The 56,057-nt window shown below is 61.8% G+C and carries 56 protein-coding genes and 2 pseudogenes (2 of these 58 only partly in view); 27 read left to right on the forward strand and 31 right to left on the reverse strand.

Going from position 1 to position 56,057, the window contains the following annotated elements; genetic code table 11:
* The 6 genes and pseudogenes from X743_RS158325 to X743_RS158300 all read right to left on the reverse strand — a co-directional run.
* Positions 1-704 carry the beginning of a hydrogenase 4 subunit F gene (locus tag X743_RS158325; protein ID WP_023765222.1) on the reverse strand. Its footprint begins 748 nt before the window's first position, so 704 of the gene's 1,452 nt are visible here — the first part of the coding sequence; it begins with the start codon at positions 702-704; its stop codon lies beyond the left edge, outside the window.
* Positions 701-1,363 (reverse strand): hydrogenase-4 component E, encoded by a 663-nt coding sequence (locus X743_RS158320; protein WP_023765223.1) that lies wholly within the window; start codon positions 1,361-1,363, stop codon positions 701-703. Before X743_RS158320 ends, X743_RS158325 begins: the two co-directional genes overlap by 4 nt.
* Positions 1,363-2,319, reverse strand: coding sequence for an NADH-quinone oxidoreductase subunit H (locus tag X743_RS158315; protein WP_023765224.1), 957 nt, complete (start codon positions 2,317-2,319; stop codon positions 1,363-1,365). Before X743_RS158315 ends, X743_RS158320 begins: the two co-directional genes overlap by 1 nt.
* Positions 2,310-4,328 carry a hydrogenase 4 subunit B gene (hyfB, locus tag X743_RS158310; RefSeq protein ID WP_156934414.1) on the reverse strand — a complete coding sequence of 673 codons (2,019 nt, stop codon included), beginning with the start codon at positions 4,326-4,328 and terminating at the stop codon, positions 2,310-2,312. Before hyfB ends, X743_RS158315 begins: the two co-directional genes overlap by 10 nt.
* The gene (locus X743_RS158305) at positions 4,328-4,642 is read right to left on the reverse strand and encodes a helix-turn-helix transcriptional regulator (RefSeq protein ID WP_013893336.1); all 315 of its coding nucleotides are present in this window, start codon (positions 4,640-4,642) and stop codon (positions 4,328-4,330) included. Before X743_RS158305 ends, hyfB begins: the two co-directional genes overlap by 1 nt.
* A 230-nt stretch (positions 4,643-4,872) precedes the next feature.
* Positions 4,873-5,613: pseudogene (locus X743_RS158300) on the reverse strand (YoaK family protein); the annotation flags it as partial.
* Positions 5,614-5,739: 126 nt separating this feature from the next.
* Between X743_RS158300 and X743_RS158295 the strand changes: the two are divergent.
* Both X743_RS158295 and X743_RS158290 read left to right on the forward strand, forming a co-directional pair.
* A complete protein-coding gene (locus X743_RS158295) occupies positions 5,740-5,952 on the forward strand; it encodes a hypothetical protein (RefSeq protein WP_031257643.1) in 213 nt (70 codons plus the stop codon).
* The gene (locus X743_RS158290; RefSeq protein ID WP_013893339.1) at positions 5,949-6,161 is read left to right on the forward strand and encodes an alkylphosphonate utilization protein; all 213 of its coding nucleotides are present in this window, start codon (positions 5,949-5,951) and stop codon (positions 6,159-6,161) included. The genes X743_RS158295 and X743_RS158290 overlap by 4 nt, the downstream gene beginning before the upstream one ends.
* An 80-nt stretch (positions 6,162-6,241) precedes the next feature.
* On the opposite strand, the gene X743_RS158285 is transcribed toward X743_RS158290, so the two are convergent.
* Positions 6,242-6,916: a GntR family transcriptional regulator gene (locus X743_RS158285; RefSeq protein ID WP_032922970.1), complete on the reverse strand. Its 675-nt coding sequence runs from the start codon at positions 6,914-6,916 to the stop codon at positions 6,242-6,244.
* Between the two features lie 292 nt (positions 6,917-7,208).
* Here X743_RS158285 and X743_RS158280 point away from each other — a divergent pair, with 292 nt between their 5' ends.
* Genes X743_RS158280 through atzF form a run of 8 tightly spaced genes read left to right on the forward strand, consistent with a single transcriptional unit; the run spans position 7,209 to position 15,507 of the window.
* The gene (locus X743_RS158280) at positions 7,209-8,336 is read left to right on the forward strand and encodes a BMP family ABC transporter substrate-binding protein (protein WP_023765229.1); all 1,128 of its coding nucleotides are present in this window, start codon (positions 7,209-7,211) and stop codon (positions 8,334-8,336) included.
* Between the two features lie 19 nt (positions 8,337-8,355).
* A complete protein-coding gene (locus X743_RS158275) occupies positions 8,356-9,474 on the forward strand; it encodes an ABC transporter permease (RefSeq protein ID WP_023765230.1) in 1,119 nt (372 codons plus the stop codon).
* A complete protein-coding gene (locus X743_RS158270) occupies positions 9,474-10,400 on the forward strand; it encodes an ABC transporter permease (protein WP_013893343.1) in 927 nt (308 codons plus the stop codon). The genes X743_RS158275 and X743_RS158270 overlap by 1 nt, the downstream gene beginning before the upstream one ends.
* 16 nt (positions 10,401-10,416) lie before the next feature.
* Positions 10,417-11,112 carry an isochorismatase family cysteine hydrolase gene (locus X743_RS158265; protein ID WP_023765231.1) on the forward strand — a complete coding sequence of 232 codons (696 nt, stop codon included), beginning with the start codon at positions 10,417-10,419 and terminating at the stop codon, positions 11,110-11,112.
* 10 nt (positions 11,113-11,122) lie between these two features.
* Positions 11,123-12,649: an ABC transporter ATP-binding protein gene (locus X743_RS158260; RefSeq protein WP_023765232.1), complete on the forward strand. Its 1,527-nt coding sequence runs from the start codon at positions 11,123-11,125 to the stop codon at positions 12,647-12,649.
* Complete coding sequence (locus X743_RS158255; protein ID WP_023765233.1) at positions 12,649-13,317, forward strand: isochorismatase family cysteine hydrolase; 669 nt, start codon at positions 12,649-12,651, stop codon at positions 13,315-13,317. The genes X743_RS158260 and X743_RS158255 overlap by 1 nt, the downstream gene beginning before the upstream one ends.
* The gene (locus X743_RS158250) at positions 13,310-13,660 is read left to right on the forward strand and encodes a cupin domain-containing protein (RefSeq protein WP_023765234.1); all 351 of its coding nucleotides are present in this window, start codon (positions 13,310-13,312) and stop codon (positions 13,658-13,660) included. Before X743_RS158255 ends, X743_RS158250 begins: the two co-directional genes overlap by 8 nt.
* Positions 13,657-15,507 carry an allophanate hydrolase gene (atzF, locus tag X743_RS158245; RefSeq protein ID WP_023765235.1) on the forward strand — a complete coding sequence of 617 codons (1,851 nt, stop codon included), beginning with the start codon at positions 13,657-13,659 and terminating at the stop codon, positions 15,505-15,507. Before X743_RS158250 ends, atzF begins: the two co-directional genes overlap by 4 nt.
* A gap of 219 nt (positions 15,508-15,726) precedes the next feature.
* Here atzF and X743_RS158240 read toward each other — a convergent pair whose 3' ends face one another.
* Positions 15,727-16,023: a metalloregulator ArsR/SmtB family transcription factor gene (locus X743_RS158240; RefSeq protein WP_245264206.1), complete on the reverse strand. Its 297-nt coding sequence runs from the start codon at positions 16,021-16,023 to the stop codon at positions 15,727-15,729.
* Positions 16,024-16,294: 271 nt separating this feature from the next.
* Here X743_RS158240 and X743_RS158235 point away from each other — a divergent pair, with 271 nt between their 5' ends.
* The 4 genes from X743_RS158235 to X743_RS158220 all read left to right on the forward strand — a co-directional run bounded on the left by X743_RS158235 (position 16,295) and on the right by X743_RS158220 (position 22,127).
* Positions 16,295-17,602 (forward strand): FAD/NAD(P)-binding oxidoreductase, encoded by a 1,308-nt coding sequence (locus tag X743_RS158235; RefSeq protein ID WP_023765237.1) that lies wholly within the window; start codon positions 16,295-16,297, stop codon positions 17,600-17,602.
* A 157-nt stretch (positions 17,603-17,759) separates the two neighbouring features.
* On the forward strand, positions 17,760-17,960 hold the full coding sequence (locus X743_RS158230) for a DUF2892 domain-containing protein (RefSeq protein ID WP_023765238.1): 201 nt from the start codon (positions 17,760-17,762) through the stop codon (positions 17,958-17,960).
* Positions 17,961-17,970: 10 nt separating this feature from the next.
* Entirely contained in the window at positions 17,971-18,933 is a 963-nt protein-coding gene (locus X743_RS158225; protein WP_023765239.1) for an efflux RND transporter periplasmic adaptor subunit, read from the forward strand.
* Complete coding sequence (locus tag X743_RS158220; protein ID WP_023765240.1) at positions 18,930-22,127, forward strand: efflux RND transporter permease subunit; 3,198 nt, start codon at positions 18,930-18,932, stop codon at positions 22,125-22,127. Before X743_RS158225 ends, X743_RS158220 begins: the two co-directional genes overlap by 4 nt.
* A 60-nt stretch (positions 22,128-22,187) precedes the next feature.
* Here X743_RS158220 and arcC read toward each other — a convergent pair whose 3' ends face one another.
* Genes arcC through arcD form a run of 4 tightly spaced genes read right to left on the reverse strand, consistent with a single transcriptional unit; the run spans position 22,188 to position 26,860 of the window.
* A complete protein-coding gene (gene arcC / locus X743_RS158215) occupies positions 22,188-23,144 on the reverse strand; it encodes a carbamate kinase (RefSeq protein ID WP_023765241.1) in 957 nt (318 codons plus the stop codon).
* A gap of 1 nt (position 23,145) precedes the next feature.
* Entirely contained in the window at positions 23,146-24,147 is a 1,002-nt protein-coding gene (gene argF, locus X743_RS158210; RefSeq protein ID WP_023765242.1) for an ornithine carbamoyltransferase, read from the reverse strand.
* Positions 24,148-24,164: 17 nt separating this feature from the next.
* Entirely contained in the window at positions 24,165-25,397 is a 1,233-nt protein-coding gene (locus X743_RS158205; RefSeq protein WP_023765243.1) for an arginine deiminase, read from the reverse strand.
* Positions 25,394-26,860: an arginine-ornithine antiporter gene (gene arcD, locus X743_RS158200; RefSeq protein WP_023765244.1), complete on the reverse strand. Its 1,467-nt coding sequence runs from the start codon at positions 26,858-26,860 to the stop codon at positions 25,394-25,396. The genes X743_RS158205 and arcD overlap by 4 nt, the downstream gene beginning before the upstream one ends.
* A 227-nt stretch (positions 26,861-27,087) precedes the next feature.
* Between arcD and X743_RS158195 the strand changes: the two genes are divergently transcribed.
* Positions 27,088-27,735, forward strand: coding sequence for a BON domain-containing protein (locus tag X743_RS158195; RefSeq protein WP_023765245.1), 648 nt, complete (start codon positions 27,088-27,090; stop codon positions 27,733-27,735).
* Between the two features lie 152 nt (positions 27,736-27,887).
* Here X743_RS158195 and X743_RS158190 read toward each other — a convergent pair whose 3' ends face one another.
* Positions 27,888-28,481 carry a cytochrome b/b6 domain-containing protein gene (locus X743_RS158190; protein WP_348625897.1) on the reverse strand — a complete coding sequence of 198 codons (594 nt, stop codon included), beginning with the start codon at positions 28,479-28,481 and terminating at the stop codon, positions 27,888-27,890.
* On the reverse strand, positions 28,459-28,737 hold the full coding sequence (locus tag X743_RS158185) for a PepSY domain-containing protein (RefSeq protein WP_023765247.1): 279 nt from the start codon (positions 28,735-28,737) through the stop codon (positions 28,459-28,461). The genes X743_RS158190 and X743_RS158185 overlap by 23 nt, the downstream gene beginning before the upstream one ends.
* A 255-nt stretch (positions 28,738-28,992) precedes the next feature.
* On the opposite strand from X743_RS158185, the gene X743_RS158180 reads away from it, so the two are divergent.
* A complete protein-coding gene (locus tag X743_RS158180; RefSeq protein ID WP_023765248.1) occupies positions 28,993-29,490 on the forward strand; it encodes a sulfocyanin-like copper-binding protein in 498 nt (165 codons plus the stop codon).
* A 425-nt stretch (positions 29,491-29,915) separates the two neighbouring features.
* On the forward strand, positions 29,916-30,392 hold the full coding sequence (locus X743_RS0135840; protein ID WP_031257648.1) for a plastocyanin/azurin family copper-binding protein: 477 nt from the start codon (positions 29,916-29,918) through the stop codon (positions 30,390-30,392).
* Positions 30,393-30,505: 113 nt separating this feature from the next.
* On the opposite strand, the gene X743_RS158175 is transcribed toward X743_RS0135840, so the two are convergent.
* The 4 genes from X743_RS158175 to X743_RS158160 form a co-directional block, all read right to left on the reverse strand.
* Entirely contained in the window at positions 30,506-30,892 is a 387-nt protein-coding gene (locus X743_RS158175; RefSeq protein ID WP_023765250.1) for a hypothetical protein, read from the reverse strand.
* An 85-nt stretch (positions 30,893-30,977) separates the two neighbouring features.
* Positions 30,978-32,231 (reverse strand): MgtC/SapB family protein, encoded by a 1,254-nt coding sequence (locus X743_RS158170; RefSeq protein WP_023765251.1) that lies wholly within the window; start codon positions 32,229-32,231, stop codon positions 30,978-30,980.
* A gap of 13 nt (positions 32,232-32,244) precedes the next feature.
* Positions 32,245-32,694, reverse strand: a complete 450-nt coding sequence (trxC, locus tag X743_RS158165) for a thioredoxin TrxC (protein ID WP_023765252.1) — start codon at positions 32,692-32,694, stop codon at positions 32,245-32,247.
* Between the two features lie 28 nt (positions 32,695-32,722).
* Positions 32,723-34,576 carry a heavy metal translocating P-type ATPase gene (locus X743_RS158160; RefSeq protein WP_023765253.1) on the reverse strand — a complete coding sequence of 618 codons (1,854 nt, stop codon included), beginning with the start codon at positions 34,574-34,576 and terminating at the stop codon, positions 32,723-32,725.
* A 166-nt stretch (positions 34,577-34,742) separates the two neighbouring features.
* Between X743_RS158160 and X743_RS01000000168870 the strand changes: the two are divergent.
* Positions 34,743-37,498 (forward strand): annotated as a pseudogene (locus X743_RS01000000168870) (bifunctional acetate--CoA ligase family protein/GNAT family N-acetyltransferase).
* 18 nt (positions 37,499-37,516) lie between these two features.
* Here X743_RS01000000168870 and X743_RS158155 read toward each other — a convergent pair.
* Positions 37,517-39,070, reverse strand: coding sequence for a bifunctional aminoglycoside phosphotransferase/ATP-binding protein (locus X743_RS158155; RefSeq protein WP_023765254.1), 1,554 nt, complete (start codon positions 39,068-39,070; stop codon positions 37,517-37,519).
* Positions 39,071-39,121: 51 nt separating this feature from the next.
* A complete protein-coding gene (locus tag X743_RS158150; protein WP_023765255.1) occupies positions 39,122-39,520 on the reverse strand; it encodes a c-type cytochrome in 399 nt (132 codons plus the stop codon).
* A 174-nt stretch (positions 39,521-39,694) separates the two neighbouring features.
* On the opposite strand from X743_RS158150, the gene X743_RS158145 reads away from it, so the two are divergent.
* Positions 39,695-40,531, forward strand: a complete 837-nt coding sequence (locus X743_RS158145) for a universal stress protein (protein ID WP_023765256.1) — start codon at positions 39,695-39,697, stop codon at positions 40,529-40,531.
* A gap of 77 nt (positions 40,532-40,608) precedes the next feature.
* Here the strand turns inward: X743_RS158145 and X743_RS158140 are convergent, their stop codons facing one another.
* Both X743_RS158140 and X743_RS1000000170505 read right to left on the reverse strand, forming a co-directional pair.
* Positions 40,609-41,055: a pyridoxamine 5'-phosphate oxidase family protein gene (locus X743_RS158140; protein WP_023765257.1), complete on the reverse strand. Its 447-nt coding sequence runs from the start codon at positions 41,053-41,055 to the stop codon at positions 40,609-40,611.
* A gap of 34 nt (positions 41,056-41,089) precedes the next feature.
* Positions 41,090-41,341, reverse strand: a complete 252-nt coding sequence (locus X743_RS1000000170505; protein ID WP_198028430.1) for a hypothetical protein — start codon at positions 41,339-41,341, stop codon at positions 41,090-41,092.
* A 163-nt stretch (positions 41,342-41,504) separates the two neighbouring features.
* On the opposite strand from X743_RS1000000170505, the gene X743_RS158135 reads away from it, so the two are divergent.
* Both X743_RS158135 and X743_RS158130 read left to right on the forward strand, forming a co-directional pair.
* Entirely contained in the window at positions 41,505-41,951 is a 447-nt protein-coding gene (locus X743_RS158135) for a phasin family protein (protein WP_245264199.1), read from the forward strand.
* Between the two features lie 28 nt (positions 41,952-41,979).
* On the forward strand, positions 41,980-42,321 hold the full coding sequence (locus X743_RS158130) for a cytochrome c (RefSeq protein ID WP_023765260.1): 342 nt from the start codon (positions 41,980-41,982) through the stop codon (positions 42,319-42,321).
* Between the two features lie 104 nt (positions 42,322-42,425).
* On the opposite strand, the gene X743_RS158125 is transcribed toward X743_RS158130, so the two are convergent.
* Together X743_RS158125 and X743_RS158120 are read right to left on the reverse strand one after the other, a co-directional pair.
* Positions 42,426-42,806, reverse strand: a complete 381-nt coding sequence (locus X743_RS158125; protein ID WP_023765261.1) for a hypothetical protein — start codon at positions 42,804-42,806, stop codon at positions 42,426-42,428.
* 66 nt (positions 42,807-42,872) lie between these two features.
* Entirely contained in the window at positions 42,873-43,121 is a 249-nt protein-coding gene (locus X743_RS158120) for a lipoyl domain-containing protein (protein ID WP_023765262.1), read from the reverse strand.
* 343 nt (positions 43,122-43,464) lie between these two features.
* Here X743_RS158120 and X743_RS20615 point away from each other — a divergent pair, with 343 nt between their 5' ends.
* Positions 43,465-43,731, forward strand: a complete 267-nt coding sequence (locus tag X743_RS20615) for a hypothetical protein (protein ID WP_032922974.1) — start codon at positions 43,465-43,467, stop codon at positions 43,729-43,731.
* On the opposite strand, the gene fixJ is transcribed toward X743_RS20615, so the two are convergent.
* A complete protein-coding gene (fixJ, locus tag X743_RS158115; protein ID WP_023765264.1) occupies positions 43,728-44,342 on the reverse strand; it encodes a response regulator FixJ in 615 nt (204 codons plus the stop codon). The two genes, X743_RS20615 and fixJ, sit on opposite strands and share 4 nt — an antisense overlap.
* The gene (locus X743_RS158110) at positions 44,329-45,885 is read right to left on the reverse strand and encodes a PAS domain-containing sensor histidine kinase (protein WP_023765265.1); all 1,557 of its coding nucleotides are present in this window, start codon (positions 45,883-45,885) and stop codon (positions 44,329-44,331) included. Before X743_RS158110 ends, fixJ begins: the two co-directional genes overlap by 14 nt.
* A 190-nt stretch (positions 45,886-46,075) precedes the next feature.
* On the opposite strand from X743_RS158110, the gene X743_RS158105 reads away from it, so the two are divergent.
* Together X743_RS158105 and mgtA are read left to right on the forward strand one after the other, a co-directional pair.
* Positions 46,076-46,885, forward strand: a complete 810-nt coding sequence (locus X743_RS158105; protein ID WP_023765266.1) for a universal stress protein — start codon at positions 46,076-46,078, stop codon at positions 46,883-46,885.
* Positions 46,885-49,515, forward strand: coding sequence for a magnesium-translocating P-type ATPase (gene mgtA / locus X743_RS158100; RefSeq protein WP_023765267.1), 2,631 nt, complete (start codon positions 46,885-46,887; stop codon positions 49,513-49,515). The genes X743_RS158105 and mgtA overlap by 1 nt, the downstream gene beginning before the upstream one ends.
* 295 nt (positions 49,516-49,810) lie before the next feature.
* Here mgtA and X743_RS158095 read toward each other — a convergent pair whose 3' ends face one another.
* The 3 genes from X743_RS158095 to X743_RS158085 form a co-directional block, all read right to left on the reverse strand.
* Entirely contained in the window at positions 49,811-50,509 is a 699-nt protein-coding gene (locus X743_RS158095) for a CBS domain-containing protein (protein ID WP_023765269.1), read from the reverse strand.
* A 131-nt stretch (positions 50,510-50,640) separates the two neighbouring features.
* Entirely contained in the window at positions 50,641-51,108 is a 468-nt protein-coding gene (locus tag X743_RS158090) for a DUF2231 domain-containing protein (protein WP_023765270.1), read from the reverse strand.
* Positions 51,109-51,227: 119 nt separating this feature from the next.
* Positions 51,228-51,500, reverse strand: a complete 273-nt coding sequence (locus X743_RS158085) for a hypothetical protein (RefSeq protein ID WP_023765271.1) — start codon at positions 51,498-51,500, stop codon at positions 51,228-51,230.
* 158 nt (positions 51,501-51,658) lie between these two features.
* Between X743_RS158085 and X743_RS158080 the strand changes: the two genes are divergently transcribed.
* Genes X743_RS158080 through X743_RS158070 form a run of 3 tightly spaced genes read left to right on the forward strand, consistent with a single transcriptional unit; the run spans position 51,659 to position 53,966 of the window.
* Complete coding sequence (locus X743_RS158080; RefSeq protein WP_245264200.1) at positions 51,659-51,958, forward strand: PepSY domain-containing protein; 300 nt, start codon at positions 51,659-51,661, stop codon at positions 51,956-51,958.
* Positions 51,958-52,623 (forward strand): response regulator transcription factor, encoded by a 666-nt coding sequence (locus X743_RS158075; protein WP_023765273.1) that lies wholly within the window; start codon positions 51,958-51,960, stop codon positions 52,621-52,623. Before X743_RS158080 ends, X743_RS158075 begins: the two co-directional genes overlap by 1 nt.
* Positions 52,623-53,966 carry a HAMP domain-containing sensor histidine kinase gene (locus X743_RS158070; protein ID WP_031257653.1) on the forward strand — a complete coding sequence of 448 codons (1,344 nt, stop codon included), beginning with the start codon at positions 52,623-52,625 and terminating at the stop codon, positions 53,964-53,966. The genes X743_RS158075 and X743_RS158070 overlap by 1 nt, the downstream gene beginning before the upstream one ends.
* Positions 53,967-53,973: 7 nt before the next feature.
* Here X743_RS158070 and X743_RS158065 read toward each other — a convergent pair whose 3' ends face one another.
* Positions 53,974-55,485: an RnfABCDGE type electron transport complex subunit D gene (locus tag X743_RS158065; protein WP_023765275.1), complete on the reverse strand. Its 1,512-nt coding sequence runs from the start codon at positions 55,483-55,485 to the stop codon at positions 53,974-53,976.
* Positions 55,482-56,057, reverse strand: the 3' portion of a protein-coding gene (locus tag X743_RS158060; RefSeq protein ID WP_023765276.1) for an FAD:protein FMN transferase. It continues 147 nt past the right edge of the window; only the last 576 of its 723 coding nucleotides appear in the window; its start codon lies beyond the right edge, outside the window — the gene reads right to left on this strand; its stop codon occupies positions 55,482-55,484. Before X743_RS158060 ends, X743_RS158065 begins: the two co-directional genes overlap by 4 nt.

Raw genomic sequence — 56,057 nt, forward strand, 5'->3', positions numbered from 1 at the left:
GGCAGCCAGGCATGCAAGGGCGCAAGGCCGACCTTGGTCCCGTAGCCGAGCAGCAGGAAGACGAAGGCGACATTGAGCAGAGCCGGATCGAAGCGCGCGGCGTGAGCGATGAGCACCGTCCAGACCATGGCATTCGTGCCCTCGCCAACAACCGGCTGTGCGGCCATGTAGACGAGGATGGTGCCAAACAGCGCGAGCGCGATGCCGACGCTGCCCAGAATGAAATATTTCCAGGCGGCCTCCAGCGCTTCGTGCGTGCGATAGATGCCGACCATGAGCACGGTGGTCAGCGTGGCAAGCTCCACCGCTACCCACATCAAGCCGATGTTGTTCGACACGAACGCCAGGTTCATGCCGAACATCATGATCTGGTACATCGCGTGGTAGAATCGCAGATTGGCCGCGGTCAGTCGCCCGGTATCCAACTCATGCGCAATATAGGAGGCGCTGAAGACGCTGGTCGTGAAACCGACGAATGTGTTGAGCACGATGAAAACGACATTGAGATCGTCGACGAGCAGGTATTGACCTGGCTGCAGCCGATCCGTGACCAACAGCGACATTGCAGCGAGCAAGGTCAGCAAGCTCGCGGCGACATTGAGGCCTGCCGATATCCGGTAGTTCGGCAGCACCGCCAGAAGCGCGGCCGAGATGACCGGTATCAGCAAAATGGCGGCCACCGCATCGAGGGAAAACACGGTCAACGGTGCTCTCCCCGGTAATCGTCGAGGGCACCGACATCCACCGAGTCGAACCTCTCGCGGATGCGGAACAGGAAGACCCCGATGACGATGAAGGCGATAAGGATCGAGAAGGCAACGCTGATCTCGACGACCAGCGGCATGCCCTTTGCCCCCGTGGCGGCAAGGACCAGACCGTTCTCGAGCGACATGAACCCGACAACCTGGCTGACGGCATTCCGGCGGGTGACCATCACCAGCAGCCCCAGCAAAATGATGGACAGCGCGAAGGCCAGATCCTCACGGGCGAGGGGGTCGGCTTCGGGTGTTACCCGCAACATCAGGACCATGGACAGGGCCACCAGACCTATTCCGGCAAGCATGGTCGGACCGATCCCGACGGCTGTCTCGATATCGCGATGGATGCCGAGCCGCTGAATGATGCGATGAAGCCCGACGGGAATGACGATCGCCTTGAAGATAAGCGCGATTGCCGCCGTGACGTAGAGATGATGGGCGTCCTGGATGTAGGCCTGCCAAGCCACGGACATGGCGAGCACGATTGCATGAAGCGCAAAAACATTGATCAGCGCAAAGAGACGGTCCTGGTACAGCATCATGAAGCTGACCAGGACGAGGCCGCCGGCGAGCAGATGAGCGATATCGAAGGTGAGACCGGTCATCACAGGCTCCGGGAGACAAACCGGAGGAGCGTGGCGAGCAAGGCAAGCATCAACGCCGCGCCCAGGAAATCCGGAACACGGAAGACGCGCATCTTGGCGATGGCTGTCTCGAACACGGCGAGCAGCACCCCGCAGACGGTAAGTTTGCCGATATAGGTGACGACACCCGCGGCAAGGGATTGCAGTCCTGCACCGGTGGTCGCCGCTCCCCAAGGCAGGAAGACGCAGGAAATCAGCGACACATAGAGCAGGAGCTTGAGGAACGCGGCAAACTCGATCATCGCCAGATGGCGACCGGAATATTCCAAGACCATCGCCTCATGGACCATGGTGAGTTCCAGGTGGGTCGCTGGATTGTCCACCGGAATGCGCGCGTTTTCGGCGACCGCCACCATCACGAGAGCAATGAGCGACATGCCGAGCGATACCCGCAGCCCAACCTGCGGCGAGCCCATGAAGGCGGCGACCGTGGACAACTGCGTCGCTCCGGCAACGAGCGCCAGGCTGAACACGATCAGCAGCATGGCGGGCTCGCCCAGCGAAGCGATCATGACCTCGCGGCTCGAACCTATGCCGCCAAAGCTCGTGCCGACGTCCATCCCCGCCAGCGCCAGGAAGAACCGAGCGCTTCCAAGCAGCGCGACGATGGCTATCAGATCGGTGGTCCAACTGAAGGTGAGGCCGGTAGCGAATGTCGGGATAAGCGCGGCGGCGACCCAGGTGGAGGCAAAGATCAAATAGGGTGTCACGCGAAACAGCCAGGACGCGTTGTCCGCCAGAACGACTTCCTTGCGCATCAGCCGCAGCAGATCGCGGTAGGGTTGGACCAGGGAAGGACCCTGGCGGCGCAAGAGTCGTGCCTTCACCTTGCGCACGAAGCCAGTCAGGAGCGGCGCCAGCAATAGCACCAGCGCCATCTGCGCGCCTTGAACGGCCAACTCAAGGATCATGGCCATAGTGCGAGCACCAGCAGCAGGACAATGAGAAAGAGGAAAACGAGGGTCAGGTAGCGCCGGATCGTCAGGAACTGCAGATGGTTGAGGCGGTCGGTCGCAAAATCGACGGCCCTGGCGATCGGCTGATAGAGCGTCTCCCAGATCACATCATGCATTTCGACATGCAAACGCGCCGGCCCGGTTTCGCCAGGCGCCACCATTTCGACCCTTTCCCTTGCACGGAATACGAACGTGCCGAACACGCGACGGATAGGCTGCGCGAAGCTGACGGCCGTGTACTGCGAGGCGGGGATGACATCCGGGAAGCCACAACCCCAGGCTGGACCCCGACGCAGTGCATGCGACGCGAAGCGGTGGATTACATATGCCGCCGCGGATGCGGAAAAGGCGATGAACAGGAACACCAGCAGGCCGTTGTAGGAACTGCGGCTCGCTGCAATCGGCACGATCGACAGCCAAGGTTGCGCCATCTGCACAGGCATCCGGCTGCCAATCAGCGGTAGTGTCACCGAGGATAGGCCGTCTATGACAAGACCCGGCAGAATGCCGGCAAGCAGACAAAGTGCGGCGAGAATGAACATTGCCGCCAGCGAGTAGCGGTCGACCTCGTGCGCCAGTTCCACCGCGGCCGAGCGTGGCCGGCCGAGGAATGTGATCCCGAACGCCTTTACGAAGCAGGCTGAGGCCAGTGCCGCTGACAGCGCCAGCAGACCGCCAACGGCGGGCACCATGACCTTCAAGCCCCATTGCGGCAGATCGGGGCTTTGTAATATCGCCTGAAAGGCCAGCCATTCCGAGACGAACCCGTTGAAGGGTGGAAGGGCCGAGATCGCCACGCAGCCGACCAGAAAGGCGAAACTTGTGAGGGGCATGCGAGAGATGAGGCCGCCCAGCTTCTCCATGTCCCGCTCGCCAGTTGCCGTCAGCACCGCGCCCGCACCGAAAAACAGCAGGCTCTTGAAAAAGGAATGGTTGAGGACGTGGAACAGCGCAGCGGTGAGCGCCAGTGCGGCAGCCGATGGCATGGCGTTCGCTTTGAAGGCCAGAGCGAGGCCAAGGCTCACGAAGATGACGCCGACGTTTTCGATGGTGCTGTAGGCAAGAAGCCGCTTCAGGTCCTTTTCCATCAGCGCGTAGAGGATGCCGAGAACCGCCGTCAGGCCGCCGAAGAAAAGGACGACGACGCCCGACCACCATGGCGGCTCACCGAGAAGATCGAAAATAACGCGAATGAAGCCATAGACGGCGACCTTGGTCATGACGCCGCTCATGAGAGCCGAGACGTGGCTTGGCGCGGCCGGGTGAGCGAGCGGCAGCCAAACGTGGAGCGGAACAAGTCCAGCCTTGGAGCCGGCGCCCAACAGCATGAGAGCCAGGACGAAAGCAGTGACGAGCGGGGTGGATGAGGCGGTACGCATCGCCTCGAACGTGTAGTTTCCGCCTGGGCCAGCCAACAGGCCGAACGCAAGCAGCAGCGCGAGCGTGCCGAAGCTCGCCATCACGAGATAGATGTAGCCCGCCCGCGCATTGTCCTGGTCGCGATGATGCGCCATGACGAGCGCCCAGGAAGCGAGCGACATGAATTCCCAGGAAAGCAGGAAAGTGAAGGCATCGTCCGCGAGCACGACAAGATTCATTCCGGCGAGGAAGGCCGGGAAGAACGGCAGCACCCGATGTGGCACAGACTCATGCCTGCCGTAGCCGAGGCCGTAAAGACTGGCCATGGCGCCGCCGAAGTTGACGATGACGAGGAAGAAAGTCGAGAGCGCATCCAGACGGAAATGCGCGCCGATCCATGGCAATCCAAGCGGCAAAACGGCGGTCGACGGGGTGACGGGATCATCGGCGATGCGGCTCGCGAGAACCAGGAGCACGGCCGCCGATATGCCTAGCGTCAAGCTATAGATCAGGCGTGTTGCCGGTCCCGCCCTGCGGCTTTCCGAAACCGCAAGCACCGCGGTCCCCAGGAGCGCGGCGACGCTCCACAGAAGGACCGCGGCCTCCGGAATCACGCCACGCTCCTCACAGGGAATTTGGCATCCGCATCTGCCCGGCCAAGAACCTTGGCAGGATCAAAGTCTGCCTTCAGCCGCACGCCGCGCCCGCCGATCTGGCTTGAGGCGCCATCGGCGATCAATTCGACGCCGGCGAGGTCAAGTGCTCCGATCAACTTCATGAGGGAATCGACGTTGCCCCGGATAATCGACTCACTGGCCTCCATGCGTTGAATTGTCGGCACGGAAAGGCCAGACAATTCGGCAAGCCTGCGCTGGTCGATACCAAGGAGCGCCCTTGCGGCACGCAACTGTGGAGCAGTTATCACGGTCGCACCCCCTTTGTCAGCTTTGAGGTATTATCTCTGGGCGTTGGAGCATATATTAAAATGGGGAGCATTCAAATAATGATGCGTGACGCATCTGCGAGGCGAGCTGCAATGGTGGAGGTATCGCTCCCCTCACGAGGGGCGGCACAACGCTTAGCGGCGAGGCATCCCTTGGCCTAGTCTTGTCGTGGTCCTGAGGCAGGACTGCCGAGCTACTGCAGGAGCCGCCTCATGCGAACGGAGACATCCTCCAGGACTGGCATGGTGGCCAGAACGAGGAGGATGGCTGCGAGAAACAGCGTTGCGGCAAAGCCGACGTGCTTGAAACCCACTGCGCCGATGACGCCGCCGATAAAGAACAATGCTACAAGCGACGCGAGCAGTCTCAGCTTTTTTCGATCCGCCTTCACGAACAGTCCGTCGGAGTCATTCCCCGAGATGTTCCAATAAAGCAGCTTGCCGATTTCGATGCCCATGTCGGTCACCAGGCCAGTGACATGCGTCGTCCGGATTCTGGCTTCCGACAGCTTGGTGATGATGGCGTTCTGCAACCCCATGATGAAGGTAAGCAGCATCACGGTCATAGGCACGAACAGCGCTTCGTGACGTGCAAGATGGCTGCCGAGCAGACCGAAACAGATCAGCAGGATCGCTTCCAGGACAAGCGGAAACGCGTATTCGCTCTGCAGACCCTGCCGCCTTCCCCAGTTGACCAAGACCGCCGAGCAGGCGGCCCCGGCAACAAACGACAAGAAGGCTCCCAATCCGGAAAGCACCAGTTCGACATTGCCGAGTGCCAGATGATCAGCCATCGAGGACACGATGCCTGACATGTGGGACGTATATTGCTGAACCGCCAGAAAGCCGCCGGCATTGGCGGCACCTGCGATGAAGGTCAGAAAGCGAGCGAGGTGCCGGTCGGTTCTTTCGCTCCGCTCCTTTCCGGTCAACCGGCGCAGATACACGATCATGAGCGAACCTTGCCTCCCGCGCGGAATCGAGGCTTCAGTGTCTGAGTGTGAGAAATGATAATCCGGATCGTATCATTGATGTTCAAAACATCAATACAAACCGAAAAATATTAACCCACCCTTGGCATGGCAAACTGGCGCGATTATCGTGCATGCATGATTCAACGCTACAAACCTTGCCGGGAGCCGGGCGGCACCTGGACCGTCGACGATGCCCTTACCGGGCGGCCCGCCGAGATGGGCAGCCGTACCATTGTTGGAATGAACCAGCACGATGCCGAGGAACTCGCCGATCTCCTCAACGGGCTGAATGCACAACGGCAGGAAGCGAAATCATGAAAGTCAAGGACAGCAATGGCACCCCTTTGAGTGACGGAGATTCCGTCACGCTCATCAAGGATCTCAAAGTCAAGGGCACGTCCGTCACTTTGAAACGCGGAACATTGATCAAGAACATCCACCTCACGGGCAACGAAGATGAGGTCGAGTGTCGGGCCGAAAAGGTCAAAAATCTGGTGCTGCGAACGGAATTTCTAAAGAAGGCGTAGGAGACCGCTCCGATGGGATGTTGCCTGGAGTGCAATCCAGAGCACCGAAACCGCAATCAGACACCCTTCTCGGAAGAACATCACTGGTGTTGTGGCGCGGCTCTTGTTTGGTCGCCAACGGCAAACACGGCGCTCGCTTCGCTGACGATGGACACGTGATCCCTGGCAGCCTGGCCTGCCGCATTGCCATCGCCGCGCATGATCGCGGTGACGATGGCGTCGTGCTCCTGCCAGGACTTGGCGAGGCGCCCCGGCAGCATGAACTGGGCACGGCGGAACGGCGCCAGCCGGCTCCGCGTCATCACCGTCATTTCGCAGATATGGGCGTTGTGGGCGCCGCGATAGAGCCGGCTGTGGAACTCGGTGTTGAAATACTCGTAGTCCTCCTCGGCGCCTAGCCGTACCATCCGCGCCGAAGCCTGGTGCTCGACCTCGAGCGCCCGGCGCTCGCTGCTGGTCATGCGCTCGGCCGAGAAGCGCGCGCAGATCGCTTCCAGTTCGGCCATGCTCTCGAACATCGAGGCCAGATGCTCCTGCGTCACCACGGCGACGATGGCGCCGCGGTTGGGGCGCCTTTCGACCAGGCCCATGGCGCTGAGCTGCCCGAGCGCCTCCCGAACCGGAGTGCGTGACACGTCGAAGCGGGCGGCGAGCGAGGTTTCATCGAGCTTTTCGCCCGGGCGCAGAAAGCCGGTGACGATCCGGTCGCCGATCGCCCTCACCATCTGATCCACGGTCGTGCCCGACCTGATCAAGCTGCGCTTCCCCGACAAATCTCCTCCGTCCCGTCTTCTCGTGGCGTCGGTCGAAGCGGCGTCTTCGACTCAATATACCTCTCTATGCCTTTATTTTAATCTGCCTGTCAAATTGGCTGTTTTCAAGGCAAAAAGTGCATGCAATTGCCTGCTGCATGAGCAGTAGCTTTTGGAGCTGTGGTTGATTTTGTTCAATAAATTTCGCCAAACAAACTGGCACAGTGATTGCATGCACTTTCTTGATGGCATGTTAACCGGCCCGGAAGAAGGGTCCTACAGGGGAGCATTCAATATGACCGCGAGATTCACGCTTAACCGCCGCGAGCTGCTCAAGACCTCCGCCGCTGGAGCCGCGCTCGGCCTGGCTTCGGCATCCTTTCCGATCAGCAGGGCCTTCGCCGCCGCCGCCACCGTCGGCTTCATCTATGTGGGGCCGAAGGACGACTACGGCTACAACCAGGCGCATGCCGAGGGTGCGGCGGCGCTGAAGGGCATCGAGGGCATCACCGTCGTCGAGGAGGAGAACGTCCCCGAGACGGTCGACGTCCAGAAAACCATGGAGTCGATGATCAATCTCGACGGCGCCTCGCTGATTTTCCCGACCTCCTTCGGCTATTTCGACCCCCACATGCTGGCCATGTGCGCGAAATTCCCTGACGTGCAGTTCCGCCACTGCGGCGGCATGTGGAACAAGGACAAGCATCCGATGAATGCCGGGTCCTATTTCGGCTATATCGGCATGGGCCAGTATCTCAACGGCGTCGTCGCCGGCCACACCTCAAAGTCGAAGAAGCTTGGGTTCGTCGCGGCCAAGCCGATCCCGCAGGTGCTTCTCAACATCAACTCCTTCCTGCTCGGCGCGCGCTCGGTCGACCCGACGATCACCTGCCAGGTGATCTTCACCGGCGAGTGGTCGCTGGCGGTCAAGGAGGCTGAGGCCACCAACGCACTGGTCGACCAGGGCATTGACGTCATCACCTGCCATGTCGACAGCCCCAAGGTCGTGGTCGAGACGGCCGCCGGCCGCGGTGCCTTCGTCTGCGGCTACCACGCGAACCAGAGCCCGCTGGCACCCGAGAAATACCTCACCGGCGCCGAATGGAACTGGGCCAAGGTCTACAAGATGTTCGTCGACGACCTCATCGCCGGCAAGCCGCTGCCCAATTTCACCCGCGGCGGACTGGCCGACGGGTTCGTCAAGATGAGCCCGCTCGGTCCCGCCGTCTCCGAGCCGGCGCGCAAGCAGTTCGACGCCACGCTGGCCGAAATGATGAAGGGCGGCTTCTCCGTCATCAAGGGTCCGCTGAAGAGCAACAAGGGCGCCGTCGTCGCCACCGAAGGCCAGGCCTTCGCCGAGACCGCCATCGAGCTCGAAAGCATGGACTATCTCGTCGATGGCGTCGTCGGCTCGACCGCCTGAACCGCACGGAGACGGCAACATGACAGACACGGTGGCAGGCGCGCCGGCGACGTTCGGGGCCAGGGGTTATCCGGCGGCGCTCGAATGGATCGCCAGGCGGGTGGAAGCCTTCGTCATTCCGCTCGCGGCACTGGTCGTCGGCATGGTGCTGTTCAGCCTGTTCATCCTGGCTGTCGGCAAGTCGCCGGTCCAGCTCTATGAAACGATGTGGCGCGGCGGCTTCGGCTCGTGGTTCTCTGTCCAGAACTCCCTGTCGCGCGCCGCACCGCTATTGCTGGCGGCGCTCTGCGTGGCGCTGCCGGCCCGGCTCGGGCTGGTCGTCATCGGCGGCGAGGGCGCCATCGTGCTCGGCGGCGTCGCCGCCGCGGCAGCCGGCACCGCGCTCAGCGGCGCTCCCTCCCTCATTGTCATCCTCGTCATGGGCGTGGCGGGCATGGCCGCCGGCGGCATCTGGATAGGTGCCGTCGGCGCGCTCCGCCATTACCGCGCCGTCAACGAGACCATTTCCAGCCTGCTGATGGCCTATATCGCGATTGCCCTGATGAACCAGCTGGTTGAAGGGCCGCTGCGCGACCCAGCCTCGCTCAACAAGCCCTCGACCCAGCCGCTGGCGGACATCTACCGCATCGGCAACATGCCCGGCATGGAGGTGCATTGGGGCCTTGCCGTCGGCGTCGTCGCCTGCGTGCTGTCCTGGGTGCTGATCGAAAAGACCCGCTGGGGCTTTGCCGCACGCATCGCCGGCGGCAATGTGCGGGCGGCCCAGGTGCAGGGGCTTGCCGTCGGCTCGCTGATCGTCGGCTTCACCGGCCTGGCCGGCGCCTTCGCAGGTCTCGCCGGCATGCTGGAGGTCGCGGCGGTACAGGGCAGCGCCAACGCCTCGCTCGCCGCCGGCTATGGCTATACCGGCATTCTCGTGGCCTTCCTTGCGCGCCATAATCCGCTGGCCATCATACCGGTCGCTTTCCTGCTCGGCGGCATCGATGCGTCCGGCGGACTGATCCAGCGCCGCATGGACCTTCCCGACGCCACCGTTCTGGTGCTGCAAGGCATGCTGTTCATCGTCATCCTGTTCAGCGAGACCCTCTACGGCCGCTTCAAGGCCTTCAACCCCGATCTCTGGCAAAGGAGCAGCTGATGGACGACTCCGGGATCGGCCTCTGGGGCGTTCCGCTCGCCATACTCGGCGGCGCCATCCGCGTTTCTACCCCCTTCATCTTCGTCTCGCTCGGCGAAGCCATCACCGAACGCTCCGGCCGCATCAACCTTGGCCTCGAAGGCACGCTGGTGTTCGGCGCCATGAGCGCCTACGCGGTAGCGGTGAAGACAGGCTCGCCCTGGCTCGGCCTCGTCGCCGCCGCCTTCGCCGGCCTCTGCTTCGGCCTGTTCCACGGCTGGATCTGCAAATTCCCGAAGGTCAACGACATCGCCATCGGCATCGCCCTGATGCTGTTCGGTTCGGGTCTGGCCTTCTTCTTCGGCAAGCCCTTCATCCAGCCTTCGGCGCCCGACCTGCCGGCCATTCCCTTGGGCGCCTGGTCCGACATTCCGCAGGTGCAGGCGGCGCTTGACGTCAACGTGCTGTTCCTGACCGGCGCCGCACTGGCGGTGTTCCTGTGGTGGGCCTTCCGCAACACCCGCGCCGGCCTGATCCTGCGCGTCGTCGGCGACAGTTCCGACGCCGCGCGCGCCATGGGCCTCAATCCGAATACGGTGCGGCTCGCCGCCACCGGCGTCGGCGGCGCGCTGGCAGGGATCGGCGGCGCCTATCTGTCGCTCTACTATCCCGGCAGCTGGACCGAAGGCATCTCCTCGGGGCAAGGGCTGATGGCGGTGGCGCTGGTCATCTTCGCGCGCTGGAACCCGCTCGGCTGCTTTGCCGCAGCGCTTCTGTTCGGTGGCGCCGGCGCGCTCGGGCCGGCGCTGCAGTCGGTCGGCGTCACGCAAGGCTACTATCTCTTCTACGCCGCCCCGTACATCCTCACCCTCGTCATCATGATCGCCACCTCATCGCCGAGCCGGTCGCTCGCCGGCGCGCCGGGCGAACTGTCGATCACCAAATGAGACCGGAGGTTTTGCCATGAACGCCAGAACCGGGCAGCGCTACATCGAGGCCGATCCCTATCCATGGCCCTACAATGGCGATCTCAGGCCCGACAACACCGCGCTGATCATCATCGACATGCAGACCGATTTCTGCGGGCCGGGCGGCTATGTCGACCACATGGGTTACGACCTGTCGCTGGTCCGCGCCCCGATCGAGCCGATCAAGTCGGTGCTGTCGGCGATGCGCGAGAAGGGCTACACCATCATCCACACTCGCGAGGGCCACCGGCCCGACCTCGCCGACCTGCCGGCCAACAAGCGCTGGCGCTCGCGCCGCATCAATGCCGGCATCGGCGATCCCGGTCCCTGCGGGCGCATCCTGGTGCGCGGCGAGCCGGGCTGGGACATCATCCCCGACCTCTACCCGGCCGAGGGCGAGCCGATCATCGACAAGCCGGGCAAGGGCTCGTTCTGCGCCACCGACCTGGAACTCATCCTCAACCAGCGCGGCATCGACAACATCGTACTCACCGGCATCACCACCGATGTCTGCGTCCACACCACCATGCGCGAGGCCAACGACCGCGGCTTCGAATGCGTCATGCTGGAGGATTGCTGCGGCGCCACCGACTACGGCAATCATCTGGCGGCCATCAAGATGATCAAGATGCAGGGCGGCGTCTTCGGCGCGGTGTCGAGCGCAGCCTCGCTCGTCGCACAGCTACCGTGAGGAAATTGCCATGAGCGGGACCAGGAAAGCGGTTGGCGTCGAGACCATCGGCATGACAATGCGCTTCGGCGCCTTCACCGCACTCGACAATGTTTCGGTCAAGGTTCCCGCCGGCTCCTTCCACGCGCTGCTCGGCGAGAACGGCGCCGGCAAGTCGACGCTGGTCAAATGCATGATGGGTTTCTACCACCCGACATCAGGCGACATGCTGGTCGATGGCCGCGAGGCAGCGATCGCCGGCCCCAGGGATGCCTCCGCGCTCGGCCTCGGCATGGTCTATCAACATTTTACGCTGGTGCCGTCGCTGACCGGCGCCGAGAACCTGGTCATTTCGCGCGAAAAAGTGCCTGGGGTCATCGACTGGCGCAAGGAGCGCGCCGGCCTTGCCCGGTTCATGGAGCGGATGCCGTTCAAACTGCCGCTCGATGTGAAGGTGGCCGAGCTTGCCGCCGGCGAGAAGCAGAAGCTGGAGATCGTCAAGCAGCTCTATCTCGGCCGCTCCTTCCTGGTGCTGGACGAGCCGACTTCCGTACTCACGCCCGCCGAGGCGCAGGAAGTGCTGGGTCTGGTGCGCGCCATGACCAAGGCGGGCGACCTCACCGTGCTGATGATCTCGCACAAGTTCCATGAGGTGACGGCCTTCGCCGACGACGTCAGCGTGCTGCGCAAGGGCAGGCTGACTGGCACCGGCCGCGTCGCCGACCTCGACCACAGGCAGATGGCGGCGATGATGATCGGCGACCAGCCGATCGCCGCTCTCGACAGCCGTGCTGAGACGAAGCCGAACGCCGAGATCGTGCTGAAAGTCAGGGCATTGAAGGCGCCGGACCGCACCGGACTGAAGTCGATCCGCATCGAGGATCTCGGCGTGCGCTCGGGCGAGATCGTCGGCATCGCCGGCATTTCCGGCAACGGCCAGAAGGAATTCCTCGAAGTGCTGGCCGGGCAGCGCCCGCGCGATACCGGCGAAGTCCTGGTGCGCGGCACCGCCTATGCGGCGACGCGCGCCGAGGCGCGCGCGCTCAATGTCCGCCTCATCCCGGAGGAGCCGCTGAAGAACGCCTGCGCGCCGAAGATGACCGTGGCCGAGAACATCTCCTTCCGCACCTTCGATATCGACGGCAACGGCAAGCCGGTGAGCTGGATCAGTGCCGGTGCCATCAGGACATTCAGCGCCCGCCTGGTCGAGCAGTTCAAGGTCAAGACCGCATCGCTGTCCTCGCCGATCGCCTCGCTGTCGGGCGGCAATGTGCAGCGCGCCGTGCTCGCTCGTGAGCTCACCGGCGAGGTCGATCTGCTAATCGTCTCCAACCCGTGCTTCGGTCTCGACTTCTCGGCCGTGGCCGAGATCCGCGCCCGCATCATGAAGGCGCGCAATGCCGGTGCCGCCGTGCTTTTGATGTCGGAGGATCTCGACGAACTGCTCGAACTCTCCGATCGCATCCTCGTCATGTCCGACGGCGCGCTGGTTTACGAGACATCGATCGCGCAGGCGAGCGTGCAGACGATCGGCGAGCACATGGCGGGACATCATTGATGGCTGAAATCGCAGCGCAGCCATTCCCATTTGCCTTCAAGCCGCGCACCATGGCGCTGGTCGTCATCGACATGCAGCGCGATTTTGCCGAGCCCGGTGGCTTCGGCGCCAGCCTCGGCAACGACGTCAGCCGGGTCGTGGCGATCGTTCCGACGGTGAAGCGGCTGATCGAGGGCTTTCGCGCCGCCGGCCTGCCGGTGATCCACACCATGGAGTGCCACAGGCCCGATCTTTCAGACCTGCCGCCGGCCAAGCGCAACCGCGGCAATCCATCGATCCGCATCGGCGATGCCGGCCCGATGGGCCGCGTGCTGATCGCCGGCGAGCCGGGTACGGCGATCCTCGACGCGCTTGCGCCGCTGCCCGGCGAGATCGTGATCGAAAAGCCGGGCAAGGGCGCGTTCTATGCGACCAGCTTCGGTGACGACCTCAAGCGGCTCGGCGCCCAGCACCTCGTCTTTGCCGGGGTGACGACCGAAGTCTGCGTGCAGACGACGATGCGCGAAGCCAACGACCGCGGCTATGAGTGCCTGCTCGCCGAGGACGCGACGGAAAGCTACTTTCCCGAATTCAAGGCGGCGGCACTAGCCATGATCCGGGCGCAGGGCGCCATCGTCGGCTGGACGGCAACGACCGACCAGGTGCTCGAGGGAATTGCCAATGCCTAATCTTGCCTTTGCCGGCCTGCTCGACGGCGGCTGGCGCGATCTCGCGTTCGAACATTTCCGCGACGGCATCAGCGTGCACTGGCTGCTGAAGGGCGGGCCGGTCGAGCCGTCGGTCGCGATCCTGAAATATCGGTCCGGCGCCAGCGTGCCGCGACACCGGCATGCCGGGCTGGAAACCATCGTCGTGCTGGAAGGCACCCAGAGCGACGAGAACGGCGACTATCCCGCCGGCAGCGTCATCCTCAACCCGGTCGGCACCGAGCATTCGGTGTGGACGAAGGACGGTTGCGTCGTGCTGATCCAGTGGGACCTGCCGGTGATCATTCTGGGGGAGACGAAATGAGCGATATCCAGTTCGACATAGCGAGCCTGCACGCAGCCTATCGGGGAGGCCTCGCCGTTGGTGATGTGATCGCGACGATCTACACCCGCATCGAAGCGGCCGACGACCCAGGCATTTTCATCCATCTCGCCGCCAAGGCGGATCTCCTTGTCGAGGCCACGGCACTCGGTCCGTTCGACCCGGCGACAAAGCCGCTCTGGGGCATTCCCTTCGCCGTCAAGGACAACATCGACGTCGCGGGCCTGCCCACGACGGCCGCCTGCGCCGAATACACCTATTGGCCCGAGAAAGACGCCACCGTCGTGGCGCGGCTGAAAGCGGCCGGTGCGCTGGTCGTCGGCAAGACCAATCTCGACCAGTTCGCCACCGGCCTCGTCGGCGTGCGCACGCCATGGCCGATCCCGCGCAACGCCATCGACGAGACGCTTGTGCCAGGCGGCTCCTCCTCGGGGTCGGCGGTCGCGACGGCGCGCGGCATCGTCTCCTTCGCGCTTGGCACCGACACCGCCGGCTCCGGCCGCATTCCGGCCGGCCTCAACAACATCGTCGGGCTGAAGCCGACGGTCGGCGCGCTGTCGGCCGCCGGCGTCGTGCCGGCTTGCCGCACGCTCGATTGCATCTCGGTGTTCGCGCTGACCGTCGATGATGCGTATAGGGTGTTCTTCGTTGCCGCCGCGCGGGACGCTGCCGATCCTTATTCGCGTGACATCGCCGTCCAGCCGCTCGCCACGCTCCAGCCGGTGCTGACCGTCGGCGTGCCTGCAAAAGCGGACCTCGAATTCTTCGGCGATACGGCCATGCAAGCTGGATTCGAAGCTTCGCTTGCCATGTTGTCGCGGCTTGGCTGCCGGCTGGTAGAAATCCCCTTCGGCGATTTCTACGCCACCGCCAACCTGCTCTATGAGGGCGCCTGGGTGGCCGAGCGCTATGCGGCGATCCGCGATTTCATGGAGGCCAATGAAGCCGCCTTGCATCCGGTGACGCGCAAGATCATCGGCGGCGCCAGGAACCTGTCGGCGGCGGACGCCTTCCGCGGCCTCTACGCGTTGCAGGGCTATAAGGCGAAGCTCGCCCCGGTCATCGCCTCGGTCGACCTGTTCTGCGTGCCGACCGCCCCAACGCACTATACCACTGCTACCGTGCTGGCCGATCCCGTCGAGACCAACAGCCGCCTCGGCACCTATACCAATTTCGTCAACCTGCTCGATATGTGCGGCATCGCCGTGCCGACGGGCAAGCGCGGCGACGGCCTGCCGATGAGCGTCACCTTGCTGGCGCCGGCCGGCTGCGATGCGCTGACGGCGATGCTCGCCCGCGACCTGCATGCGGCGAGCGGCCTTCCGCTCGGCGCCACAGACTGGCCACAGCCCGGCCTGCAGCCAGCCGCCCAGCCGCGTGGCGACGGCCTGATCGACCTAGTGGTGGTCGGCGCGCATCTGTCGGGCATGCCGCTCAACGGCCAGCTCAACCAGCTTGGCGCGCAGTTCGGGCGCGCGACCAGGACCGCCGCCGCCTACAAGCTCTATGCTCTGGCCGGCCAGTTGGTGCCGAAGCCCGGGCTGATCCGCGTTGCCGATGGCGGCATGCGGATCGACGTCGAGGTCTGGCGACTTGATGCGGCTGCATTCGGCCGCTTCGTCGCCGCCATCCCGCCGCCGCTCGGCATCGGCACGATCGAGCTCGATGATGGAACGTTGGCGAAGGGATTTCTCGCCGAAACAGCAGGCCTGTCGGCGGCCACCGACATCTCGGCCTATGGCGGCTGGCGCCGCTTTGTCGCACGCGGCAAAGACATGGCCGATCAAAGTGAAAAGCGACAGGACTGGCCCGCTGGCGTCCCGATCTGACCGTCGTGCAGACTTGCCTTGCCGGACTTGCCTATTGGCACGCCGGTGGAGGTGTCCTCTCGACCAGCAGGCCCACAAACGCTTCGCTATCTCATGAACCCCTGTGGCCAGGTTGCGCGGGCGTTGAGGGTTTAATGAGTTTTGGTAGCGGGAGACCGCTACATCGCAACACCCACTATTGAGGAGGCGCTCTTTTGCTATCGTCGGCGTCCTACGCCGTCACCTTGTCTTGGCCGTTCTGGCCTCGGGATCGCAATAGATGCCGTAGAGCGTTTGCAGGATTCGCTCGACTTTAGACGAAGCCAGCCGGTAGTAGACCTGCTGGGCATCACGCCTTGTGTCCACAAGTTTGAGCGCTCGCAATTTTGAAAGCTGCTGCGAGAGCGCTGACTGGTTCATATCGACCAGATCGGCCAGTTCGTTGACGCTAGTCTCGCCATCGAGCAGATGGCACAGGATCATCAGGCGCTTCTCGTTGGCCATGGCCGCGAGCAACTCGGACGCTTCCCGCGCCATCTTGCCCAATTCGATAATTTCTATATTGCGCATATGAACACATTATCATATTAAGAGTTACAAATAATAATAGTTTGGCGCTGGCGCCTGTCAAGCCAGCGGATCGATGCGAACGGCAATCCGGTCCAAGCAGCCTTATTGATCCGCATCAAGTCGCAGCCGACCGCAATGGCGCAGACCGCGATGGCGCAGACTGGGCAACGCTGCCCGTGAGCCTTGGAGACCGAAAACGTCGGCATCGCTGCAAGCGACGCCGCAAAGGAGGAAGAGCATGGCGCATATTGTCGTCCTGGGTGCCGGACTGGGAGGCACCATCATGGCCTACGAGCTTCGCGATGAACTGGCAAAGGAACACAAGGTTTCGGTCGTTAACAACGGCAGCCACTATTCTTTCGTGCCGTCCAATCCCTGGGTTGCCGTCGGCTGGCGCGATAAGGAGGCGGTCGAAGTCGACCTCGCTCCGGTCCTGGCACGCCGCGGCATCGGGTTTCATCCGCAAGGGGCGCGGCGCATTCACCCGGCCGAACGGTCCATCGAACTCAATGACGGGGGCAGGGTCCCCTACGACTATCTTGTGATCGCCACGGGCCCCGAACTCGCCTTCGACGAGATCGAAGGCCTCGGGCCGGAGCACAACACGCAATCGGTCTGCCACATCGATCACGCCCTCAAGGCCAAGGCGGCCTTCGACGCGCTCGTCGCCAGGCCGGGTCCAGTCGTCATCGGCGCGGTCCAGGGCGCGTCCTGTTTCGGGCCGGCCTACGAATTCACCTTCATCCTCGACAAGGCGCTGCGCGACGCCAAGGTGCGCGATCGCGTTCCCATGACCTTCGTCACCTCGGAACCCTATATCGGCCATCTCGGCCTCGACGGCGTCGGCGACACCAAAGCCCTGCTCGAGAGCGAGATGCGCCAGCATCACATCAAGTGGATATGCAACGCCAAGGTGGACAAGGTCGATCTGGACAAGATGTTCGTCCAGGAGATCGCCGACGACGGTTTGGTCAGGCAGGCGCATGAATTGCCGTATGTCTATGCGATGCTGCTGCCGGCATTCCGCGGCGTGGCGGCGGTGCGCGGCATCGAGGGCCTCACCAACCCGCGTGGCTTCATCCTTGTCGACAAGCACCAGCGCAACCCTGCCTTCCCCGAGATATTCGCGGTCGGCGTCTGTGTCGCTATCTCGCCGGTCGGCAAGACGCCGGTTCCGGTTGGTGTGCCGAAGACCGGCTTCATGATCGAATCCATGGTGACGGCGACGGCCCGCAACATTGGCCGGCTGGTGAAGGGGGAAGAGCCCGACGCCCAGGGCACGTGGAATGCAGTCTGCCTAGCCGATTTCGGCGATTCCGGCGTCGCCTTCGTGGCGCAGCCGCAAATCCCGCCCCGCAACGTCAACTGGTCGTCCTCCGGCAAATGGGTGCACACCGCCAAGGTCGGCTTCGAGAAGTATTTCCTGCACAAGATAAGAGCCGGAAAGTCCGAACCCTTCTATGAGCGCCTCGCGCTGCAGGTGCTGGGTATCGACAAGCTCAAGCAGATCAAGATCGAGGCGTCCGCGGATGCGCCGGCTGCCTGACCGGGACGAGCCGGCACCGCCGGCCTTTCCCCGGATGGCGACTGGCGGGCACATGAACGGTCCGCAGCCGCCAGCGGCAAATTCGATGGCGACGCCTCTTGCAGCCAACGATAACATTCATATATTTAGATATGATCATATACAAATGGAGATGATGATGTCACTCGATCGTTCCGTTCTTGCGTTTGCCGGCATCATGGTGCTGCTGTCGGTCGCGCTGACTGCCTGGGTTTCGCCGCTGTTTGTCTGGCTGACAGTCTTCGTTGGGCTCAACATGCTGCAGTCGGTGTTCACCGGGTTCTGCCCCGCGGCCATCGTCTTCAAGAAACTCGGCGTCAAGCCGGGATGCGCGTTCTAGGACCATCGGAATGCGCATGCTTCTTTTGTTCGCCGCGTTGCTGGCGGCCTCTCCGGCGCTGGCCGGCACGCTCACGCTCGCACCGACAACGGTGACCGAATGGAAGGCGGTCTATGGCGGTGTCGAAGCGCGCGACACTGTTCCGGCACGGGCACGCGTCGGCGGCCTCGTCGTCGACCTGGCCATCACCGAGGGTGAGCCGGTCAAGGCCGGCCAGAAGATCGCCACCGTCCAGGACGACAAGATCGCCTTTCAGGTTGCGGCGCTGGACGCGCAGCTTCGCGCCCTGCAGGCACAACTGGAAACGGCGCAGTCCGAACTGACCCGCGGCCAGACTCTGGTCGACAAGGGCGTGATGACCGCGCAACGTCTCGATCAGCTCCGCACCGAGGTCGACGTCGCGCGCAACCAGCTTGCCGCGACCGAGGCCCAGCGTTCGGTGATCATCCAGCAGGCTGCCGAAGGCGATGTCTTTGCCCCCGGCGACGGTCGCGTGCTGACCGTGCCGGTCACACGCGGTGCAGTGATCATGGCCGGTGAAGTGGTGGCGACCATCGGCGGCGGCGGCGTGTTCCTGCGGCTGGCCGTTCCGGAGCGGTATGCGGCGACACTGAGGCAGGGCGCCGCAATCCGCATCAATGCCAGCGGCAAGGAGTCAGCCGGCCGCCTCGCCAAGATCTATCCGCAGATCGAAAATGGCCGCGTCATCGCCGACGTCGAGGTCGACAATCTCGATACAGATTTCATCGGCGCCCGGGTGCTGGTCGAACTGCCGGTCGCCGAGCGTTCCGCGCTGCTGGTCCCGACTTCGGCGGTAGCGACCCGCTCCGGGATCGATTTCGTCCGCGTCACTGCGGCCGGCGTGGAGACCGAGCGGGCGGTAGTGCCTGGTGAACGGATGACGCGAGCCGACGGCGATTATGTCGAGATCCTGACCGGTCTTGCGCCTGGCGATGTCGTGATCACGCCATGAAAGGTCCTGCTAGCTTCGGTTTCGCGGGTGGGCTGACCCGAGCTTTCATCGGGTCGCCGCTCACGCCGCTGTTCCTGGTTGCTGCGTTTGCCTTCGGGCTGGTGGCGTTGCTCACGTTGCCGCGCGAGGAGGAACCGCAGATTTCGGTGCCGATGGTCGATATCTTCGTGCGCGCCGACGGCCTGAAGGCCGACGATGCCGTCAAGCTGGTCACCGAACCGCTGGAGACGATCGTCAAGGGTATAGACGGTGTCGAGCACGTCTATTCGCAAACCCGCGACGACCAGGTGATGGTCACCGCGCGCTTTGTCGTCGGTACGTCGTCGGACGCAGCGGTGCTGCGCGTCCACGACAAGGTCCGCGCAAATATGGAGCGCATTCCCATCGGCGTGCCCGAGCCGCTCATCATCGGACGCGGCATCGACGATGTCGCCATCGTCACGCTGACGTTGTCGCCAAAGCCTGAGGCGGCCGGACGTCTGACGGCGAACGATCTCACCCGCATCGCGCGCGAACTGCGCACCGAGATCGCCAAGATCGACAATGTCGGCCTGACCTATCTGGTCGGCGACACCGGCGAGATCATACGCGTCGACCCCAGCCCGGAAAAGCTCGCCCTCTACGGTGTGACCTTGCAGCAGCTTGCGGCAAAGGTCTCAGGCGCAAACAAGGCCTTTCCGGCGGGACGGGTGCGCGATGCGGGCGAACAGATCGACATCGTCGCCGGCGAGACGCTGGGCTCGCCGGACCAGATCGGCAATCTGCTGCTGACCTCGCGCGACAACCGCCCGGTCTATGTCCGCGACGTTGCCGACGTCGCCTTCGCGACCGACACCGGCGACGTGGTTGTTTCGACACTCACAAAGTCCGCAACGGGCGTGACGCGGGTGCCGTCGGTAACCGTCGCCATTGCAAAACGCGCAGGCTCCAACGCGGTGTCGGTCGCCGAGGCGATCCTGCGCCGGGTCGAGATGCTGAAGGGCAGCCTGATCCCCGCCGACCTGTCGGTCGAGGTTACGCGCGACTATGGCGAGACGGCGAACGAAAAAGCCAACGAGCTCCTCTATCATCTCGGCCTGGCGACGATTTCGATCATCGTGCTGGTCTGGATCGCCATCGGCCTCCGCGAGGCCATGGTGGTGGCGATCGTCATCCCAGTCACCATCCTGCTCACGCTGTTTGCCTCGCGCGTCATGGGCTATACGCTGAACCGCGTCTCGCTGTTCGCGCTGATCTTTTCCATCGGCATCCTAGTCGACGACGCGATCGTGGTGATCGAGAATATCTCCCGGCACTGGGCGATGGGCGACGGTCGCGACCGCCGGCAAGCGGCGATCGAGGCGGTGGCGGAAGTCGGCAATCCGACCATCGTCGCCACCTTGACCGTGGTTGCCGCGCTGCTGCCGATGCTGTTCGTCTCGGGAATGATGGGCCCGTATATGAGCCCGATCCCGGCTAATGCATCGGCGGCAATGATCTTCTCGTTCTTCGTCGCGGTGATGGTGACGCCGTGGCTGATGCTGAAGATCGTCGGACGGGCGCCGGTGCATGCCGATGTAGGCCACGCCGGCGGCGGCATGCTGGGCCGCGTCTACACTGCCGTTGCCAGGCCCATACTGTCGTCAAAGACGGCCAGTTGGACATTTCTGCTTGCCGTCGGCGTGCTGACGCTTGGCGCGCTCGCGCTTTTCTACACCGAGCATGTCACGGTCAAGCTACTGCCCTTCGACAACAAGTCCGAACTCTCGGTGACCATCGATCTGCCGGAAGGGTCCTCTGTCGAGGCGACCGATCAGGTAGCGCAGGCGGTCGCCGGCAAGGTTCTCGAACTCGGCGAAGTCAGGTCGGCCCAGACGCATGCCGGAACCCCGGCGCCATTCAACTTCAACGGTCTTGTCAGGCACTCCTTTCTGCGCAGCGCGCCGCAGCAGGGCGATGTCGCGATCAACCTCTCGCCGAAGTCGGAACGCAGCCGTTCCAGCCACGACATCGCGCTGGACATTCGCCGCCGCATCGCCTCGATCGCCGTTCCCGCGGGCACCAGCCTGAAGGTCGTCGAGCCGCCGCCGGGACCACCCGTCATGGCGACATTGCTGGCCGAGGTCTACGGGCCAGGCGGCGAGACGCGCCGTAAGGTTGCGGCCAAGGTCGAGGCGGCCTTTCGTTCAGTGCCGTTCATCGTCGATGTCGACAATTCCTGGGGACAGCCGGCGCGCCGGCTGCGCACCACGGTTTCTACCGACAATGCCGAGTTCTTCCATGTCGAGGAGAGCGACGTGTTCGATACGATCGCCATCCTCAACGGCGGCAAGACCGTCGGCTATTCGAATCGCGCCGGCGGCCGCCAGCCGATCCCGATCCGCATCGAGCGGAAGAAGGGCGAGAGGACGCTCGACGAGCGCTTCCTGACCACGCCCATTCCGGCGAATGTACTGCCTGGCGACCGCGGCGTCGTCGAGTTGGGCGACGTCGTGCGCGTGGCGCCGGAACGCGCCTCTTTCCCGGTGTTCCGGCACAATGGCCGCGCCGTCGAAATGGTGACAGCCGAACTTGCCGGCAGCTTCGAAGCGCCGCTGTACGGCATGCTCGCGGTCAGCAAGGCCATCGACGCTCAGGACTGGACCGGCCTGCAGAAACCCGCAATCTCGCTGCACGGCCAGCCGGAGGATGAGAGCCGGCCGACGCTTCTGTGGGACGGCGAATGGGAAGTCACCTGGGTGACCTTCCGCGACATGGGCGCAGCCTTCGGCGTCGCGCTGCTTGGCATCTACATCCTGGTCGTCGCCCAGTTCGGCTCGTTCAAGGTACCGCTGGTGATCCTGACGCCGATCCCCCTGACCTTCATCGGCATCCTCGGCGGACACTGGCTGTTCGGTGCGCCGTTTACCGCTACCTCGATGATAGGCTTCATCGCGCTGGCCGGCATCATCGTGCGCAATTCGATCCTGCTGGTCGACTTCATCCGGCACGCGGCATCGCCGGGCAGGCCCTTGGGCGAGATCCTGATCGAGGCCGGCGCGATCAGGTTCAAGCCGATCCTGCTGACGGCACTTGCCGCCATGATCGGCGCGGCCGTGATCCTGGCCGATCCGATCTTCCAGGGGCTCGCCATCTCGCTGCTGTTCGGCCTGGCCTCCTCGACGCTGCTGACGGTGCTGGTCATCCCCGCGATCTACCAGGTGCTGCGCACGTGAACCCGCGCGGTATTTCTCCCGTACGATGTGCCCGAAATGCGCCAAAGGCTATGGCACCAATTACGTCCTCGGTGTCGTGCCGGTAGCCCAAGGTTTCTGGGGGAATAGAGCGCTGGCTTCGAACCAGGTGCCGCGTTCCCCTCTGACAATTTCAAGGGCGTTATCGAGCTTGCCGATTGCGGCAGACTTGCCTGTCGCTTCAATGAATTCGATTGCAGCGCTGACCTTTGGCCCCATGGAGCCGGCCGGAAAAGTCCTCCCCGATAGCTCCTTGGGGCTCACGCGCCGGAGCGCACGAGCGGCGGCTGTCCCATAGTCAGCATAGACGGCGTCGACATCCGTCAGCATCAGCAGCATGTCTGCCTTCAACTCGCGAGCGAGAAGCGAGCTTGCCAGATCCTTGTCGATAACCGCTTCCACACCGCAAAGACTGCCGTCGTCACGGGCTATTACTGGAACCCCGCCGCCGCCGGTGCAGATGACGATCACGCCGCGCTCGACCAGGAACGAGATCACCGATGCTTCCAGGATCACCAGCGGCTTGGGCGAAGGCACGACGCGGCGCCATTTGTCGCCATCGGGCGCTATCTGCCAGCCTCGCTCATTGGCAAGCCTATGTGCGGTTGCCTCATCGTAGACCGGACCGATCGGCTTCGTCGGATGAACGAAAGCCGGATCGTGCGGGTCCACTGTCAGCTGTGTCAGCAGGGTCGCGAACAGCCTTCGCTTGAGGAGGTTGCCGAGTTCCTGCTCGATCACATATCCGATCATGCCGGCGCTCTCGGCCCCGAGCACGTCGAGTGGAAACGCCCCGTCGCCCGGATTGGCAGCCGCCTGGAGCGCGAGCAGGCCCACTTGCGGGCCGTTGCCGTGCGTAACCACAACCGAGTGTCCTTCGCCGATGAGTTCCGCGAGCACGGATGCGGCGCGTTTGATGTTGGCGCGCTGATTCTCCGCCGTCATCGGTTCTCCACGACGCAGCAGGGCGTTTCCGCCGAGCGCAACGACGATCAGCATCTCAATTGCCGATCGTGGCGACGAGCAGCGCCTTGATCGTGTGCATCCGGTTTTCGGCTTGGTCAAAGACGATCGACGCAGCCGATTCGAACACCTCGTCGGTGACCTCCATGCAATCGATGCCATATTCCTTCGCGATGAATGCGCCGATCTCGGTATCGGTGTCGTGGAATGCCGGAAGGCAATGCATGAATTTGACATGGGGATTGCCGGCGGCAGCCATCACCTCGCTGGTGACGCGGTAGGGCACCAAAAGCCGGATGCGCTCGGCCCAGGCCGATTTGTCCTCGCCCATCGACATCCACACGTCGGTGTAGATGAAATCTGCCCCCTGGACGCAGGCCGTCACATTCTCGTCGAGCCGGAAACGGCCACCGCTGCGTTGAGCCAGGTTCCGGACATGGGCGCAGAATTCCTCGTCCGGCCAAAGTTCCTTCGGCGAAGCGATGCGCATGTCGATACCGACCTTGGCTGCGCCTAGTGCCAGCGACAACGCGACATTGTCCCGGCCTTCACCGACGAAGGTGACTGTCATGTCCGAAAGATGCTTGTGCGTGTATTCGCGCATGGTCATGAGATCGGCGAGGATCTGCGTCGGATGCGCTTCGTCGGTGAGGCCGTTGTAGACGGGCACGCCGGCATGCGCGGCAAGCAATTCAGCCTGGTGCTGGCCAAAGCCGCGATATTCGATCGCGTCATACATGCGGCCGAGCACACGCGCTGTATCCTTCATGGATTCCTTGTGGCCAATATGGCTGCCGCTGGGGCCAAAGTAAGTGACGTGCGCGCCCTGGTCGTAGGCCGCGACTTCGAAACCCGTGCGCGTGCGCGTCGAATCCTTCTCGAAGATCAGGGCTATGTTTTTCCTGATCAGACGCGGTATCTCGTGACCGGCGAGCTTGGCCGCCTTGAGATCGGCGGCCAGCTTGAGAAGAAAGCGGATTTCCTCGGCGCTGAGATCGTCCAGCGTCAGGACGGAGCGGCCGTGAAGATTGGTCGACATGGAGAATTCCTTTCAGGTCAAATCGCGTCGCGAGCGATCGGACAGGTCATGCAATGGCCGCCGCCGCGGCCGCGGCTGAGTTCAGCCCCCTCGACGGTGATCACTTCGACGCCTGCGTGGCGCAAAAGTGTGTTGGTGTAGACGTTGCGGTCGTAGCCGATAACCACGCCGGGCTCGACGGCAACGACATTGTTGCCATCGTCCCATTGTTCGCGCTCGGCCTCGTAGCGGTCGCCACCGGTGGCGATGATGCGCAGCGTTTTCAGTCCAAGGGCTTCGGCAACAACAGTCGTGAATGGTTTTGCCTCATCGGTGATGTCGACCGCCGCCTCGCCATCGCCAGGACGCAGCGAGAAGGTGCGCAACCGGTCGACCACCGGCGGATACAAGGTCACAAGATCGCGATCGCAGAAGGTGAAGACGGTGTCGAGATGCATGAAACTGCGGTCGCGCGGCATCAAGGCGGCAATCACGCGTGTCGCCTCGCCGGCTGCAAACAGCTTGCGGGCCAGATCGCCAACGGCTTGCGGCGTGGTGCGCTCCCCCATGCCGACGAGAACAGTCCCGCTACCAATAGGCATAACGTCGCCGCCTTCAAGGCTGGTGCCGGTCCCCAGGTCCGGCGACACGAAAGGAATACCGCTGTCGCGAAAGCGAGGATGGAAGCGGTAGACAGCCTCGACATTGGCCGCTTCGGGGCGCCGCGCCACCCAATACATGGAATTGACGGAGACCGAGCCGTAGATCCAGCAGGAACTGTCGCGGGTGAACAGCTGGTTCGGCAATGGCGGCAGCACAAAATCCTGGGGGGCGAGCGTCATTCCCGTCAGGCCCTTGGGCTCGAAAGGAAGCTCCGCCCGGGCAATGCCCCCGACAAGGTAGGACGCAAGCAACTCTGACGGCATTTCATCGAGCCATCCGCGCAGTTCGTCGACCATGTCGAGCCCGACGACGCCGGGATGGACCCGACGATCGAGAAGCCATTCACGGGCCTCGACTAGGCCGACCGTCTCGGCCAGTAGTCTCCCGAACGAATGCACCAGCACGCCCCGCTCCCGCAACGCATCGACGAAAACATCATGCTCCTGACGTGCCTTCTTGACCCAAAGCACATCGTCGAAGAGCAGCGCCTTACAGTTCTCCGGTGTCAGCCTTTGCAGGCTGAGGTCGGGGCGGTGGACGAGCACCTCGCGGAGTCGACCGACTTCAGAAAAAGCGCCAAGCTTGGTCGTGGTGATAGGTGCGTTCATAGTGGGCTAATGCTCCCGTTCCAGATGAGGTAGGCTGCGGCGACACCGGCGGCGACCAGGGCGACGGCGAGCCCTGCTTCGACAGGATGGAACACGCGTTGATTGGTCTCGCGACGGGCCCAGACGTAGAAAAGAATGCCAGGGGCATAGAGGATCGCGCACATGAACAGATACGCCGGACCGGCTGCATAGACGAGCCACAGCCCGTAGGCAGTCGCCAGCAGCCCGGCGAAAAGAGGACCGGTGCGTTGCTCGCCAACCGCGTAACTTTCTCCGGTCAGCGCCAGCTTGGCCGCGTAGGCTCCCGAAAAGATGTAAGGAACCAGGATTGCGGCCGATGCGATGTAGAACAGCGCCTGGTAGGTGCTTTGCGCGAAAAGCGTGATCACCAGGAATGCCTGGACGAGCAGGTTGGTGATCAACAGCGAAGTCGACGGCACGCCGCGTTCGTTCTCTGTGCCGAAGAACTTCGGCATCGTGCCGTCCTTGGCGGCGGCATGCGGAATTTCGGCGGCAAGCAGCGTCCAGCTCAGGAAGGCGCCGACCACCGACACGACAAGCGCGATGTTGATGAGGATGGCGCCCCAAGGCCCGACAACCGCCTCCAGGACGCCAGCCATGGAAGGGTTCTTCAGCGCTGCGAGCTCAGGCTGGCTGAGGATGCCGAGCGACAATAGGGAAACCAGTGCATAGAGGGCGAGGCAGGTGAAGAAGCCGAGGACGGTCGCCGTAGCGATATCCTTGCGACGCTCTGCACGGGCGGAGAACACGCTGGCGCCTTCGATGCCGATGAACACCCACAGCGTCACCAGCATCGTGCTCTTCACTTGCGCGGTGATCGAGCCGAGACTGGCGTTGCCCAGACCGGTGAAGTCGAGGGACCAGACCTGCAGTTTGAAGGCGACGGCGACAACCCCGACGAACAGGACGATGGGAGCGATCTTTGCTACGGTGACGATCAGGTTTATGACTGCGGCCTGACGGATGCCGGCAAGAATCAAGCTGTGAATCAGCCACAGCAGGATCGATGCGCCGAGCACGGCCTGCCAAGTGTTTCCGTCACCGAAGGCTGGGAAGAAGTACGACAGGGCGCTGAATACGATCACTGCATAGGAGACATTGCCGACCCAGGCGCTGATCCAATAGCCCCAGGCGCTGTTGAAACCGATGAAAGGACCGAAGCCGGCCTTGGCGTAGGCGTAGGGTCCAGCGTCGAGTTCGGGTTTGCGGGTGGCAAGCGATTGATAGACGAAGACGAGCGCCAGCATGCCGGCCGCAGTGATCGCCCAGCCAATGAGGATGGCCAAGGGACCAGCACCTGCCGCCATGTTCTGCGGCAGGCTGAACACTCCGGAGCCGACCATCGAGCCGATCACCAGTGCGGTCAGGGAACCCAATCGAAGTTTTGACGGCAACGCGGTCGCGGCTTTCCGAACAGGAATGTTGATGTCCGCCGTAGTCATGATGCTCTCCCAAATTGAGGCGATGGGAGGCAATAGACAGGAGTTCCGCACTGCCAACTTTGATGCGGGTCAAACAAGAGGTGATTTTCAAAGCTGTGCGTTGAGGTCACGCATCGCACTCAACCAGCGATCGTTTGATCGTCATCAACGTCGACACGAACTCGGCACTCCATTGTCGGTTCGTTCAACCGGGCGAGCGTGGCCCGCTCACAAGAAGAGATGCAACCATGAACAACACTATTTTGAGGCAGGACATCATCGATGAACTGGAGTTCCAGCCAAGCATCGACGCGGCCAACATTGGCGTCGCCGTCGACAACGGCGTGGTCACGCTGACCGGCCATGTGTCGACCTATGCGCAAAAGGCGACCGCGGAAAAGGCGGTACGCCGCGTCAAGGGTGTGAAGGGTATCGCGCAGGAAATCGAAGTCCGGCCTGCCGGCAGCAATCTGACTGCCGACGACGAAATTGCCAAGCGCGCTCTGCACTCGATCAGCTGGAATACGGTCGTGCCGGATGGCGCGGTACAGGTGCGGGTCCAGAATGGCTGGGTGACGCTCACCGGCAAGGTGGAGTGGCAGTCCCAGAGATCGGCAGCGTTTGCCGCCATCCGATATCTGGCAGGCGTGCTCGGGGTTCACAACAGCATCGAGGTGCTGCCGCACGCAACGGCATCGGATGTGAAAAAACGCAACGAGGACGCGTTGAAACGCAGCGCCGAAGTCGAGTCGAGAGCGATAGAAGTCAACGTATCCGACGGCAAGGTCACGTTGAAGGGTAGGGTCAACAGCTGGGCCGAACGTCGCACAACCGAGCGCGCCGCATGGGCTGTGCCCGGAGTGCGCATGGTCGAAGACCACATTACAATCGCCTGATGCATCGGAACTTCAAAAGGGAAGCCGATCATGATCCGCTTCCCTTGTCCCTCGCGCCACTCAGGAGCGTGTCATGAGCGCGATGGGGCTCGAAAAGGTCGGACGCCTAATCGACAGGCTCGATTTCGCACCTGGGTCGGGTGAGATCAGGCTCAGGCGATATCGGTCGGCTCCGCCTTGCGCTTTTGCCCTGTAACCATGGCTCTAACCAGGTTTTCGCGATGGCGAAAGCTTGCCAGCACGACGCCGCCGATGTGGAGGAAAACAAGCAGCAACAAGCCGTGCGCGGCGAGGCTGTGTGCCGCTTCGACCCACGACACGCCGAAAAAGGCGTCCGTGGTCATCAGCCATCCGGTAAGGGCGGTTAAAGCCATGGCTGCGATCAGCACGATCACCATCGCCCCACCTGCCGGATTGTGGCCGATATAGCGGGCCTCGCGACCACTCAGTATCGCCAACAGGTATTGCACCACCGTTGCTGGGTCGCGCAGAAATTGCGTGAAGCGCGCATAGGGCGTTCCGATGACACCCCACAAAAGCCGCATCGATACGAGGGCGGCCGCGACATAGCCCGCCCAATGGTGGATGTCCTCCGAAGAATGAGAAGTGAGCCAAGCCGTTACGAAGCTTAGCACCAGCGCCCAGTGGAAGCTGCGCACGACCCGGTCCCAGACGCGCACCATCTCCGGAGATGGATGCGCGTCCGCGGCCGAAATGATCTGATCAGTTTTCACCGGCTTCGGCATTGTCGAGCTTTTCAAGGGTCTCGGCATTGTAGGCCAGGTTCACCTTCTTGCCGGCCTTGTCCACCGCGTAGACTTCATAGCAGCCCTTCTCCACCTTGATCTGGCGGACGGTGAGACCTTCGCCGGTCAATTGCGTCTCGAGCGTTGCCTTGGGCTTGAACTGTGATTTCGGGGCGGTGCTGCAGCTGCCGCCGGCGGCGAGGGCTGGCCCCGCAACGACGCCAGCGAGAGCGGCGATAATGAGTGTGCGATACATGATGGCTCCATTCGGGAGGTTGGGCGCAGATGCCGCGCCTGCTGGGATTTCGATCGGTTCTGTCAGACGGCGATTTCACCGTCATTGGTGCGAAATAACCAATTCAAGCTGACAACTGGCTGACAGTTGTATCGGCGCCGCCGAATGACCTTGCGGAAGCCAGTTTGATCTGGCGCAAGGACGGCGTGTGGCTATACGGGCAGGATCGCCGTCGGGACGGGAAGCGTTTTTGCTGCTGTTCTGGAGGAGATCGCTATGAAAGCCATACTGAGGAGTGCAGCGCTCGGACTCGCTGCCGCAATGCTCATGGCCGGCAATGCCGGCGCCGTCCAGGCAGCCGCGCTTGTTCAAGTCTCCCTGTGGGACAAGGGCGCCAGCACGGAGATGCCGACGGGTCTTGCCTATGCGGCGCCGGGGCTCGATCTCGCCAAGGCGACCATGGGCGTCAAGGCCTTGCCCGGTGCGGTGAAGGCCGGGGAGGTCACATTCAACGTGAGGAATGACTCCAAGGACACCGTTCACGAAATGATCGTGATGTACCTTGCCGATCCCAGCAAGCCGCTTCCTTACGTTGAGGCCGAGAACCGGGTCGACGAAGACAAAGCCGGCGACAAGGGCGAGGTTTCGGAGCTCGATCCTGGCAAATCAGGCACTTTGACCGTCGAACTGAAGGCTGGAAAATACCTGCTCATCTGCAACGTGCCAGGTCACTATGGCGCCGGCATGTGGGCCGAATTCACCGTCGATCCGTAACCCTGCGGGATCCAAGTCGCGTAGGTCTTATCGTTGATGCCAGCGACCATGCCGAACTTGAGTGACCGTCTTAAGCCTCGCGATCATCGAGAATGCGAAACGGGCTTGGAGCGCAGACAGATCATCAGGCGATGTCCCGTCAGCTCAGTTTTGCGTTTTCACCCTTGATCATGCTCCGACCAGATTTTTCGCGAAGCGAGTGCTTACCGTGCGAACCTATCCGACAAATAGCGCACGGAAACGATGACGCAACGGAACGACCGTGAGGCGGTTTAGCCACGTCTGATGAAGGTGCGGCCTCATCCTTGGTCGCCTGCCTCCGCTGTCAGCGCGTTGTCAGCTTGGCTGTTCTAGCCGGGTGCCGCGACCATCAATGATTTGCCAAACACGCGCTTGTGCCGCAAGCGATCAGGAGCCTTTCGAACATGCAACCTTTCAAGACCGGACTGGTCTTCGTTCTTCTAGCCGTGTCGGCACCCGCCTCCGCCAACACGATCGTAAACGTCAAGCTGTGGGACAAGGGAGGCGTCGCGAACCCCGACGCAAAGATGGGAATGGGCATGCCGGCAAACATGAGCATGGCGACGATGAGAATCAAGCTGGATCAAACCGTCGTGCCCGCGGGCAAGGTGACCTTCGAGGTTCAAAACAGCTCCAAGGACGCAGTCCACGAGATGATTGTGGTGCCGGTGACCGATGTCAAAAAGACTGCGCTGCCCTATGTGGCAAATGAAAATCGCGTCAATGAGGATGCGGCGGGCCATCTCGGCGAGGTCTCTGAACTTGATCCGGGCAAAACCGGATCGCTGACGCTCGACCTCAAGCCCGGAAACTATGCTGTCTTTTGCAACATTCCCGGCCATTTCATGAACGGAATGTGGGCGACAATCCTGGTCAAATAGGCCGTGGTTTGATGAGGCACCCGCCGCGCCAAAGGCGCGGCGGCTTTTTTGATTTCGTATACGTCGTTGTCCCGATCAGAATCGAACTCGAGCGACCCGCCTGGAGGCAGCCATCAGGGCCGCTCGACCCTTGCCACCTGGTAGGTGTGCATGGCGCCGTTGCGCGCAATCGACACATATTCACCGGTGACGAACCGTTCCTCGCCGAGATGAAAACCTATTTCGTCGTCGCGATCGCCTTCGGCATAGTCGAAATACCATTGCCCGCCGGGCTTGCGCCTCAATCTTCCGACCAGATCTTCCTCACCGGTACGAAACCGGCGAACACGGCAAGAGCCCTTGTGCGATTTCCACTCTTCCGCATCGAGCCGGCCTTCGCCGGTCAATGGAGCGAGCATGTCATAGCCTTCTTCGCGGTCGCCTGCCGGATGATCCTTCTCGCGGGCGAGCAGCAACCGGACATTGCGGAAATTCGGGGTGAGGTCTTTCAGACTGGTCATGGCAAACTCCTTCACGGAGTTTCGTGGAGCGGTTTTAGGGCGCGGCCCTTGATCCGCGTCAAACAAGGCTGCGAGAGCAGCACTTCTATCCAGAACCGAGTAACAAGAAGGTGCAGATGCCCAGGGTCGCGGCGACCAGGGTTGCGGCAGCGAGTGGCAACCAGAATCTGACCGGACCGGCAAATACTGCGAACGACAGGCGGCCGAGCGCGTTTGCGGCCAGCGCTACCAGCACGGCCTGGCTCACCGTCCCGATTGGGACCGAATGCTTGATCAGTCGCAAGGCACTGAGCACCGAGACGTCAACATCGAAAGTGCCTGCCAGCGCCGAGGTACCCAGCAAGCCGCGGCCGCCGAATTGAGCTGCCAACGCAGCGCTTGCGGTCGCGACAACCGCAAACAGCAGGGCGAACAGCAGGAGCGGACCCAACTCGAATGGGTTGCGCGCGATAGCGCTGCCTTCACTATTTCCGCTGTCGTGCGCGAGCAGTAATGCTCCGCAGATAGCGAAGGCGAACGCCGCGGCAATCGCCGGAATGCCGGCCGAAGAGAATACGCTTGGCTCGATGATCAGGACCACGGCACAAACGCGGAGCACCGAAACCATGGCAGCAAGCGAAGCGGCTCCGGCAAGCGGCAGGGGGTTGCTTGCCGACATCGCGTTGCGGGCAAGCGCCATGGTTACGGCGGTGGAAGAAACGATCGCACCGGAGAGCGAACTGACCAGCAGACCACGCGTGGTTCCCAATAGGCGAACGGCGACATAGCCGGCGAATGATATCGAGGCCATCAGCACCGTCAGGAACCAGACCTCCCAGGGATTGAAACCGCCCCACGGGTCCATCGTCCGGTTTGGCAGCAAGGGCAAGACGATGGCCGTCATCACTGCCAATATGAGCGCGGAACGAAGTTCCACCCAGGTCAGTCGCTTCAAAAGACCGTGCAGGATCTCGCGGCTGGCCAGGATTGCCGCCAATGCCGCGCCACCGGCGGCAGCGGCCCGATAATCGCCAACGACGGAAAGTGACCCAAGGGCAAAGACGCCTAGGCCCGCGATCACGCTCGTCACGCTGAAATCTTCGTCATGGGCAGCCTCGCGCGCCTTATACCAGGCGAAGATTGCCGCAAAGGCGATGAAGCCGCCGACCAGCACCGATACCGAGCCTAGTGCACTCGCCAGCGCCGCGAGCACGCCACCAAGCAGGCCGGAAATGCCGAATGTCCGGATGCCAGCTGTGCGACTGCGATCGGGCGCATCCCGCTCCTGCCAACCACGCTCCAAGCCGACAAGAAGCCCAATTGCGAGCGCCAGTCCAAGCCGGGCGATGAGCGGATCCATTGGCGCGACGACTTCAGGCGGTGACCGTTGGCAGACGGTCACGTACCCATCTGACAATCTGGCCTGCCGTCATTGCGCCGGATGTGCGCGCGACTTCGCGCCCGCCATGGAACAGGATCATGGTCGGGATGCCACGGATGCCGAGCCTGGCCGCGACAGCCTGCTCATTGTCGGAATTGAGTTTGATCAGGCGAACATGGGGCTCCAGTTCACTTGCCGCCGCTTCATAGGCCGGTGCCATCATCTTGCAGGGGCCGCACCAGGGTGCCCAGATGTCGACGACAACGGGCAGGCTGCTGCGCGCGATCTGATGATCGAAACCAGCGGCGTCGACATCTTCGGGATGCCCCGAAAACAGCCTGGTCCCGCACCTTCCGCATTTTGCCTCACTGGCATTGCGAGCGGGTGGCAGGCGGTTGACCCCACCGCATTTGCTGCAAACCACCAGATTTTGCTGTGCCATGGCCATTCACCGATTTTGTTCTCGATCACTATGCGCGCCGCAGATGCCCATCGCCAAGGGTGCGCAATGCATTCAGGATAACCGCCACGTCGATCCCTTCCTGAAGCAGCGCTCCGGCAACCGGCGTGATCTGCCCCATGGCCGCTGCAATCATTGCCAGCCCGGACAACGCCAGCCCGGCGATGATGCTCTGCAAGGCGATCGATCGCGTTCGCCGTGCAATCTGGACTGCATCGGCGACGGGCTGCAGCCTGTCGGTCAGCACGATGACGTCCGCCGCCTCGGAGGAGGCGGTGGCACCCCGTGCGCCCATGGCGACACCGACCGTTGCCGCCGCAAGCGCAGGGGCATCGTTGATGCCGTCGCCGACCATCATTGTGGGCGCCTGCGCTTTCTCGGCCTCGACTGCGGCGACCTTTTCGGCAGGGGTCGCGTCGGCGACGACGACATCGAGGGCGAGCAAGCGTGAAATCCGCTCGGCCGCCACGCCGTCGTCGCCCGTGAGCATAATCATGCGCTTGATGCCCGCCTTGCGTAGCTTGCCGATTGTGTCGCGCGCATCAACGCGCAGGGCATCCCCGAACGTGAAAATCCCGGCAAGCTCTCCACCGACGGCGACAAAAACCCTAAGCACGGGATTGTCCCGGTATTTTTCTTCGCCGCTTTTCGCCCAGCCGGGCAGCGGCTGGTCGGCGAGCACGAGAGCCCGCGATCCTGCGGCAATAGACATGTTTTCGACCCGGCCCTTCAGGCCCGCGCCGCGATGCTCGCTGACATCATGGGGATGCGAAAGCATCAGCTGTCTGCCGCGCGCCGCCCGGACGACGGAGTCGGCGAGCACATGGTGCGAGGCCTGCTCCAGGGATGCGAGCAGCTGCAGCAGATGGTTGGCGTCACGGCCGGGTGCAGCTTCTATTTCGATGAGCTCGGCGCCGCCGATGGTCAAGGTCCCCGTTTTGTCGAAGATCGCGGTTCGGACTTGCGCAAGCGCCTCCAGCGCCGTGCCGCCTTTCATCAGGATGCCAGCACGCGCGGCGCGCGAGACGCCACCGATGAAGGCAACGGGCGCGGCGAGGATGAGCGGGCAGGGCGTTGCGACAACCAACACCGCAAGCGCTCTGATTGGGTCGCCGGAAACATACCAGGCGACACCGGAAACCAGCAATGTGAACGGCAGAAGGAACAGGGCGAAGCGGTCGGCCATGCGAATGAACGGGGATTTAGCGGTCTGCGCTGCAGCGACCATGCGCACGATCGCCGCATAAGTGCTTTGTTCCGCGAGGGCAGAAGCCCGCATGTTGAAGGTCTCGCCGGCATTGACGGTGCCGCTGTGCAGCATATCGCCTGCGCTGCGCCGTTCCGGCAGGGGTTCTCCGCTCACCGCCGACTCGTCGAGAGAGGCCGAAGCATCGAGCAGAATGCCGTCAACAGGAAGCAGTTCGCCGGCACGAACCAACAGCACATCACCGACAGCTACGTCTTCGACAGAGATGGTCTCTGTCCCTCGGGTTGACGTCCGATGGGCGACACGCGGCGATCGGTCGGTCAATGCCTTGAGGTTCCGTTCGGCGCGGCCGCGAGCGAAATCCTCAAGCACTGTGCCGCCGGCATACATGATCGCGACCACCACTGCCGCGAGGGGTTGTTCAAGCAGCAGCGCGGCGGACATTGACACCAGCGCAATCGCATCGACACCGAAGCGGCCTATCCAGAAATCACGCAGGATAGAGATGGCGAGAGCCGCCACCACGGGCAAGGTCGCCACCGTCCAGATCGTGTTGGCTTCAAGCGGGCCGAGCCCGGTTCGCCACGCTCCAATCCCAATAGCGAGACCCAGGATGGCAATGACCAGCAATGCGCGTCGCAAGGTGGACTCGTTCATGCGATGCCTTTCGATTTGATCGATGCTCGCCAATCTTCGCCAGCGCTGACGGCGCGCGTCGAACTCGCGCAACAGCTAATAGCGAGAACCGGAGAACGCTTTGATCCAACGCAACGAACGGGCAAGATCGACGGGCGATCATCGCGACGAACAAGAGGGCATGAGGGTGACGATCCGAAATCTCGAACATGCGTTCGCCCCAAAGTCCGTTGCCGTGTTCGGGGCATCGGAGCGCGACGGCTCTGTCGGCCGCGTCGTCTTCGACAATATCGTCAGCGGCGGCTTCGAGGGCGAGATCTGGCCGGTCAATCCGAAATATTCGCAAGTGGCCGGTCGGCAATGCTATGCCAAGGCGGCCGATCTTCCGGGTGTTCCAGACCTTGGTGTCATCGTGACGCCGCCTGGGACAGTCCCCGCCATCGTGCGCGACCTTGCTGAAAAGGGCACGCGGGCGGCGGTTGTCATCACCGCCGGGTTGACGCACGAAAACGGTCTGCGCCAGGCGATGCTCGATGCGGCCAAGCCCACTGTTTTCCGCATCATTGGGCCGAACACGGTCGGTCTGATGATCCCGCCATTACGGCTCGATGCCGGATTTGCGCATATGGCCGCCAGACCCGGCAACATCGCACTGCTGTCGCAATCAGGCGCCATCGCCACGTCGCTGATCGATTGGGCGGCTGACAACCATGTCGGTTTCTCGCAGATCGTCTCTCTGGGCGACATGGCGGATGTCGACGTGGGAGATTGTCTGGACATGCTGGCGGGCGACATCCACACACGCGCCATCGTAATGTATCTCGAAACCATTCCCAACCCGCGCAAGTTCATCTCGGCCGCCCGTGCGGCGGCACGCATCAAGCCGGTGATCGCGATCAAGTCGGGCCGGCACGAGCAATCGGCCAAAGCGGCCGCGACCCATACCGGCGCGCTGTCGGGGGCGGATCGTGTCGTCGATGCTGCCTTGCAGCGCGCTGGCATATTGCGCGTCAAAGGCCTCACCGAGTTGTTCGATGCGGTTGAAACGACCGCTCGTTTCGTTCCGCTAGAACGAGCCCGTGTCGGCATCGTCACCAATGGCGGCGGCGCCGGCGTGCTTGCCGTGGACCAACTCATCGAAGGCAACGGGGAACTGGCCGAACTGTCGGCGGAAACGATCGCCCGTCTGAATGCCGTCCTGCCGAGCACCTGGTCCCACGCCAATCCGATCGACATTATCGGCGATGCCCCGCCAGAGCGCTATCGGGTCGCGACCGAGGCCGTGGCGGCCGATGCTGGAACCGACGTCGTCCTGGTCATGAACTGCCCGACCGGGCTCGGCTCGCCGCTTGCCGCGGCAAGCGCGGTGGCGGCGCTCGCGCAGGACGGCAAGATCGGCGGCAAACCGATCCTGACCTGCTGGCTTGGCGAACACACGGCTCGCGAAGGGCGGCGTGTTCTTCAGGATGCCGGCATTGCCAGCTTCGAAACGCCCTCCGATGCCGCAACGGCCGTCTCCTACCTGAGCGAATGGTCGCGGGCTCAGCGGGCATTGATGCGCACGCCGTCGAGTCACAGCGAGGACGCTAGAAGCGGCCGAGAAGCCGTGCTTGCCATATTCAGGCAGGTGGCAAAAGGCGGCCGGCGAATGCTGACCGAGCCCGAAGCCAAGGCGGCGATTTCCGCCTACGGCATTCCGGTGCCCGAGACGATCGTCGCCAGATCTCCTGTCGAAGTGGAAGCGGCTGCTGGCCGGCTCCTCAAGNCATTCCGGTGCCCGAGACGATCGTCGCCAGATCTCCTGTCGAAGTGGAAGCGGCTGCTGGCCGGCTCCTCAAGACGTCCGCGCAGGTCGTCGTCAAGTTGTTGTCCAAGGCGATCTCGCACAAGTCGGACATTGGCGGGGTGGTGCTTGGCATTTCTACCTCTGCCGCCGCCGGGGAGGCCGCACGCTCAATCGAGGCGCGTGTGCTCGGCCACGCTCCGCAAGTCGATATTGAAGGCTATGCCGTTCAGCCCATGGTGACTCGGAAACAGGCGCAGGAACTCATCCTCGGCATGAGCCGCGATCCGATTTTCGGCCCGGTCATCCTGTTTGGAGCTGGTGGCGTTGCGGTCGAGGTGATGGACGATACCGCGATCGCGTTGCCGCCGCTCGACGACGTTCTTTCCGATGACCTGATCAGGCAAACGCGGATCGGCCGCCTGCTCGCCGGGTTCCGCGATCGCAAGCCGGCGGACAGGCAATCGATCATTGCAGCACTCACCGGCCTGTCGCAGATGATCATCGACTTTCCGTGCCTGGTTTCGTTGGACATCAACCCGCTGCTGGCCGACGCCGAGGGCGTGATTGTGCTTGACGCCCGCATCGAGATCGAGCCGGAACGCGTGGAAGAGGCGGGGCCTAACCCGGCGCTCGCCATCAGGCCTTATCCGTCGGGTTGGGAAAAGACATTTTCGGCGGGCGACATGGACTATAGTATTCGCCCGATCAAGCCGGTCGACATCGCGCTCTATCCCGAATTCCTTGCCAGGATTTCGCCTGACGATTTGCGCCTGCGTTTTCTGTCGCCGCGCAAAAGCTTCTCCGACCAGATGTTGAAGCGGCTCACCCAGCTCGACTACGATCGCAACATGGCCTTCGTCGCGCTGGAGACACGCACTGGCGCTTTGGCGGGCATCAGCCGTCTGTCCTGCGATCCCGACCACGTCAGTGCGGAATACGCATTGCTGGTTCGGACGGACTTACAGGGGCAGGGCCTGGGTTGGGAGTTGCTCAGCCAGATCGTCGACTATGCAAAGGCCGATGGGATCCGCCGCATCCAGGGCATCGTGCTTAGTGAAAACAGCAAGATGCTGGCAATGTGCCGTGAATTCGGCTTCTCCATCATGCATCTTCCGAACGAGCCCGGCCTTGTCGAGGCCAAGCTCGAACTCTGTTGAGGCGATCATCCGCAACAGTCAGGAGGCCGTGCGCAGGGTCTGCGAAGCATCGCGCTCGCAACATCTCCTCAACTCCGCGACGATGTCGACGAGCTTTCGATCGGACTCGGTCTTGCGCCAGGTGGCCTGGCTGACATTTCGCTGCAATTGACGCGACAGGATATCGGCCGTGGCGTCCGAGGGACCGCCCTTGCGTTCACTGACCCGCTGCCAAAGGACGAGTGGATCCGCCTCCAGCCAGAAACCGGAGAATGGGATACCCCGGTTGCGTGCCGCCTTTTCAATTCGCTCACGATCGGCCGGTCTGTCGAAAACCGCATCAGCTACAACCGAGCCGCCCTCGGAGAGGATCAGGCCGGCGCGCCATGCCATTTCGTTGTAGACCCGTTCGGAGACCTCAGGTCGATAGGCCTTGTTCGGCAGCCGCGTTTCGGCCGGCACGCCATGCATCGCTTTGCGGATGCGGTCGCTTTCGACAATGCGGGCACCGGGCGGTGCACCGATCTTGGCGGCGAGCGCCTCGGCAATGGTCGTCTTGCCGGAGCCACTCAGGCCACCAATCGCAACGAGGCGGGGCGGTGTTTCCTGGAGCAATGCTTGGGCCAGGTCGAAATAGGATCTGGCTTCGGCAGCCAATCTGTCGCTATCGGCACCGCTTTGCTCGACCTGGGTCGCTGTGACGTGGGCGCGCACGGCAGCCCGCACCGCCATGAAAAAGGGCAGCAGGATGAAACCGTCCTCATCGTCGGCTTCGTCGAGATAGCGGTTCATCACAAGATTGGCGAGCTCCGGAAACCCCCGGTGCCAAAGGTCCATCAGCAGGAAGGCAAGGTCGTACAAAACGTCGATGCTGGCGATCTGGTCGTTGAATTCGATGCAATCGAAGAGGCGGGGCTCGCCGTCGAGAAGGCAGATGTTGCGCAGGTGCAGGTCGCCATGGCACCGGCGAATCTTGCCTGCGGCTTCGCGGCGGTCGAGCAGTCCGGAGTGGCGGGCGAGGGCGGTGCGGAAGGCCTTTGCAAAGGTCTTGACCTCCGGTTTCGTGAAAACGTGGCTGGTGGCAAAGGCGGCCTCGTTGATGTCGAGCACGCCGGCCATGTTGGACGACCCGCTGCCATTGTGGATTGTCGGCGCGGCACGGTGGTATCCGACGATCATGCGCGCAACCGCGGTCATCAGCGCCTGCGTCAATTCTCCCGCGGCAGCCATGCGATCAAGAAGCTTGGATTGGTCGAAGCGGACCATCTCGATCACCGCGTCGACCATCTGGCCCGCGCCGTCAAAAGCCAATTTGCCATCCGCCTCGCGTGTGACGCGCCGCACTCCCAGATAGAGGCCGAGTGCGGTTTTCGAGTTGAGTTCCACCTCTTTTTCGCAAGCGGCCAGCCTCAGCGTCGGCGTCGAGAAATCGACATAGGGCAGCTTGACCGCCCGTTTCATCTTGTAGGCGCGTTCGCCAGTCAAAAAAATGCGCGAGATATGAGTCTCGATCGCTTCGACCGGTCCCGCCACGCGATATGAGGCAGGATCAAGCAGGAACGCGATCACGGATTGCTGGTCGTCAACAATCATGTCCGGCCTCTTCGACGCCTTGTCGCGCGGGGACTGTTTGCGCCTTCTGCTTCATTGCTGCAGCGTCTCGACATAACCGGCCAGATCATGGATCCGCTCCCTGGTGACGATTTCGCCGGCGTTAGGGCCATATTTCGTCACGTCGCCAGGCAGGAACTGGTTGCCCCACACCGGCATATCGCGATCGCCATGCGCGGGCACCATGCCGCGGCCATCGATCATGGCAAAGACGCGCCAGTAAGGGAATTCGCCGCCATTGCGCCTGGAGAGGCGCGTCAGGTCGCTCGGCCGCTTCATCAGTTCGTCGCCCAACGGTCCATCCCCCTTGCCATCCGGGCCATGGCAGACGGCGCATGAGTTCATGTATTCCGCCTTGCCGTCGCCGAGTTCCCGGGCGGTGGCCGCGTCAAAAACCAATCCTGCCAGAGCCGCCGCGATCAGGAATCTCATGTGTGTTTCCTCGATTGATTGGCTGAAATCTACCGCCTCGCTTTGGCAGCGCGTTGATGCGGATCAATGCCGCCGCGGTCACGGTGTTTGATTCAACTCAATGAACGCGCTGGCCGTCCTCGCTAGTGACTGAAACCACGACTGACCCTTCAATCGGAATCAGGAGTTGCCGCCGTGACTTTCAAGACACTGCTTACGGTTACCGGACCGAACCAGGGCGAGGGCGATCTGAAGCTCGCCTCCAACCTTTGCGAACAGGTCGGTGCCCATCTCTCCGTGCTCGTGCTCGAACTGGCAGCACCGCCCTCGGGCGGCGAGTATGCCGCTGTCGTCTCGCCCGCCTGGCTTGAGGAACGGCAAGCCGAGTTGAAAAGGCTCGAGAAACGAATTGCGAACGTCGCCGGGTTTCTCGCCCAGAGCGCCGTGTCTGCTGATCTGAGTGACGACTATCCCGACATGGGATGGGCAGACGACGTCATCGGAAGGCGTGCCCGCTACGCCGACCTGACCATTCTGGGACCGGATCTGCTGGCAAGCCATGCGCTGAGGGACAAAGTCATCGAGGGAACACTGTTTTCATCGGGAAAGCCCATTCTGCTTGTTCCCGAGGGCTCGCGCCCGACGCTGAAGGCGAAACGCATCCTCGTTGCATGGGACGCCCGTCTTGAGTCATCGCGCGCCGTCCGCGAGTCGCTCGATATGCTGAAAGGCGCCGAAGATGTGCGCCTTGTCATCGTCGATCCCATTGAAAATGAGTTCCATCATGGTGAGGAGCCAGGTGCAGACGCCGCGGCCTATCTTGCCCGGCACGGCGTGAAGGTTACGGTCGACCGGCTGCCGAGCGCGAATCATTCGGTTGCCGACGTGCTTAGCCAGCATGCTGTCGATGTTGCTGCAGAGTTGATGGTGATGGGCGCCTATGGTCACTCCCGGTTGCGCGAACGCATTTTTGGAGGTGTCACCAAGTCAATGCTTGCGGGTCAGCCGTTGCCGGTCTTGATGGCGCGATAGCAATTCTACGGCAGGAGAAAAGGGCCGGTGCAGATTGCGCCGGCCCTTTTCGTCACTCGCAAGCCTTGATGGGCCGACTACTCGCTCGCTTCCCGTCCGGATGCCTGCTCGATCAGGATACGAAAGAAAACATGCGGTGCACTGTCGGCCGTGGGAGGAATGACGGGCTTGAGTGAGCCCGGCTCCCACCAGTCGGCGTGCTTGCTCAACACCGACCAGGCATGGTCCCGCTGGAGCTTATGGCCAATCCGGTCAGGCAGCTCCTCGTATCGGCCATCGACAACGACGCTTTTCCATCCGCGGCCCTGGCCATGTTCGTCGACTTGGATGCACACCAGCGGATTGGCGCGCATCCAATCGATCTTCTTGCCCGGCATTGAGAACGCGTAAAGATGGGCATCCGCATGGGCGTAGTGAATGGGCACGACGTAGGGCTGCTTATCCCTTGCGCATGCCAGGCGGCCAACGCGATTGGCCGTCAGGATTTTCGTGCATTCCAAGGCAGAAAGCGTGCGGATCAGCATGACGTGACCTCCTATTTCTCACGGTTGTCCCGTGTCATTGATTTTGTGGTGGCTTTTGAGCCATGGCCAGCGGCGTGTTGCGCACTTCGATGCTGTCAGGCTTTTTGCGCGACCGAATAGCCTCGTCCATCGCAGCGGCGACATCGCTGTCGGAGAGCGGAGGAAAAAGCAAATACAGCAAATAGCCCAGGGCACGGAAATCTCCTGGCTGACTAAGGCAGACCACACGATCGGCTTCCCGTGCCAGGTCAGCAACTGTCTCCTGCGGTGAAACAGGGACTGCCACGATGATTTGCCTCGGTGACCGTCGCTTGAGGGCATGAAGCGAGTTAGCCCAAAAAGGCGACGAACACCTTGATGCGTATCAAGCGCGGCATCGAGGTCCGTTGCCGGCTCTGCATTTCGGGCAGGGGTGAAACGGTTGATCCTGATCAAGGACATGGCGAGGAATGGCGTCAGATTTGCCAGTTGGCGGCTTTCCTTTGCATGTCGTCGTAATGGAGCAATCGATAATGCACACTCGGACCGAACTGTTGTCTTTGGACATGCCGTTGTTGCCGATGGCGGAGAATGGTCAGAAATTCTTCCTCACTGCTGCATCCCTTCAGATGCACGCCTTCAAGGCGATGATGCGCTATAACGTCGAGGCGCTGGCGTTTCTGAAGCATCGTTGTGAACAGGACGCCAAACTGGCCGATGACTTGATCACGGGTACGCAGTTCAATGACGCCTTCGACACCTTCGCCGCTTTCCTGCAGAATGCGACATCGCAATACGTGACCGAAGCTGGCAAGGTCGCCACACTGACCTCCCGGCTCGCCTCCGAAACAGCCAGACACATGCGCAAGGGCGCCAGGATCGCGATCGAGAATGCTGCGGCGAAGACAGTCGCGTAGACCGGCAATGCGGAGATCGTCAGACAACATGAACACCGTTTACAGGCATGGTCGTCTTAAGGCTTCCGTACTCGCACTGGTGTTACTCGGATATGTGCAGCCCGCCTCGGCCGACAGCGTGACGGAGCATGGCAAGGGCTTGGTGGAAGTCAATTGCGCCCGCTGCCACGCCATTGGAAAAACCGACGCGAGCAGTCATCCTGACGCCCCGGCGTTCCGTACCTTGTCAAAGCGCTATCCGATCACTGATCTCGAGGAGGCCCTCGCCGAGGGGATTTCGACTGGCCACCCGGACATGCCTGAGTGGATCGCAAGCCCCGACCAGATCGAGGCAATCATCGCTTACATCAGCACCCTGCAGGAGCCGTGACCCACGCTTCAAATGCTGCAGGCGATCGAGCCTTGGTGCCATCAATCGTGCCAAGGAGCGATCGATCTCGCGGCTGATTGCGAGCCGCAAACCCGGCGAAGCGACTAGGGCAACATCCGGTCGGCGGCATGGAAGAACGAGCGAGCATGCGCCACGATCTGGGCCTCCGTAGGATGATCGGCAGGTTCGACGCCGACGATACGATCGTTCAAGTGGCGGTCGCGTATATGTTTTGCCAGCTCGTCTTTTGCCGATCCCGGCCCTACGATTAGCCATTCCTTCGCCGGCTGCAGGGCTGTGACGATGTCGTGGTAGAAGGACTGGTCTTCCGGCGCACGCTTGCCGTCGATGGTGCCTGCCTTGTTGTGGATTTGATGATGCGCAAGCGTGGTGGCAAGCTTCAGGTTTTCGGTTGTCTCGCGATTGAAGAAGAACACTTTGGCTTCGCGACGGTCCAGCCAGGCGACGGCATGTTGGGTCTGCATTCCGGAACATCCTTGCGTATATCGTTGAGGGGTAAATGCAATCATTCTCCGGAGTTACCGACGGCATTAAGCCGGCTGCGACTCCAGGATTGCCAGGACAGACCCAGGTTCAATGACCGCACTCGCTGATGCGACAATGGTCGCGCGACCAGCTGCCGGCGCGACAATCTCGTGCAGTGCGTCTTCAACGCGAACTTCAGCTATGCGTTCTCCGGCCTTGATTGTGTCACCGCTGGCAATGAACCAGCGTTCCAGGATGCCCTCCGGCAACATGCTGGACGCCCATAGCGCTTCATCAACCTTGATATAGTGCATCGCGATTCTCCCTGTAGCGTCGAACGATATGCCCCTGCGCGGCGCAGTCCTTGATCACGATCAAACGGCCTATGACGCAGATGCCGCGATCGTACGGTGTTTGACGCGGACCAAATTCTGGTTAGGCAGCCCGCTTAAGATGGCCGAGCATCGCCAAGGCGAGGCCATGAATCGGTTCAGGGAAAGGTGCCTATCGCCATGGACGTCGGATCCGGTATGGGCGCTGCGATCGCGATCAATTGCGTTGCCCGCGACCGGCATATGATGGCGTCTGCGGTAGGAACCGTTATCGACATCGGTTCGACGCCGGCAATAGCGCCTGCGTGGCAGACGATTTCAGAAAATGATGCAGATCAAAGCGTACCACACCATTTGCGAAGATTTTGATGCGATGTGGGAACCAATCCTAAGCGCTCCCTTTGGTCGCGATCTCAAACTGGGCGTCATCGACGAAGACGGCGAGCACGCGCTTGTGTTTGCCTGCAGAAGGGAGAAGGAGGGCTGGAAGAATGCTGCCAGTGGTGCCCGTGTCGATATCCGACCGACCCATTGGCGCGACTGGGAAGGGACCGAAGTCAGGATTCGCAAACCTCTCGAGGACTCTCCTTAAGATCTGGATTCCACGATCAGCGCCATACGCACCAGGTGCGACAGACTGCTCGCCGCCATTTTGCTCATCACATTGGCCCGGTGGATTTCGACCGTGCGCGGACTGATCCCCAGATCGTAGGCGATCGTCTTGTTGGGCAGACCGGAAACAAGCCCGTCCAGCACCTGGTGCTCGCGGTCTGACAAGGTCGACAGACGCTCGCGGATATCCGCAGACTGGGGATGCGCCGCGTTCGCCTCGTTCCGGTTGGCCAGTGCAGAGCGGATCGCCAGGATCAGCATCTCGTCATCGAACGGCTTTTCGATGAAATCGGAAGCGCCTTCCTTCATGGCCTGAACGGCGAGCGCCACGTCGGCATGGCCGGTCATGACGATGACCGGAATCTTATGTCCACCTGTTCTGAGTTGCCGTAGCAATTCGATGCCGTCTATTCCCGGCATGCGCACGTCAGTGACGATGCAGCCGTCGAGATGGCCACTCGCCGCTGCGAGAAAAGCGGTCGCCGATTCATGCAGGCGCACGGCAAAGTCAGCCGTTGCCAGAAGAAAGCCAAGCGACTTGCGAACATCCACATCGTCGTCGACGACGTGGACCAGATCACTGTCGGCCATTTGTGACCTCATCCTTCTCAATGATGCGTAAGGTGAACCGAAAAGCGGTGCCACCCGTTGCCATTGCCTCGGCCCAGATGTGACCGCCGTGCGATTCAACGATGGTGCGGCAGATGGAGAGGCCGACACCCATACCCTGCTTCTTGGTGGTCACAAATGGCTGGAAGAGTTGCGCCGAAACCTCGGGCGCGAGCCCCGGACCGGTATCGATCACGCTCACTTCAGCCATGCCATCTTCCCGGGCAACGGTTGTGATTTTCAATTCACGGCGCGGCGTTTCCTGCATGGCCTCCACCGCGTTGCGCATCAGATTGAGCAGAACCTGCTGAATCTGAATGCGGTCGGACAACACCAGTTCCGCGGCAGGATCGAGCTTATAGCTGACCTGGACATTGATCTCCCTTGCGCCGACCAGGGCGAGCGACGAGGCCTCCTCAATCAGCGCCGGCAGTCGTTCCACCTGACGCTCGCTTTCGCCCCTGGCAACAAAATCGCGCAGATGTCGAATGACGTCGCCTGCCCGCAGGGCCTGCTCGGCGGCCTTTTCCACGGCATCCCGCAGCATCGGCGCGTTCTTTTCCTCGCTATTCTCGAGAAGCCGTCGGCTGCCCTTCAGGTAATTCGTGATGGCTGTCAGCGGTTGGTTGATCTCATGGGCAAGCGTCGATGCCATCTCGCCAAGCGCGGTAAACCGCGCCATGTGCAGAAGCTCCTGCTGCTGTTCCTGAATTCTTGCTTCCGCGCGATGACGTTCGGTCAGGTCGCGGCAAAAGCCGGTAAAGAAGCGTCCGGTTCCCGGGTGCATTTCGCCGACGGAAAGTTCCATCGGGAAAGTAGTGCCATCCTTGCGCGCCCCGGTCACGGTGCGGCCGAGCCCGATGATCCGGCGCTCTCCCGTCGTCAGGTACCGAAGCAGATAGGCATCGTGCTCTTCGCGATATGGCGCCGGCATCAGCATTTTGACATTCCGTCCGATGACCTCGCCTGACTGGTAACCGAACAGCGTTTCGGCAGCCGTGCTGAAGGACTGGATACTGCCTTGCTCGTCAATGACGACCATCGCATCGGGCACGGTCGCCAAGATTGAACGCAGATGATCTTCGCGCAACAGAAGCGCAGCATTCGCAAATGAGAGGTCGCTGACATCCGTGCCTTCAATGAAGATGGCGGTGATTCGCCCATCGTCGGCCTTGATCGGCTGATAGACAAAATCCAGGATGCGCTCTTCAATTGGCCCATCACTGCTGTTGCGGAAGCCGACCTTCACGCCTTTGCCGCTATAGGGCTGGCCGGTCATGTACACACGGTCGAGCCGTTCGAGAAATTCGTGCCTCTCGAGTTCGGGAAAGGCCTCGCGCGCCGATTTTCCAATAACCTGCCGATCGCCAACGAGATGCTGGTAGGCGGCATTGGTCAGCACGAATACATGGTCAGGCTCACGTATCAGGGCCATGAATCCGGGAGCTTGCTCGAACATTTGCGACAACAGGGATTTCAGCGTCGTCCCGCCAGGTGTCAAACTGAATGCTTCGTCTTGGATCACCTGCGGTTCCTAGTCTCGAGACACATAAAGAAGGCCTAACTATCACTTCTCCGATCAGAGACAAAATGGATCGAGGCCGAAGTGTAGATGCAAAAGCAATTGGCCGGTTCTTTGACGCGCATCAAGGAAGCCAGCGCCAGTGAATGCAATTCATAGCGCGTCCAAATCGCTTGAGTGAAAGGCGCGTCCAATGTCCTATAAGTCCATAATAGCGAATCTCGCGGTCGACGCGCCCCCTGCTGCCATTGTGAAAGTAGGTATCGAACTCGCAGAGCGTTTTGGCGCCCATCTCATTGGTCTGGCGGCGGCGGATGTTCCGCCTCTGGTCGCGACGGGCGAAGGCATGGTCTACGAAGGCGAGGTCATGCAGGTTCAGCGAACCGAAATCGAAAAGCGTATTGCCGAACTGCGTGCCGAGTTCGAAAGCCTGGTCCCGGCTTCGATTACAAGCGAATGGGGCCAAGCCGTCTGCAGCCCGACCCGGTTCCTCAGCGTTTTCGCCCGCGCAGCCGACCTTGTCGTGACCGGTGCGTCGGGAGACGACGTGTTTCGCGCCGCCGATGTTGGCAGCTTGGCGCTCGGCATCGGCCGGCCAGTCCTGGTCATCGGAAACAACGTCGAACACCTTCGCGCCAACACGGTCCTGGTTGCTTGGAAAGATACCAGGGAGGCGCGCCGGGCGGTAGCGGATGCCTTGCCCTTTTTGGCCAAGGCCAATGAGGTTGTCGTCGCCACGATCGCCAGCAACGGCGACGACAGCGTTCGTGACAGCCTCGCCGATGTGGCGGTCTATCTTGAGCACCATGGCATTATGGCCCAGACGGAACTGATCATCGGTGAAGTCGACGGCGAGCAGTTGTTGACATTCGCACGCTCGATCCATGCCGATATGATCGTCTCAGGCGCCTATGGCCATAGCCGCCTGCGCGAATGGGCGTTTGGTGGCGTCACCCGTACGCTGATTGAAGAGACCAGCATCAACCGTTTCCTGTCATATTGATGGAATCGAATATCGTGTCTCCGGGCGTGGACCAGGAATCCGTCACGGCGGCCGCAAGTCCCTATTGGTCGATCACCAGCGATGAGCTCGTGAGACGCTTGGCGACGTCCGCCACGTCTGGGCTGGCAGGATCCGAGGCCGCCTCTCGGCTCGTCAGATACGGCGCAAATATGCCGGCGTTGAAGCCAGGCGCGTCGGCGCTTACCGTGTTTGTTCGCCAGTTCCGCAGCCCACTCGTCCTGATCCTGATCTTCGCAGCCATCGTTTCGGCCTTCGTCGGCGAAGGTCAGGAGGCCGCAATCATCGGGGCGATCGTGCTGGCAAGTTGCGTTCTCAGCTTCACCCAGGAATATGGGGCGTCGCGAGCGACAGAGGCTCTTAAACAGCGCATCTCACGCAAGGCTATCGTGCTGCGCGACGGCCTCGAATCCTCCGTTTCTGCTGAAGAAATTGTGCCGGGCGATCTCATCCGGCTGTCGGCCGGAAACCTCATACCCGCCGATGGTATCATCCTCGAGGCGCTGGATTTCAACGTCAGCGAGGCGGTGCTGACCGGCGAAACCTTCCCCCTCTTGAAGACGGCGGGGCGATCAGACCCCGATGCGCCCGTCGCCCAACGCAACAATGCGGTGTTTACCGGCACATCCGTGCGCAGCGGCACTGCAACCGTACTTGCGGCCGCGACCGGCGCCCACACCGAATTCGCCTCCATCGCAGCGGCATTGGAGCGACAAATCCCGGAAACGGGTTTTGCCCGGGGTATCAGATTGTTTGGCTATCTGATGACCGAGATCATGCTGGCGATCGTCATCATGGTGTTTTTTGCAAATCTGATGCTGCATCGTCCGCTGATTGAATCGCTGTTGTTTTCGCTGGCTCTCGCGGTCGGCCTCACCCCGGAGCTGCTCCCGGCCATTATCAGCGTAACGCTTGCTCGTGGCGCCCGCGCCATGGCTGCCAACGGCGTCATCGTGCGCCGCCTCGATGCCATCGAGAATCTCGGCAGCATGGATCTGCTGTGCACCGATAAGACAGGTACGCTGACGAAAGGTGTAATCCACCTCGATGGATGGTTCGATGTCGATGGTAATCCGTCTGAGGAGATCCTGCTTTGGGCTCGTCTTAACGCCACCCTACAGACCGGACTGAAGAATCCGCTCGATGAGGCCATTGCGGGGGGTGGGAGCGCTTCATTGGGTGCTTTCACCAAGGTTGACGAACTGCCTTATGATTTCATTCGCAAGCGCCTCTCCGTTGTTGTGCGAAGCAAGGACGGTGGCGACCTCCTGATCACGAAAGGCGCGGTACACAACGTCCTCGAAACCTGCAGCTTCGTAGGCACAGCGAAAGGCCTGGAACCTCTCGAAGACGCTCACCGCGCGGCGATCGACAAGATATTTCGGCGCTGGAGCGCGGAGGGATATCGCGTCCTGGGGATAGCGACGCGTCGATTTGAAGGCTGCGGTCCCTACAGCAGGAAGGATGAGGTCGATCTCGCTTTCGCCGGTTTTCTGCTTTTCCTCGACCCGCCCAAGGAAGGCGTAAAGAACACGCTTGCCGAACTCGCCCACCGGGGCATCGCGGTGAAGGTCATTACGGGCGACAATCGCTACGTTGCCGCCCATCTTGCCCAAGCTGTCGGCTTGCGCAGCGATCGGATCTTGACCGGGGAGGAGCTGTCGAAGCTGACCAAGAGCGCGCTCTTTGCCGGAGTGCAGGACACCGATCTCTTCGTCGAGATCGATCCCAACCAGAAAGAACGCATCATCCAGGCCTTACGGAGCAGAGGCCATGTCGTTGGCTATCTTGGTGACGGTATCAACGATGCGCCCGCGCTTCATGAGGCCGACATCGGTGTCTCCGTCGACAGCGCATGCGATGTCGCGCGCGAGGCGGCCGATATCATCCTCCTCAAGCAGGATCTCGGCGTCCTGGTGCGGGGCGTCGACGACGGCCGCAAGACGTTCGCCAACACCATGAAATATATCTCGATCACCACCAGTGCCAATTTCGGCAACATGATCAGTATGGCCGTCGCTTCGCTGTTCCTGCCTTTCCTGCCGCTTCTGGCAAAGCAGATCCTGCTCAACAATTTCCTTTCCGACGTTCCCTCACTCGCCATCGCCAGTGACAATGTCGATCAAGACCAACTGCGACGGCCTCGCCACTGGGACATCAGCTTCGTGCGGCGGTTCATGATCAGCTTTGGCCTTGTGAGTTCGTTGTTCGACTTCGCAACCTTCGCCTTCCTGCTTTTGTTCGCTCACGCAACGGCGTCGACATTCCAGACCGCCTGGTTCGTCGAATCCTTGTTGACGGAGCTCGCCATTGTGCTCATCGTGCGCACGCACGGAGCTTTCTGGGCGAGCCGCCCGAGCCCGTTGCTTGCCTGGCTCACGCTAGCCGTCGGAATTGTCGCGATCGCGATCCCTTATCTGCCGTTCGCGGCATGGTTCGGCTTCGTGCCTCTGCCGCTACCGGTGCTGGCCGGACTTGCCTCCATCACCGCGCTCTACCTATTGGCATCGGAGGCGACAAAGCGCTGGTTCTTTGATCGTGACCGGAGAGGGTACAAGTCGAGTTTGGCGACGCTTCGCAAAAACACGACAACGCTGGGGTCTCATTACTGAATTGCCCGCACCTATGTGATCGTGGCGCGGCGCCCCTCAGGAACCAAATCGTGCTGAAGGGGGTTCGGCCCCGCCGCGGGTGTCGTTGTTGCGGAGAGCGTGCTGGCCAAACATGACGAGCGCAATATACCCCAAGGACGTGGCCGAGGGCCTCAAGGACAGGGGCGTTTGGCAGGAGAGCAGAAACAACCAGCAGCTGGTGCTGATACGGCGCTTGCTTTTGTGGCCAGACGAGCAATAAAAAACGGATGCGCCCAGCGGACTTTTGCGCTGCTCCAGTGCCGTGGCAAGAAGACTACGAAACCAGGATCACGGAGACCGGATCTGCGCAAAACAGATTGTCTTCGACGAACCTGACGCCTGCGACATTTTCAGCGGCGACGATGGCTGCCTGGCGCTCGCGTTCGTCGAAAATGGCGCCGCTGAGTTTCGCCACGCCCTTGTCCACCATCACGTTGATCAGGGCTTTGCCGGCCCATTTCTGCTTCGCAAGCTCGGCAATGATGCTCTGTCGTATCCGTTGGTCATCGATCGCTGTGGGCTCGGCATCCGGAAGGAGGCTGAGCAATGCCCGCACAATATCAGAGCGAGTAATAATGCCGACGACTCTCCTACCTTTCACGATCGGGATGCGTTTAACGTGGTGGTGCATCATGAGATCGACGATCTCGGCGAGTGACGCGGCAGGAGATGCAGTGACGACGCTGTCGGACATCACCTCTTCGATCCGTCGACCATTGGCCCGGACATATTCGTCGGCGGCTTTTCCGGGGCTGACCAGAAGCTCCAGCCAGCGCGAGCGCTTCTGTTGCGTGCCCAGTTCTCCTCGCTGCAGGAAATCGCCTTCGCTGACAATCCCCACCAGCGTGCCATCGCCACTAATGACAGGGAGGCCGCTGATCTTTTTCGACAGCATCAGCCCGGCCACCTCGGCGATCGAGGCAGACGGGTCCGTGCAGATGACTGGCTTGCTCATTATGGCTTCGGCTTGCATGGTCGCTCTCCGGAGATATTTCCATTCCCCAGCTTCCTAGATGCCGCATGAGCGATTGGCCTTGATCTGAATCATTTTACCCTCGAGACAAATGACCCAAGCTGGGCTGCAAATAACCGGGCGCGTGCCAGTCAACCAGCAATCGTGGTCTTGGCGACGTTCACGCCAAGTTCGTAGACAAGCAGTCCACCATAATAGGCCGTCGCCGTGACCAGAATTGCTCCGCCAATTTCGATCAGAGGAATAGCAATGGTCAGTAGCCGCAGTTCACGATTCCGCACCCAAAGGCCGAGCCTCACAAGGCCCCAGATCAGAAACGCGAACGCTGTGATGCCTCCCAGGCTCTCGTGGATCTCCGCTATGTCACTGCTGAAGCCGGCCGCTTCGGCATGATCGAGGGCAAGTCCGCCATAGAACCAGGTTCCAATGGCGAAAGCCCCGGCTGCGAGGGCGATAAAAGTCGAAATCGTCCCCGCGCCAGAACGCTTGGTTACCGTGTTGCCACGGGCGAGCGCCACAAGGTCGATTACTACCAGTGTGTAGATGAGGACAATGGGAAAATGCACGAGCATGGGATGAATATGCTGGACTGGAATCATGACAAGAAGATCTCCGGAGTGGCAAAGAGATGGCGCGGCGATAGAGTGGGCAGGTTTCGGCGATAGGGCAGTTGATCAGCGGGCGCTCGGCTCAATGGCAGGGCATAGGCTTTTCGATATTAGTCGCCGTCCCCCTGGCCGTCCTCGTCAGTGCTGCTGAAAACAGCTTTACTGGAAGCATAACTGTCGCCGCATTCGTGGTCACCGCCAACACCCTTGATCGCCTTGGGACCGGTGGCATCCTGCTTGGGAATGGCCTCCAGATCGATTGGCCCGGCAGGGGCAATTGAGGATGACGCTCCCCATGAACCTTCTTCAGATTCAGCGGCTGCCGGCAGGGCAAAGGTCGAGAAGCATCCGAGTGCTACGAGTAAGAACAGGGAATCGCGCATGGTTTCGACATCCTTTTTTCTGCGCGGCCATGATTGGCCCCGAGGAGGCCCTGATAGGGAACCTTTGCTTGCTGGCAGCTGTGGATGGTTGACAGCAAATTGAAAGCTTCGACGTGCGACATGCCTCGCTCATGATGGTCAACCTAAAGCGCCTAGCAATGCTGGGCCTGGCCGGGCTTGTCCTGGCCCAGCCACTCGCCGCGCGCGCTGACGAGGACGATGATGGCGATCATGACAGGGCGCGGGACCTCTACGAACACGGCGAGATAAAGGGCCTTTCCAATATCCTCGATATTGTTCGCGCGCAGGCTCCAGGCGACATCGTCGCGGTTGACCTCATCCGCAAGGCCAACAAATGGGTCTACCGATTCCAAGTCGTCGGCGCCGATGGCCGGCGAAAGACTGTCGATGTTGACGCCGGTGCCGGTGTCATCATGCGCGAAGGGGAGGGGGACTGATGAAGATCCTCCTGGCCGAGGACGAGCCCCGTATCGCCGCCGATATCGCGATAGCCCTTAAGGCATCCGGTATGGCGGTCGACATCGTTCGCGATGGAGAGGCTGCCTGGTTCGCAGGCGATGTAGAAAACTACGATGCTGCGATCCTGGACCTCGGGTTGCCGAAGCTCGATGGTCTGACGGTCTTGAAGCGCTGGCGGGCCAATGAGCGCAGGTTTCCGGTTCTCATCCTGACCGCAAGAGGCACGTGGACCGAACGCGTGGACGGCATCAATTCCGGTGCTGACGACTACCTTCCCAAGCCTTTCGAGATGGAAGAACTGCTCGCCCGATTGCGGGCAATCCTGCGGCGCTCGGCCGGGCAGTCGGCACCCATATTGAAGTCCGGGCTGTTGCTTCTGGATACGCGCCAAATGCGTATCTCGCTCCGTGGTGTTCCCGTTTCCCTGTCGCCGCTGGAGTACCGGCTCCTGGCATTTCTGATGCACCATGCCGGCCGAGTGGTGGCGCCGACCGAACTTGCTGAGCATCTCTACGATTCAGGGAACGACCGCGATCCGAACACGATCGAGGTGATCGTCGCGCGCTTGCGTCGCAAGCTTGGGAGTGGCGTCATCGAAACGCGGCGCGGCTTCGGGTATCTGATGCCCGATGATCCTGCCTGATGGGCAACTCGATCCGCTTCAGGCTGTGGCTGGCGGCAACGATCTCGATTCTTGTCGCGCTCGCCATAGCCGGCGCCGGCCTGCGCTATTTGTTCGAACTTCACGTCGAGCGGCGCGTCGTGGGCGAACTGACGGTCGACCTCAATGAGTTGATCGGCGCAACGAGCTTCACAAGCGACGGTCACCTGGTGGTGGCCCCGGTGCTCACCGACCCGCGCTTCGCCAATCCGCTGTCCGGTTACTACTGGCAGGTCGAAGACTTTACCACCGGCGGTCTCGAGCGCTCGCGATCTTTGTGGGACGCCAAGCTGGTCCTGCCTGCCCGCACCGCAAGTGGCGAGATGCGAACGGTAGAGGAGTTCACGGGTCCTGGCGGAGAACTCAGCATTGCGGTCGAGCGTACAATCATCGACGCTGGAGGTCGGTCCTTTCGCGCCATCGTGGCGGAAGACCATCGCACCGTTGAGATATCTGTAAGCGAATATGTTCGTGACCTCGCTCCGGCTCTCTTGATGCTCGCCGCAGTTCTCATGGCCGCGTTTTTCATCCAGATCACGATCGGTCTCGCACCTCTGGAGACCTTGCGGGCCGCCGTCGGAAGCGTGATTGCGCACCGAACGACACGGCTCGATGTGGTGGCACCGAGCGAAGTGCAGCCGCTCGCTGACGAAATCAATCGTCTTCTCAATGCCCAGGAGAAGGCTCTTGCTCGGGCCCGTTCGCGCGCCACCGATCTGGCGCACGGCCTCAAGACGCCGCTCCAGGTCCTGTCGGCTGACATCCGTGCCTTGCGCAAGAAAGGCGAGACGGATCTGGCCGACGAGATCGAGAAGAGCGCAGGAGCTATCCGGCGCCATGTCGAGCGGGAGCTCGCGCGCGCCCGCCTCGCGCCCGGCGTTTCCGGCGAGGCATCCTGCCGGGTATCGGAGGTCGCGGCCGGCGTCATTGCCGTCGTCAAGCGCACGCCAACTGGCAGGCAGCTTTCGTTCAAGATGGATGTCGCGGAGGATCTGACTGCGCCAATCGACGAAGGCGACCTGTCTGAAATTTTGGGCAATTTGATCGAGAACGCGGCACGCTACGCGAAATCGTCGATCCGCATCGATGCATCGGCCACAACCGCCGAGGTGATCGTCACCGTCACCGATGATGGCCCGGGTATACCGGATGCCGATCGGGAAACCGCTCTGTTCCGTGGTGTCCAGCTCGACAGCAAGGGCGGCAGCAGCGGTCTTGGCCTGGCCATCGTTTCCGACATCGTCGAAGCCTATGGGGGACGCCTTGCCATGGCCAACGCCGATCCGGGCCTGGCGGTGACCATTTCCTTGCCGCGGCATAGTTGAGCATGCTTCAGGCAAAACCCGGAAAATAGTCGACCTTTATCTTCGAACGGCGCACGCCCATGACCAGCAGCTTCTGGCGCAGCGCCTTGACCATCGCCTGCGGACCGGAAATGTAGAAAGTGCGCTCGAGGTAGTCGGGTGTGGCCAGACGGATCAGGCGCTCGTCGATGTTGCCGGGATACTGGCCGCGCTCAGCACCTTTCGCCACAGCATGGATCGTCTTGATTCCCAGTTCCTGCTTGGCGGCGTCAAGCACATCGCGATATGCGATGTCCTGCTGGCCTTGGGTTCCGTAGAGGATGACGATCGGTCGCTGCTCTTTACGGTCGATGAGATATTGCAGCATCGAGCGGAACGGCGTGATGCCGATCCCTCCGGCCAGGAACGCGATCTTGGTTTCACGCCGGGCCGGCAGCGTGAAATTGCCGGCCAGTTGCGCGGCGTGGATCGTGCTGCCTGGCTTCATCGTCATCAATTCGCGCTTGAAGGCGCTCGATTGCGGATAGAACTTGACGCCGAAGCGGACTGTTTCCTCAGTCGGAGCCGAGGCGACCGTGAAATAGCGGCGGTTGCCGCGATTGTCGGCGCGATCGAGGCCAAGCGTCCATTCGAGATACTGGCCGGCCTCGAAGGCGAGCTTGCGCGGCGACCGGAATACAAAGTCAAAGCTGTCGACGGCCGACTGCTCGATGCGTTCAAGAGTCAGCACGAAGCGTCCTTTGGGGCCTGCCGCATAGGCAAACAGGTTGCCGGCAATCAATGCCAATTCCGGCGTGAAATAGAACGAGCCGATATGGATGTTGGGAGCAAACAGAAAGCCGACGATGGCGGCAAAGGCCATACGCGGCCAACGCATCGTCGGCGCGGTCAGCGGCTCGGTCAGCATCACGAAGGCAAAGAACAGCAGAGGCGACGAACCCAGTGTCTCGGCAAGCGCGGTCCAGTATTGCGATGGATCGCTGGTTGCCAGAATGGTGGCCAGCGCCGCGACAACAAAGGTCGAGACAAGATCAAGCCGGCGCAGTTTACGGACAAGGAGCATGCCGCCGAAGAGCACGAGCGGCAGCAGCGGCAGATTGCCACCAACCCACCAAGTGGCTGGTTGGTCGAGCAGCAGCGCGGACAGCGCCACGCCCAGCGCAGCCGGATTGAAAAGGTGCTTCCGGCCGATGGCGAGAATGAACTTGGATGATATCGCCCAGGTGGACGCGAATGCCACCGCCGCGATCCCCTTGATGTCCGTGACCGCAACCGGATTGAGGATAAGCGCCAGGATGAGCGCGGTGATGTAGACGGACTCGTTATTGGCCGGGACTGCAAAGATCCGCGCAAAAACCTTGTTGGTAATCCAGCAGGCCGCCAGCGCCAAAGCCGTCGTGAAGCCGAGTGCAAGCGGGTCATGTGGCACCAGCTTGACGAAGCCGAGCACGAACGCCGCGCCGACCAGCGTGATCAGATAGTAGAGGACCAGCCGATACATGGTCAGGTGATCGAGAATTCGGTCGATGGTTTTGATCATGGCAGGCAAAGGGCTCCGAACCCGGTTGTCGGCGTGGCGCGGCCGTTGACGTCGATGAGATAGCCTTCCAGGCCTGCCGTCTGCTCGATAAAGAGAATGCCGTCGCGGCCCATGGCGAAGGCAGCGGTGGCGAACCGGTCGGCGTCGAGCACGTCGGCGCCGATGACGGTCAGGCTGACGATGTCCTGGATTGGGCCACCACTTCCGTGCGGGTTGTAGATATGTTGACCCCGGACATAGGTTCCGGAGGTCGCCACACCACGACGGCGGGGATAGACGACCTTTACGATCTCGTCCGCGTTGAAGGGATTGCGGATGCCGACGCTCCAGTCTTGGCCCCGCGCATTCTTGCCGCAGGACTGGATATCGCCGCCCGCTTCGATGAAGAAATCGCTGATGCCGGCCCGTTGAACGATGCCTGCCGCATTGCGGATTGCCCAGCCCTTGACGATGCCGGAAGGATCGAGCGATCCGTCGGGCTTGCGAATATCGAAGTATCCGTCCGTCTCGTCTCTCGTCTGTCTGGCGAGAGCGAGCACTTCCATCATCTCGCCGCTCCAATCGGCGACCGG

The sequence above is a fragment of the Mesorhizobium sp. LNHC232B00 genome (assembly GCF_000502435.1).
GTDB lineage: Bacteria > Pseudomonadota > Alphaproteobacteria > Rhizobiales > Rhizobiaceae > Mesorhizobium > Mesorhizobium opportunistum.

Coding starts and splice junctions, on each gene's coding strand:
- X743_RS158320 (WP_023765223.1), bottom strand. CDS start 1,363: ATGACCGGTCTCACCTTCGATATCGCTCATCTGCTCGCCGGCGGCCTC.
- X743_RS158315 (WP_023765224.1), bottom strand. CDS start 2,319: ATGGCCATGATCCTTGAGTTGGCCGTTCAAGGCGCGCAGATGGCGCTG.
- X743_RS158295 (WP_031257643.1), top strand. CDS start 5,740: ATGGCAAACTGGCGCGATTATCGTGCATGCATGATTCAACGCTACAAA.
- X743_RS158290 (WP_013893339.1), top strand. CDS start 5,949: ATGAAAGTCAAGGACAGCAATGGCACCCCTTTGAGTGACGGAGATTCC.
- X743_RS158280 (WP_023765229.1), top strand. CDS start 7,209: ATGACCGCGAGATTCACGCTTAACCGCCGCGAGCTGCTCAAGACCTCC.
- X743_RS158275 (WP_023765230.1), top strand. CDS start 8,356: ATGACAGACACGGTGGCAGGCGCGCCGGCGACGTTCGGGGCCAGGGGT.
- X743_RS158270 (WP_013893343.1), top strand. CDS start 9,474: ATGGACGACTCCGGGATCGGCCTCTGGGGCGTTCCGCTCGCCATACTC.
- X743_RS158265 (WP_023765231.1), top strand. CDS start 10,417: ATGAACGCCAGAACCGGGCAGCGCTACATCGAGGCCGATCCCTATCCA.
- X743_RS158260 (WP_023765232.1), top strand. CDS start 11,123: ATGAGCGGGACCAGGAAAGCGGTTGGCGTCGAGACCATCGGCATGACA.
- X743_RS158255 (WP_023765233.1), top strand. CDS start 12,649: ATGGCTGAAATCGCAGCGCAGCCATTCCCATTTGCCTTCAAGCCGCGC.
- X743_RS158250 (WP_023765234.1), top strand. CDS start 13,310: ATGCCTAATCTTGCCTTTGCCGGCCTGCTCGACGGCGGCTGGCGCGAT.
- atzF (WP_023765235.1), top strand. CDS start 13,657: ATGAGCGATATCCAGTTCGACATAGCGAGCCTGCACGCAGCCTATCGG.
- X743_RS158240 (WP_245264206.1), bottom strand. CDS start 16,023: ATGGCGCGGGAAGCGTCCGAGTTGCTCGCGGCCATGGCCAACGAGAAG.
- X743_RS158235 (WP_023765237.1), top strand. CDS start 16,295: ATGGCGCATATTGTCGTCCTGGGTGCCGGACTGGGAGGCACCATCATG.
- X743_RS158230 (WP_023765238.1), top strand. CDS start 17,760: ATGTCACTCGATCGTTCCGTTCTTGCGTTTGCCGGCATCATGGTGCTG.
- X743_RS158225 (WP_023765239.1), top strand. CDS start 17,971: ATGCGCATGCTTCTTTTGTTCGCCGCGTTGCTGGCGGCCTCTCCGGCG.
- X743_RS158220 (WP_023765240.1), top strand. CDS start 18,930: ATGAAAGGTCCTGCTAGCTTCGGTTTCGCGGGTGGGCTGACCCGAGCT.
- arcC (WP_023765241.1), bottom strand. CDS start 23,144: ATGCTGATCGTCGTTGCGCTCGGCGGAAACGCCCTGCTGCGTCGTGGA.
- argF (WP_023765242.1), bottom strand. CDS start 24,147: ATGTCGACCAATCTTCACGGCCGCTCCGTCCTGACGCTGGACGATCTC.
- X743_RS158205 (WP_023765243.1), bottom strand. CDS start 25,397: ATGAACGCACCTATCACCACGACCAAGCTTGGCGCTTTTTCTGAAGTC.
- arcD (WP_023765244.1), bottom strand. CDS start 26,860: ATGACTACGGCGGACATCAACATTCCTGTTCGGAAAGCCGCGACCGCG.
- X743_RS158195 (WP_023765245.1), top strand. CDS start 27,088: ATGAACAACACTATTTTGAGGCAGGACATCATCGATGAACTGGAGTTC.
- X743_RS158190 (WP_348625897.1), bottom strand. CDS start 28,481: ATGCCGAAGCCGGTGAAAACTGATCAGATCATTTCGGCCGCGGACGCG.
- X743_RS158185 (WP_023765247.1), bottom strand. CDS start 28,737: ATGTATCGCACACTCATTATCGCCGCTCTCGCTGGCGTCGTTGCGGGG.
- X743_RS158180 (WP_023765248.1), top strand. CDS start 28,993: ATGAAAGCCATACTGAGGAGTGCAGCGCTCGGACTCGCTGCCGCAATG.
- X743_RS0135840 (WP_031257648.1), top strand. CDS start 29,916: ATGCAACCTTTCAAGACCGGACTGGTCTTCGTTCTTCTAGCCGTGTCG.
- X743_RS158175 (WP_023765250.1), bottom strand. CDS start 30,892: ATGACCAGTCTGAAAGACCTCACCCCGAATTTCCGCAATGTCCGGTTG.
- X743_RS158170 (WP_023765251.1), bottom strand. CDS start 32,231: ATGGATCCGCTCATCGCCCGGCTTGGACTGGCGCTCGCAATTGGGCTT.
- trxC (WP_023765252.1), bottom strand. CDS start 32,694: ATGGCACAGCAAAATCTGGTGGTTTGCAGCAAATGCGGTGGGGTCAAC.
- X743_RS158160 (WP_023765253.1), bottom strand. CDS start 34,576: ATGAACGAGTCCACCTTGCGACGCGCATTGCTGGTCATTGCCATCCTG.
- X743_RS158155 (WP_023765254.1), bottom strand. CDS start 39,070: ATGATTGTTGACGACCAGCAATCCGTGATCGCGTTCCTGCTTGATCCT.
- X743_RS158150 (WP_023765255.1), bottom strand. CDS start 39,520: ATGAGATTCCTGATCGCGGCGGCTCTGGCAGGATTGGTTTTTGACGCG.
- X743_RS158140 (WP_023765257.1), bottom strand. CDS start 41,055: ATGCTGATCCGCACGCTTTCTGCCTTGGAATGCACGAAAATCCTGACG.
- X743_RS158135 (WP_245264199.1), top strand. CDS start 41,505: ATGGCGTCAGATTTGCCAGTTGGCGGCTTTCCTTTGCATGTCGTCGTA.
- X743_RS158130 (WP_023765260.1), top strand. CDS start 41,980: ATGAACACCGTTTACAGGCATGGTCGTCTTAAGGCTTCCGTACTCGCA.
- X743_RS158125 (WP_023765261.1), bottom strand. CDS start 42,806: ATGCAGACCCAACATGCCGTCGCCTGGCTGGACCGTCGCGAAGCCAAA.
- X743_RS158120 (WP_023765262.1), bottom strand. CDS start 43,121: ATGCACTATATCAAGGTTGATGAAGCGCTATGGGCGTCCAGCATGTTG.
- X743_RS20615 (WP_032922974.1), top strand. CDS start 43,465: ATGATGCAGATCAAAGCGTACCACACCATTTGCGAAGATTTTGATGCG.
- fixJ (WP_023765264.1), bottom strand. CDS start 44,342: ATGGCCGACAGTGATCTGGTCCACGTCGTCGACGACGATGTGGATGTT.
- X743_RS158105 (WP_023765266.1), top strand. CDS start 46,076: ATGTCCTATAAGTCCATAATAGCGAATCTCGCGGTCGACGCGCCCCCT.
- mgtA (WP_023765267.1), top strand. CDS start 46,885: ATGGAATCGAATATCGTGTCTCCGGGCGTGGACCAGGAATCCGTCACG.
- X743_RS158095 (WP_023765269.1), bottom strand. CDS start 50,509: ATGCAAGCCGAAGCCATAATGAGCAAGCCAGTCATCTGCACGGACCCG.
- X743_RS158090 (WP_023765270.1), bottom strand. CDS start 51,108: ATGATTCCAGTCCAGCATATTCATCCCATGCTCGTGCATTTTCCCATT.
- X743_RS158085 (WP_023765271.1), bottom strand. CDS start 51,500: ATGCGCGATTCCCTGTTCTTACTCGTAGCACTCGGATGCTTCTCGACC.
- X743_RS158080 (WP_245264200.1), top strand. CDS start 51,659: ATGCTGGGCCTGGCCGGGCTTGTCCTGGCCCAGCCACTCGCCGCGCGC.
- X743_RS158075 (WP_023765273.1), top strand. CDS start 51,958: ATGAAGATCCTCCTGGCCGAGGACGAGCCCCGTATCGCCGCCGATATC.
- X743_RS158070 (WP_031257653.1), top strand. CDS start 52,623: ATGGGCAACTCGATCCGCTTCAGGCTGTGGCTGGCGGCAACGATCTCG.
- X743_RS158065 (WP_023765275.1), bottom strand. CDS start 55,485: ATGATCAAAACCATCGACCGAATTCTCGATCACCTGACCATGTATCGG.